Consider the following 56,423-nt stretch of genomic DNA (forward strand, 5'->3'; position numbering starts at 1 on the left):
CACCCGGCCACGCCACCCGCTGCGCCCGGACGCCCTACGTCGACGTCTTCGCCGACACCCGCCGCGAACTGGAGCAGGCCGGGACGCCGCGCCAGGAGGTGTGGCACCGCCTTGAGAAGCTGAACCTCGGGCGGCTGCGCCTCGCCAGCAAGGGCCTGCGGCGATCCACGCCCGTGGAGCCCGCGGTGCAGCGGGCCGAGGGCATGTACATGCTCGGGCAGGTGGCGTCGCTTAGGTGGTCCACGACCAGCGTCGCCGCGTTGCACGAGCAGGTCACGTCCGGTGCGACGGCGTTTCTCGCCGCCCGTGCCGAGGAGGTCGGGATCGCCGCCGCGCGTCCTGCCCCCGCCGCGGCACGGCCCGCGGACGTCGCGATCGTCGGGATCGGCTGCGTCTTCCCCGGCGCCCGCGACACCGACGCCTACTGGGCGAACATCGTCGGCGGGACCGACTCGATCACCGAGGTCACCCGCTGGGACCCGGAGATCTACTACGACCCGTCCGGGGAGGGGAAGACGCCGTCGAAATGGGGCGGGTTCCTGCCGGACGTCCCGTTCGACGCCCTCGCGTACGGCATCCCGCCCAACGCGCTAGGCAGCATCGACCCGATCCAGCTCCTGTCGCTGGAGGTCGCGGCCCGCGCGCTGAAGGACGCCGGATACGCCGACCGCCCGTTCGACCGCGCCCGCACCTCGGTGTTCTTCGGCGCGGACGGCGGCAACGACCTCGGCGCGGCCTACGGGATGCGCGCCGCGCTCCCGTCCTACTTCGGCGAGGTCCCGGCCGGGCTGGACGAGCAGCTCCCGCACCCCACGGAGGACTCGTTCCCCGGCGTCCTCACCAATGTCATCGCCGGGCGGATCGCCAATCGCCTCGACCTCGGCGGCGCCAACTACACCGTCGACGCGGCGTGCGCCGCGTCCCTCGCCGCGCTCGACGCCGCCTGCAAGGACCTCCTCTCCGGCTCCAGCGACATGGTGCTGTGCGGCGGCGCCGACCTGCACAACGGCATCCAGGACTACCTGCTGTTCGCGTCGGTCGGCGCGCTGTCGCCGTCCGGGCGGTGCGCCGCGTTCGACGCGTCCGCGGACGGCATCGCGCTCGGCGAGGGCGTCGCGTGCGTCGTGCTGAAGCGCCTCGCGGACGCCGAGCGCGACGGCGACCGGATCTACGCCGTCGTCAAGTCGGTCGCCGGGTCCAGCGACGGGCGCTCCCTCGGCCTCACCGCCCCCCGCGCCGAAGGGCAGCGCCGCGCGCTCGACCGCGCCTACGAGCAGGCGGGCGTCGCGCCCGCGTCGGTCGGGCTCGTCGAGGCGCACGGCACCGGCACCGAGGTCGGCGACCGGACGGAACTCGCGACATTGCGTTCCGCGTTCGCCGACGCCGCGCCGGGCGGCGTCACGCTCGGGTCGGTCAAGTCGCAGATCGGGCACACCAAGTGCGCGGCCGGGCTCGCCGGTCTCATCAAGACGGCGTACGCCCTGCACACGGGCGTGCTGCCGGGGACGCTGCACCTCGCCCGTCCCAACGCCGAGTGGACGCCGGACGGCCCGTTCGCGTTCAGCGGCGCCGCGCGTCCGTGGGCGGCCCGTCCCGGCGACCGGTACGCGGGGGTGAGCGGCTTCGGGTTCGGCGGTGCGAACTTCCACGCCGTCCTGTCCGGGTACGACGGCGCGCCGGAACCGGTGTCGGGGCTGGCCGAGTGGCCCGCCGAGCTGTTCCTGATCCGCGCGGCCGACCGCGCCGCCGCCCGTGCCGAGATCGACCGCCTCTCCGCCCTGGCGGAGGGCCGGGCCGAGCCCCGGCTCCGCGACCTCGCCCGGACGGCAGCCGCGCTCGAAGGGCCCGTCCAGGTCGCCTTCGTCGCCACCGGGCTGGACGACCTGCGGGGAAAGCTCGCCCTCGCGGCGGAATTCCGTCCGGCGCCCGGTGTTTTTCTGCCGTCGGGTGAGCCGGGGCAGGTCGCGTTCCTTTTTCCCGGGCAGGGCAGCCAGCGTCCGAACATGCTCGCCGACCTGTTCGTCGCGTTCCCGCGCCTGCAGCGCCTCCTCCGCCTGGCCGGCGGACGGTACGCCCCGGCGATGTTCCCGCCGGCCGCGTTCGGCCGCGCCGAGACCCGCCGCCACCAGGCCGAGATCACCGACACCCGCGTCGCGCAGCCCGCCCTCGGCATCGCCGGGCTGGCCGTCCACCGGCTGCTCACCGCGCTCGGCGTCCACCCCGACCTCGCCGCCGGGCACAGCTACGGCGAGCTGGTCGCGCTGTGCGCCGCCGGGGTCGTCGACGACGCCGACATGATCGAGCTGAGCGCCGCCCGCGCGGAGGCGATCCTGTCCGCCGCCGGGGACGACCCGGGCGCGATGGCCGCCGTCGCCGGCTCGCTCCGCGACGTCCGGGAGAGGCTGGCGGGCCTGTCCGGCATCGTCGTCGCCAACCACAACGCGCCTGGCCAGGTCGTCATCTCCGGGACGTCCGAGGGGCTGGAACGCGCCATGCCCGTCCTGTCCGGCGCGGGCTTCGCCGCCCAGCGCCTGCCGGTGGCGTGCGCGTTCCACAGCCCGCTCGTCGCCGCCGCGTCCGCCGACCTGCGCGCCGACCTCCTCCGCCGCGACCTCCGCTCGCCCGCCTTCCCCGTCTGGGCCAACGCCACCGCCGCCCCCTACGACGCCGACCCCGCCGAGCTGGCCGCCACCCTCGCCGGGCAGGTCGCCGCGCCGGTCCGCTTCGTGGAGCAGATCGAGGCGATGTACGACGCGGGCGCCCGCACCTTCGTGGAGGCGGGGCCTGGACGCGTCCTCACCGGCCTCGTCGGCGCCATCCTCGGCGACCGCCCGCACACCGCCGTGAGCTGCGACGCGCCCGGCGAGAACGGCCTGGCGCACCTCCTCCGCACCCTGGCCGAGCTGGCCGCCGCCGGTGTCCCCGTCGACCCGCTGCCCCTCTTCGCCGGACGCGACGCCCGCCCGCTCTCCGCCGCCGCTCCGGGCGTGCCGGGCTGGGTCGTCAACGGGCATCTCGTCCGGACCGCCGACGGCGGCTACCCGGCGGGCGCGCTCCGCCCGGCCGAACGCGTCCCGGGGTTCAGCCCGCGCGGGCCGGAGGACGCCGTCCTGGAGTACCTGCGCGCCGGGCGCGAGATGATCGCGGCGCAGCGGGAGGTGGTCCTCCGCCATCTCGGCGCGACGCCGCCGCCCCTGCCCGAGGCCCCCGCGCCCGAGGCCCCCGCGACCGCGCCCGCCGTGCCCGAGGCTCCCGTGCCCGCGCCTCGGTCCGTCCTGCCGGGGGAGACCGTCCCGGACGAGGCGCCCCGCGACGTCCACGCCACCGTCCTCGCGGTGATCAGCGCCCGCACCGGCTACCCCGAGACGATGCTGGACGCGGCCCTGAACCTGGAGGCCGACCTCTCCATCGACTCCATCAAACGCGCGGTCATCCTCGGCGACCTCGCAGACCACCTCGGCCTCACCGCTCCCGAGCGGCTCGGGGACGTCACCACCATCGGCGACCTCGTCACTTCCGTCCGCGCCCACGTCGACGGCGCCGCGCCGCAGGCCGTCGTCCCGCCCCAGGCCGGTCCCGCGCAAGAGGTTCCCGTGGGCGCGCAGGAGGTGTCCGCCGCCGTGCAGGTGCAGTCCGCGAGCGCGCCAGCCCGGCCGCCGGTGGAGGAATTCATCTCGGCGTCCGCCGACCGGCAGGTGTGGCCGCGCGTCGGGAACGGGACGTGGGGCCAGAGCGGCGACGTGCCGCGGGACGCCCAGATCGTGCGGCACGTCCTGCGGGTCGTGGACCTGGACGCGCTGCCGGTCCCGCCCGAGTCCGGGACGGTGTTCGCCGGACGCCGCTTCCAGATCGTGGACGACGGATGCGGCATCGCCCTGGAACTCGCCGACATGCTCGAACGCCTCGGAGCGCAGGTGCGGACCCCGCGCGAGGTCGACGACGCCTGCGACGGCCTGATCCACTTGGCGGCGCTGCGGCCGGGCGCGACGGGCGTGCTGCCCGGCGCGTACGAAGGCATCCGGTACGCGCTGGCGGGCGGGCTGCGCTGGCTCGTCCTCGCGGGCGGGGCCGGTGGGACGTTCGGACGCCGCTTCGACGGGCGCGGCGGCATCGGAGACCCGGCGCCCGGCGCGGGGCTGCGGGGCCTGGCGCGGACGGTCGCCCAGGAATACCCCGAAGTGCTCGTACGCGCGCTGGACGTCGACACCAAGGACACCCCGAGAACCATCGCGCAGCGCGTCCTGGCGGAACTGCTCAACGCCGACGAGCCGGTCGTCGTCGGCCACGAGGGCGGTCTGCGGCGCGGCCTGACCGTCGTCCCGGCCGAGCTGGACGGCACCCCCGAAGCCCCCCTCGGCCAGGACGCACCGGTCGGCCCGGACGGCGTCGTGCTGCTCACCGGCGGCGCGCGGGGGATCACCGCCCGGGTGGCCCTGGAACTGGCCCGGACGAGCGGCTGCCACATAGAGATCATGGGACGCACCCCGGAGCCGGACGCCGAGCCCGCGTCCCCGGACGCCCCCGACGAGGCCGGGCTCCGCCGCGCGCTCGTGGCCCGGGGAGGGCTGCGACCTGCGGAGATCGAGGCGGCGATCCGGACGATCCTGGCGGAGCGGGAGATCCGCCAGAACCTGGAGGCGTTGCGGGAGCACGCGGCGTCCGTCCGGTACCACGCGGGGGACGTCCGCGACCCGGACGCCGTGCAGGACGTCGTTGACAGCGTCTACGCATGGCATGGACGCCTCGACGGCGTCGTCCACGGCGCCGGGATCGTCGAGGACCGCCTCGTCCGCGACAAGTCGCCCGAGTCGTTCGAGCGGGTCTACCGCACGAAGGTGGACGGCGCGTCCGCCCTCGCCCATGCCGTCCAGCCCGACATCGGGTTCTTCGTTGTCTTCGGCAGCATCGCGGGCGTCTACGGCAACCGCGGGCAGGCCGACTACGCGGCGGCGAACGACGCGTGCGACACGCTGGCCAACGTCTGGCGGACGCGGCTCCACGGCCGGGTGCTCGTCGCCGACTGGGGGCCGTGGGCGGGCGGCGGAATGGTCACGCCGGAGCTGGCCGAGGAGTACGCGCGGCGCGGCACCGGCCTGATCGACCCGGACGCGGGCGCGGCGGCCCTGCTGCGGGAGATCGCGCACGGCGACGAGACGCAGGTCGTGTTCACCGGGACCGTCCGGTGAGCCCCGCCCGGGAGCCGATCGCGATCGTCGGCGCCGGGGCGGTGTTCCCCGGCGCGGGATCGGCGGCCGAGCTGTGGCGCAACGTCCTGGCCGGGGTCGACGCGATCACCGACGTCCCGTCCGGGCGCTGGGACCCCGCGCTCTACTACGACGCCGGCGCGTACGAGCGGGCGCCGGAGAGCGACCGGTTCTACTGCAGGCGGGGCGGGTTCGTCGACGAGCTGGCCACGTTCGACCCGGTGCGGTTCGGGATCATGCCCGCCGCGGTGCCGGGCATGGAGCCCGACCAGCTGCTCGCGCTGCGCGCGGCGGGCGACGCGATCGCGGACGCGGGCGGCGACGACCGCCTCCCCGACCGGTCGAAGATCGGCGTGGTCATCGGGCGCGGCGGCTACATCACGCCCGGCGTCGCGCGCTTCGACCAGCGGGTGCGGACGTCCCACCAGGTCGCCGGGGTCCTCGCCGAGCTGGTCCCGGAGCTCGGGAAGCAGCGGCTGGACGAGATCCGCCGGGCGTTCTGCGACCGGCTCGGCCCGGACGGCCCCGACGCCTCGGTCGGGCTCGTCCCGAGCTTCGCCGCGTCCCGCATCGCCAACCGGTTCGACCTGAGCGGCCCCGCCTACACGCTGGACGCGGCGTGCGCGTCCTCGCTGCTGGCGGTCGAGCACGCCGTCCGCGCGCTGCGCAGCGGAGAGGCCGACGCGATGCTCGCCGGGGCCGTGCACCACGCCCACCACGCCACCGTCTGGAGTGTTTTCAGCCAGTTGCGGGCGCTGAGCCCGAGCGAGACGATCCGGCCGTTCGACCGGTCCGCGGACGGCACGCTCCTGGCGGAGGGGACCGGGATCGTCCTGCTCAAGCGGCTGCAGGACGCCGAGCGGGACGGCGACCGGGTCCACGCGGTCATCCTCGGCGCCGGGTCGTCCAGCGACGGCCGCGCGTCGAGCATCATGAGCCCGCTCGTGGACGGGCAGGTCCTCGCGGTCGAGCGCGCCTGGCGGGACGCGGGCCTCGACCCGGCGGAGCCCGGGGCGGTCGGGCTGGTCGAGGCGCACGGCACCGCGACCCCGGCGGGCGACGAGGCGGAGCTGGCGACGCTGCGCCGGGTCTTCGGGACGGGCGGCCCGCCGATCGGGCTCGGCACCGTCAAGTCGATGATCGGGCACGCGATGCCCGCCGCCGGGATCGCCGGGCTGATCAAGGCGGCGTGCGCGCTGCGCGACGGCGTCCTGCCGCCGACGCTCCACGTGGACGACCCGCACCCGGCGCTTGAGAACAGCAGGCTCCGGCTCGTGCGGGAGGCCGCCGAGTGGGAGCGGCACGACGGCCCGCGCCGGGCGGTGGTCAACGCGTTCGGGTTCGGGGGCGCGAACGCGCACGTGATCCTGGAGGAGCCGCCGCCGAGCGGCGTCCGGCGGGCACGGCGGCGGAGGCTCGACACGCCACAGTCGGACGAACGCGTCCTCAAGCTGGCCGCTCACACGCCCGAAGAACTGGCCGCCGCCCTAGCCGAGCCCGACGAGAAACTTCTGGCGCGGGTGTCGGAGCAGGAGCCGGAGGACGTCCCCGACCTTCCGTGCCGCCTCGCCCTGGTCGCCCCCACGCCGCGCAGGCTCGACCTGGCGCGAGCGGTCGTCCAGCGAGGGACGCCCTGGCGAGGCCGTAGCGACGTGTGGTTCGCACCTCGTCCGCTGCTCGCCGAAGGCGGACGGCTGGCCTTCCTGTTTCCCGGATTCGAGCCCGCGTTCGACCCCCGCGTGGACGACGTCGCCGAGCACTTCGGGCTGCCGAGACCCGCGCTCACCGGCCGCTCCGACCTGCTCGGACACGCCGCCGACGTCATCGGCGTGGGCCGCCTGCTGGCCGCCGCGCTCGCCGGGCTCGGCATCGAACCGGACGTCGCGGCGGGCCACAGCCTCGGCGAATGGACGGCGATGATCGCCACCGGCAGGTACGACGCGGACGCGGTCGAGGAGTTCATCCGGACGCTCGACGGCGAAGGGCTGGACGTCCCCGACGCCGTGTACGGGGCGCTCGGCTGCGGCGCCGCCCAGGCCCGCGACGCCGTCGCCGGACGTTCCGGTGTTTTCGTCAGCCACGACAACTGCCCGCACCAGTCGGTGATCTGCGGCCCGGCGGACGAGGTCCGCGACATCCTGGCGAGGCTGGCGTCCGAAGGCGTCCTCGGGCAGGAGCTGCCGTTCAGGTCCGGCTTCCACACGCCGCTGGCGCAGGCTTACGAGAAACAGGTGCAACACCTGTTCGACGCGCTGCCGATCCACGATTCCCGCGTGCCGCTGTGGTCGGCCACGACGGCCGCGCCGTACCCGCGGACGCCCGCCGACGTGCGCGAACTCGTCGTCCGGCACCTGCTCGAACCCGTCCGGTTCAGCGACCTGATCGAGGAGCTCTACGCGACGGCCCACGTGCGGGTGTTCGTGCAGGTCGGGCCCGGAAGCCTCACGGGGTTCGTCGGCGACGCGCTGGGGGAGCGCGAGCACCTCGCCATGGCCGTCAACACCCCGAAGCGGGACGGGATGGCCCAGCTCCGCCGTGTCGCCGCCGCGCTGTGGGCCGAAGGGTACGGCGCGTCCCCGCCGCCCCCGACCGCGACGGGCCTGCGGCTCGACCTCGGCACGCCGCTGGTCAGGCTGGACGGCGCCGTCCCACCCATCCGGCTCGCGTCCGGGGTCCCGCCGCTTCCGGCCGACGACCCCGTCCTGGCCGAGCTGGAGGCGCTGCTCGACGATGCGGCGACCGGGGCGCGGACCGTCGTGGAGGCCCTCGGCGCCAGACCGGCGCCCGGCGCCCCGATCGAGGACGCCCCCGCCCAAGACGACCAGGCCGACGCCCCGCCGCCCGAGCGACCGCGAGCCCCGCAACCCGCGAGCCCGCACTTCAGCGAAAGCGAAGCAGAGGGCGACGACGGGCAGGGCGAGGACGGGCAGGCCGGAGAAGAGCCGTCCGGTGAAGAGTCGTCCGGCGGCGGGCGGCCTGGCGCGGACGCTCCGTCGGTGGCCGCGGAGCTGGTCGTTTCGCGTGTCTTCTCGCTCGACGCGATGCCGTACCTGGCCGACCACTGCGTGTTCCCGCAGGCCCCGGGCTGGCCCGACATGTCGGACCGGTTCCCGATCGTCCCGCTGGCCACGCTGCTGGAGGTCCTGGCCGACACGGCACGGGAACTCCTGCCCGGCCTGGTGGTCATCGGATTCGAGAACGTCCGCGCCGTCCGCTGGATCGTGGCCGCCCCGCCCACCACCGCCGAGATCCGCGCCTACCTCGTCGAGGAGCGCGACCGCCCGCGCAAGGTGAAGGTCGTCATCCAGGGCCACGCGGACGGGACCGTCCTGCTGGCCGACGGCTACCCGCCCCCACCCGCGCCGGACGCCACGCCGCTGACCATCGAAGGCCCGCCCATAGTCACAGCGGACCGGCTGTACGAGGAACGCTGGATGTTCCACGGCCCGCTCTTCCGCGGCATCACCGAGATCACGGCCCTCGCAGAGGACGGTGTGCGCGCCGTACTGAAGTCCTCGCATACGCCCGGCGCGCTCCTGGACAGCGCAGGTCAGCTATGCGGCCACTGGATCCAGGTGTACGGCGACACCAACCAGATGGTGTTCCCGGTAGGGATCGAACGGGTCTCCCTGTACGGTCCGTTGCCGCCCGAAGGCGAACACCTGGTGACGACCATCTGGAACCAGTCCCTGACCGACACGACCATGCGCTGCTCGGCCGAACTGGTCCGTGAGAACGGAACGGTATGGGCGCGCATCGACGCCTGGACGACGCACCGCTTCTACACCGACGAGGCTCTCTGGCGGATGAAATTCACCGCCGAAGTATCGGGAACGGGTGAACCGCAGCCGGGCGGCTGGTGCCTGGCCCGCAAACGCTGGGACGGCACAGCCTCACGCGACCTCCTCATGCGCCAGTACCTGTGCGCCAGCGAACGCGCTGAGTACGAAGCCCTCCCGCCGTTCGCGCAGGGGCCTTGGCTACTAGGACGTATCGCAGCGAAGGACGCCGTCCGGGACCACCTCTGGCGGAACGGCCACGGCCCCCTTTTCCCAGCGGAACTCACCGTCCACGACGGGCCGACCGTGACGGGCCCATTCGACGAGCCATTCACCATCTCCATCACCTCCGACACCGAATTGGGCGTGGCGCTGGTCAGACCAGGCCGGGAACCAGCCGGCATCGGTCTCGCCCAGAACGAGAGGGACGGACGCGTCCGCGCGGCCAAGGAGGCGGTGCTGCGCTCGATGACCCCCGCATCGGAACACCCGGCAGAACATTCGGCAGAACATTCGGCAGAACGTTCGGACCATCCGGAACGTCCGGTGGAACTGGTCGTGACCGTCGCCGACGCCGAGCGGCTCCTCATCGCCGCGGACGGCACGGTCACCACCGTGGAAACACGCGAAATCGAAGGACACGTCGTGGCCTGGACGGTCGCGGCCGGCGGAGCGGACATGGAGGAATCCCGCACATGAGCGACGACGTAAGGTCCGAGGTCGTCCGGATGCTGATCGACGTGGTGGGGGAGGACTTCCTGCTCGATGTGGAGATCGGCCCCGGGACCACGTTCGGCGACGACCTCGGCCTGGAGAGCATCGAGTTCGTCGCGCTGGTCGACCGGCTCCGCGCCCGCTACGGCGACCGCGTCGACTTCCCCGCGTTCATCGCCGGCCTGGACCTCGACCAGCTCATGAACCTGACCGTCGGCGACGTCGTGGACCACATCGCCGCCCAGGAGCGGGCGCATGCCTGAGGTGACCGCGCGCGGTCTCCGGTTCCACGTCCAGGAATGCGGGACGGGCCCGCCCGTCGTGGTGTTCGTCCACGGCCTCGCCATCGACAACCTGTCCAGCTTCTACTACACGCTGGCCTCGCCGGTGGCCGAGGCCGGGGCCCGGTGCGTCCTGTACGACCTGCGCGGGCACGGCCTCACCGAGCGCCCGCCGACCGGATACAGCGTGCCCGACGCGGTCGCGGACCTCTTCGCCGTCCTCGACGCCCTGGGCCACGACCGCGTCCATCTCGTCGCCTACAGCTTCGGCGGCGCCGTCGCGCTTAACGCCGCCCTCGCGCACCCCGGCCGGGTGGCGGGGCTCGTCCTCATCGACGCGCACGGCCCGGGCGACGGGTCCGACTGGAACCGGGGCCTCCTCAACAGGCTGGCGCAGTCGGCGCTCAAGCTGGAATACGAGCGGATCGCCGACCAGCTCCTCGCCTTCGGCGAGCGCCGCATGAGCCGCGCGGCCGCGGCCGCCGACGCGCTCCTCAACGGCACGACCGTCCTGGACGACCTCGCCGCCATGCCCCCCGTCCGTCCCGCGGCGCTCGCCACCGTGCCGTGCCCCGTCCTGGCGGTCTACGGCCAGCACTCGGACGTGGCGGACGCCGGGCGGCTGCTCCTCCACCACGTCCCGAACTGCACGCTGCACACCCTGACCGGCTACTCCCACTTCATGCTCCCAACCGGAACGGCCGAGATCCTGGAGGTCCTGTTGCCCTGGCTCGCCCACCACGCCGGCACGCGGGTGCCCGCCGGAGCCGTCCGATGAAGGCCCGCCGCCGCACCGTCCCGTCCCTGCTCGACGACCCCAGGATCAGGCGCGCGAAAACACCGGAACGGCGGTTCCTGTTCGCCGTCCCGCCGCTGGCCGGGCACGTCAACCCGCCCGCCGCGGTCGCGGCCGAGCTCGCCCGCCGCGGCCACAAGGTCGCCTGGACGGGCCACCGCCCGTCCATCGAGCCGCTGCTGCGCCCCGGCTCCCGCGTCATCGGCTCCGTGGGGGACGACTTCGGGAGGCGCCTGCCCGACATCTGGAACGACTGGCAGGGGCTGCGGCGCCTGGCGGCCCTCCGCTTCATGTGGGAGGAGTTCGTCGTCCCGCTCGGCCACGCGATGCTGCCCGGCGTCGAGAAGGCGATCGACCGTTTCCGCCCGGACGTGGTGGTCGCCGACCAGCTCGTCCTCGCCGCCCCGGTCGCGGCCCGCCGCCGCGAGATCCCGTGGGCGACGTCGGCGTCGACGTCCGCGGAGTTCACCCGCCCGCTCGCCGACATGCCGAAGGTGGAGGAGTGGATCCGCGAGCGGATCGCGGAGTTCCAGCTCGACCACGGCATCGAGGACCTGCTCGACCTGCGCTTCTCCGACCACCTCGTGCTCATCTTCTCGACCGGCGCGCTGATCGGCGACATCTCGTTCTTCCCCGGCCATTTCGCCTTCGTCGGCCCTGCCCTCGGCCGTTCCGCGCCCGGCCCGTTCCCGTGGGACTGGCTGGACGGACGCCCCGCCGCGCTCGTCTCCCTCGGCACGCTGAACGGCCCGTCCGGCGAACGGTTCTTCCGGGTCGCCGCCGACGCCGTCCGCGACCTGGACGCCCAGGCGATCTTCGTGGCGCCGCCGGGCGTCGTGGCGGACCCGCCGCCGAACGTGCTCGTCCGCGCGCAGGTCCCGCAGCTCAAGCTGCTCGAACGGCTCTCCGCCGTCGTCTGCCACGGCGGCCACAACACCGTCTGCGAGTCCCTCTCCCAGGGGCTCCCGCTGGTGGTGGCCCCCATCCGGGACGACCAGTCGGTCATCGCCCGGCAGGTGGAGGCCGCCGGGGCGGGTGTTTCCGTCCGTTTCAGCCGCGTCCGCCCGGACGAGTTCAGGACGGCCCTCGCCACCGTCCTCGCGGACGGCCCGCACCGCGCCGCCGCCGAACGGGTCCGCGAGTCCTTCGCCGCAGCCGGAGGCGCCGCCGAGGCAGCCGACCGGCTGGAGAAGCTCGCGTGATCAAGGAGGAGTTCCAGTGGATGACCCGCCTGTTTGAACGCGTATTCGGCAAACCACCGGCAACGACCCGCTACGTCCTGGGGACCCTGCCACTCCTCGACGGCCTGGACGTCCCGCTCCCCTGGGGCAGCGCAGTAGCCGCGGGCCGCTCGGACGACGGCACCACGTCCCTCTTCTCGATGAACCACCACGACCACGGCGTCGTGACACCGTCCACCGCACCCGACTGGGCCCGGGACAGCCTGAAGGCCATGACCGCGCCCCCAGGAATTCACCTAGTGGTGAACCGCGAACTACCAGCGGATATGGGCCTGCTCACCGGAGCCGAGACGACCGACGCCACGACCCGAGCACTACAAGACCTCCAAGACGGCACCACCGCCCCGACGACGGCCGCACCGGCACGAGGGACATGCGACCTGACCGGAACGGACCTGCGCCTCCTGCTGATCGACGTAGGAACCCGCAGCCAGGCCACCGTCCAACCCACCGCCCCCGAGACCGCCAAACGAGCCGCCGCCGCCCTAGCGGACCGCCCGTCCGACCTCGGCCCGCTCCTAACGGACGCTCACACCCCCGGCAACCCGACCCACGACGAGACCTTGAAGGCGGCCCTGGACGCCGGTGCCCTAGGCGGCCGGACGATAGGCACCTGCGTCGCGACGCTGGCCCCCGCGCCCGCCGTCCCCGCCATCCGCAAGCAGGTCACAGCCCGCCTGGCACCCAACCTCCCCCGCCCGCCCCGCTACCTGACGGCGGGTTGAGACGTCGACCCCGGCCGGTGCGTTCGGAGCTGGAAGGACCGCAAGACCATCGCCATCTCCATCGCGCTCAGGGTCACGCCGAGCGTGACGTGAGCGGCGACCGAGCCCTCCACGCCCAGGGCGGCCTGGACGAAGGTGAACACCAGGACGGCGATCGCCCCCGGCAGCGGCCACTTCAGGGAGCGGTTGCGACGCCACACCAGGACGGCGAGCACGACCTGGACGATCACCAGGAACTCCACCACGAACGCGCTCACCTGATGCGGATCGATCGAATTCACATCGCCGTTCAGGAACATCCCGGCCGTCAAGCCCTGCGACAGGGTCCCGAGCAGGCTGAGAACCGCCACGGCCCGCAAAAGCGCGACCACCGTCCCGCCCTCCGCGGCCCCGGAAGAGGTGTCGTGCATCGAAGTCCCCATTTCTCTCGGCTACTCGGCTGCCGCCTCGCCTGAAGACGAAATGGCTCGGTGGTTTGTGACACCCACAGCCCAGGTGCGAGCTACGCGGAGGGACGGCCCCCTCCAACCGCCCCTCCGCGTGGTCTTCACGAGTTGAGAACGGCGAAGACGACCTTGCCGACGTCCCCGGCCAGCGGGCGCGCGCCCCAGCACCGGGTGAACTGCTCCACGACGAACAGGCCCCGGCCCGACTCGCCGTTGACGTCCGCGCTCACGATGCGCGGCATGACGCAGACCGAGGTCCTGAACCTCCACCCACACCACGCCCCGCTCGGTGCGGCCGATGCGGAAGATCACCTCGTCCTCGGCCTTGGTCGCGTACCGGAGCGCGTTGGTGACCAGCTCACTCGCGATCAGGCACGGGACGAAGTCGTCCACGCCCCACCCGCCCGTCACCAGCCGCACGAACGTCCGCACCTCCGCCACCGCCCGCAGATCCCGCTTGACCACCATCTCGCTCTGCACCGCCTCGCCCATGATGTCTCCTCACTCTGTGTGGCGTTCACCACACATTCAGCCACTTCCTGGGTTACGATGCGCTTACCAGCCATAACTGGAGGTGATCGGGAAGTCTCTGGCGAAGGCTGGTAATTACCCCCGGAGAGGTAGGCAGCAATGCCCCCGCGACGACAACACCCCCGAGAAGCACCCGCCCTCGTCGCCTTCGGCCGCCAAATGCGCAGGCTGCGCGAGGCGAAGGGCGTCAAGCAGGAGACCATCGCGCACCTGACGAAAATGAGCGGCGCACAGGTAAGCCGAATCGAGAATGGAAAGCGGCGCGCCTCCCGAACCTTCGTCCAACTCATCGACGATCACTTGGAGGCTGGTGGCTCGCTCCTCAGCCTGTGGGAGGACCTGAACAAGGACGGCCGCCCGGTGCCGATCTGGTTCGACTGGCCGGAGGTCGAGGCGGACGCGGCGATGCTGGTCACGTGGCAGCATTCCGTGATCCCCGGCCTGGTGCAGACTCCGGCGTACGCACTGGCGATCCTGCACAACAACCAAGCGGCTGCCGACGCGCGGATCGCCCGCCAAGCCATCCTCACCAAGGCACCCGAGGACGACGAGGGGTCCGTACCGACCTACGTGATCCTGCTCAATGAACACGCGCTCGTGAACCCCGTCGGCACGGCCGAGACCATGAGGGAACAGCTGGAGCACCTCATCGAGATGAGCATGTTGCCCAACGTCACGGTTCAAGTAGTGTTGGGAAGTGGCGAGCACGACGGCAACACGGGTGCGTTCGTGATTGCGACGATGGATGATCGAAGCGAGGTCGCTTATATCGAGACGGCCGTACGCCCAATCACGACAGACGACCCCGCAGATCTGTCCGTCCTGGCGAAAACCCTCGTTGCCCTCCGCTCGCAGGCACTCACGGTACAGATGACGCGCGAGTTGATCAGAAAGGTGGTCCAGGAGAAATGGACCTGAGGAACGCCAAGTGGCGTAAGAGCAGCCACAGCGCATCCAACGGCGGCGACTGCGTGGAACTGGCCTTGCTTCCCAGCACAGTGGCCGTGCGGGACAGCAAGGACCCGAACGGGCCCGTCCTGCTGGTGACCCGGACCGCCCTCCGCACGGCCATCCAGTCCGCCGCCGAGACGCACTGATCGTCCAGCTCAGAACCACCCCGGCAGTACCCATTCGTTGAGTCGCGGCGGTCGTCCTACCCTCGGCACGGCACGGACGACCCGCCGCACACCACCTGCCGCCTATCCACCTACCTCAAAGGCAACCCCCGCCAAGCGAACGCGCCCAATGACAGCGTCAGCCGCGCGTCCGACAATGGCTCTATGCCTCTGAACAACCTCAACTGGCGCAAGAGCAGCCGCAGTGGTGAGAACGGCGGCAACTGCGTCGAATTGGCCGAGCTTCCGAGCAACCTGGTATGGCGCAAGTCGAGCCACAGCGGCTCTAACGGTGCTGAATGTGTCGAGCTGGCAGAGCTTCCGAGCAGCCTGGTGTGGCGCAAGAGCAGCCGCAGCACTTCCAACGGTGCTGAGTGCGTCGAATTGGCGGACGTGGCCGGTGTGGTGGCGGTGCGGGACAGCAAGGACCCGGACGGCCCCGTCCTCCTGCTGACCCGCGCGACCCTGCGGACGGCCGTCCAGTCCGCCGCCGAGACGCACTGACCGTCCAGCCAAAACCGCCCGGGCGGTACCCCATTCGTTGAGTCGCGGCGGTCGTCCTGCCCCCCGCCACGGCACGGACGATCCGCCGCACACCACCCGGACGGTGCCGTGCCTGGTGCGCCGGAATCGGCCCCGCCTCTACGGGACGATGGTGTCGGTGTACGCGGTGTCGACCTCGCGCGTGAACTCGTCCTCGGCGTCATCACCGTCGGTGATGGAAACTCGGGACGCGCGGCTCCGGGACCAGAAGGCGCGCAGATCGGGGCTCGTCATGAGGAAGCGCAGCGCGTTGCGGAGTTCGGGGAGCTCGATCGTGCGGGTCTCGTAGGCGACCTTCTGAAGGTTGAGGATCAGGTTGCAGTAGTGGTCGACTCGGGCCACACTGAGCGAAGCTCGCTGTCTTCGATGGCCATCTTGATGAGATCGGTGTGCAGCTCGCGCAGCGCGACTTCGCTGCTGCGCATCTGCTCCTCATGGGCGAGCATCAGCTGTTCACGTTGGTTCCGCAGTTCGCGGCCTTGCAGCAGGAGCGCGGCGGTGATGCCCAGGAACGCGGCGCCTGCGAAGAGGATGCCGACCGGGCTGATCGCCTGCCCGATGTCCGACCAGCGCGCCAGCTCGTCGTCGTCCAGCCGGAGCAGCAGGAGAAGCGGAACCAGGACGCAGAGGGCCACCACGAAGAGCCCCGTGGCGATCGCGAGGCCAATGGGAACCGCCCGTCTCAGTCTTCCCGTCATGGCAGCCGCTACGTCAGGCCGGGGGCGTGCCGGAACTTGTGTTCAGGGGGTTCAGCCGCTTGCCGCGGGTGCGCAGATCGGTGACGATCTCGGCCAGCGCACGCAGCGATTTCGCGTGCCGAGTGAGCCAGCCGCCGACCTGGTGGCCGACCGGTCCGGGCCCGTAGTCATGGATGAGGGCCGTATGGGAGTCGAACAGCAGGAAGTCGAAGTACTCCTCCACGGGTGACGGCGGCGCGAAGAACTCCATGCGCTCGCCGAGCCGGCCGCGCACCTCATAGTTGATCATCTCGTAGCGCAGATAGTCGGTGAGCGGGTGGGCGAGCAGCCGGACTCGGGTGAAGTCCAGGTTCCGCGCTCTCACCTCGTCGCGAAGCGGCTGGTCTCCCATCGCCTCCTTCTCCAGAAGGCTGCGGGCCAGCGAGACGTCACCGCGCCGGTACGCCTCCTGTGATCGGACGCCCTCGGCCTCCTGGTACGACTGCCAGCACTCCAGCTTGAGGAAGCGCTGCTCGGTGCGTCCCCAAGATTCGCCGAAGGCCTCCAGGAAGCCCGCCAGGGTGAGCCGCTCGCTGCCGTCCAGAGCCCACTCGGGCGGTCGATGCATCATTCGTCCGGGATATCTTTCTTCGCGGCGATGAGAGTGGCACGTGTGATTTGAACGATTCGTTCGTTCGGAGCGCACCGGGCATCTCCCAGTGGAGTCTGCCCAAGTTCTTCGGTGATGTCGACACCGATGACGGCGAATGTGCCATCACTGAGGGTGAGGATATCCGGGGAACCGGTCGTCGAGGTCGTGTCGCCACGTTCGGCGGGTGCCTTGCCGAGCCGACCGATCGCCTTCATAAGAGCCTCCCGAGCAGACGTCGCCAATGGCGATACCCCTGCCGGATAACCGAGAAACGCAGGAAATTCCTTGACGACTTGCTAGGCGATCGAGGCTCGCGATACAGACATGATCGTTGAATATCGGGTGAACTCGACGGGTGAAAAGTATCTTTCCTAAAGTCAGGCTCTGCGCTCCGCGCGGCTGTTCTTGCGGCCGTGATGCGGTCGGCGTCGGGGCTGCCGAGCTTGCCGGTGAAGGGGGCGGACTTCTCCAGCCAGTAGGCCGTGCGCAGGAACTGGGTCAGGACGAGTTCGCGCAGCTTCGATTCGGCCTTGATCTTGGCCCAGTAGTCGGGGTGCTTGTCCTTGGCGACGCGCAGGTAGAGCAGCAGGTAGCGGAGGTTGGTGGCCGCGATGTCCCGCGCGTTGCCGGCCCCGACGCCCTTGATGAACTCCTGCAACACGGTGACGGCGGGCAGGGCCGTCCTGGTGCCCGGCCTTCATCCGCTGGTAGAGGAACGGGAAGCCGTCCGGCCCGATTTCGTCGGCGAACGCTCCGAAGGTGTCGGCGGCCGGGCAGTCCGTGAGGGGCTGGACGCTGCGCGCCGGTCGCTCGTCGTCGGAGGAGAAGCGCTTGACCATCACCCTGCCGCGTGCCCCGTCCGGACGGTCAGAGAACCAGATCACCCTGCCGCCGGCCCCGGCGCTGTGGGTCTTCGCCAACCGCTCGCCCAAGCCCATCAGCGCGGGGAGGTCGGGCCCCGAGGCGCTGTAGTGGTAGACCTTCACCAGGCCGCCGCCGCGCATGCTCAGCGCAGGGACGATCGTCTCCGCGGCCGTCGACCGGCGGTCCTTGCCGAACGGGTTGACGTGGAAGAACGTGTGCCCGGCGTTGCAACCGGTGAAGGTCTTCCGCTTCCGCAGACGGGCGGCGGACTGGGTCGGGAGCGTTTCGTCCCCCGCCGTAGACGCTGAGGGTGATCCGGTCGGGCGGGCGGTTCGCCAGCAGATCGAGAATCCTCGGCAGGAACAGCCGCGGTTTCGCGGATCCGCACGACAGACTTGATGTCGATGTACGTGATTACGTACACTTCAGGGAAAGGGAGGTGCGATGCACCCGATGTCCGCGAGCGAGTTCCGCTCGAATCTGGCTGCGGCCCTGGACCGCGTCACCGAAGATCTCGATGAGATCATCGTGACCCGGCCCAACCGCGACCCAGCCGTTGTGATCAGTCTGCGCGAGTACGAGTCGCTGAAGGAGACGGCGTTCCTGCTCGGCATTCCCGCCAACGCGCGCCATCTCGCCGCCTCGATTCAGAGCCTGCGCGGCGGCCAGGCCCAACCGCACGAACTCAACGAAGACGGCGGCCGGGAAGCCGAGTGAAGATCCTCTTCACGCCGGAGGCTTGGGACGACTACCTCTGGTGGCAGCAGAACGACCGTGCGACCCTCAAACGGTTGAACCGGCTGATCGAGGACATCTGTCGCAACGGTTACGAAGGCACAGGCAAGCCCGAACCCCTCCGTCAGAACCTGGCGGGTTTCTGGTCACGCCGCCTCACCACCGAACACCGCATCGTCTACGTCATCGAAGCCGACACCGTCCAGATCGTCGCCTGCCGCACCCACTACGAATGACCGGACGAGGCTCGCGCAACCCATCTCGTGGCGCAGGTAGTCGGTGAGCGGGTAGGCGAGCAGCCGGACTCGAGTGAAGTCCAGGTTCCGCGCTCTGACCTCGTCGCGAAGCGGCTGGGCTCCCATCGCCTCCTTCTCCGGAAGGCTGCGGGCCAGCGAGACGTCACCGCGCCGGTACGCCTCCTGTGACCGGATGCCCTCAGCCTCCTGGTACGACTGCCGGCACTCCAGCTTGAGGAAGCGCTACTCGGTGCGTCGTCCTCCTGCTCACTCGGAGGGCGCCTTGCGCGGCCGTTCGGGCGGCCGTCTCTGTGAGGTGACTGAGGCGGCCGCCGTTGCCTTGGTCAGGTGGTGCAGTGTTTGTCGGTGTCGACGCGGACTTTGGCGCCGGTGAACTCCTCCAGGATGGCGATGTTCGCCGCGGAGTAGTTCGTCGCGGTGATCTTGTCGGCGTCGGGGCTGCCGAGCTTGCCGGTGAAGGGGGCGGACTTCTCCAGCCAGTAGGCCGTGCGCAGGAACTGGGTCAGGACGAGTTCGCGCAGCTTCGGCTCGGCCTTGATCTTGGCCCAGTAGTCGGGGTGCTTGTCCTTGGCGACGCGCAGGTAGAGCAGCAGGTAGCGGAGGTTGGTGGCCGCGATGTCCCGCGAGTTGCTGGCCCCGACGCCCTTGATGAACTCCTGCAACACGGTGACGGCGGGCAGGCCCGTCAGCCCGGCGTTCTGCTCGGCCAGCACGCCCTGCAGCTTGTACGAGCCCTGCTGGGAGTCGCGCAGGTAGATGCCGTCCATGCTGTCGCTGTACTTGTCCGTGATGAGCGGGAGGATCTCCCGGCGGGCGAAGCCGCCGTGCAGCGGGACGGCGGACGCCTGCTGCGAGGCGTTGATCCAGGCCGCGATGTGCACGTCCCACCGGGTCCGGGACGGGTCGAGGTCCCACATGTGGGTCTCTTCGTGGATCGCCACCATCATCGACTCGGCGAAGCCGTCGAAGCTCCGGGTGTTCACGAACTGTTCCCAGTACTGGTCGCCGGCCTGCGCGATGGCGAGTTTCTCCCCGCTGGGCCAGCGGCGCTTGTACATCTCCTGGAGGGTCGGCATCCAGTTCGAGGCACTGAAGCGCGCTTTGAGGTCGCTGATGTCGGCGGTCGGGGTCGAGGGTTCTCCGTAGCAGAAAGGTGCGGCGGCCGGGCTGTCCGGCGCTGGGGAGGCGGCGGCCAGATGGCCGGGGGCCAGGGACAGGGTGACCGTGGCGGCCAACAGGGTCAGACGGCGGGTGCGTTTCACGGGGGACCTCGCTTCGGCGGGAGCCGTCGGCCGCGACCCGCTCCGATAGGGCGCGACCTATGTCTGATGTGGGATCGTATTTTGTATCGGCTCCCGCCGCCTCCCGCCGACCGTTGTGAACATCTGTCGAATAGGGTCGGAAACCGCAGCTCAGGCCCCGTATCCCCGGACGCGGCGCCGTAGAAAATTCAATTTCCCGAAAAGATCGTCTTCGCATCGCGTCGGCGTGGGGTGAAAATTCGCGGCGGAGAAAGCGTCCCGTAGAAGCGGCCGTATCCCGGAGCGGTTCCGCGGGGCGTTCGGCCAGGTCGGACGAGGGCGCGCCTCAGACGAAGGGCGGCGGGGGGCGCCGATCCTTTCAGCGCCCCCGCCGCGTCCAGTCGCTCGCTAGCTCTCCTGGCCGTTGAACAGTTCCTTGCATTCCTTCTCGGTGGTCACCTTGTAGTCGGCCTCGTTGATCATGGCGTCGAAGTTGCGGTGGAACGCCTCGTAGGTGCGCGGCTCGTCCATGATCCGGAGGACGTTCTCGTCGTTGTCGCGCAGCGACGGAGTGTTGAGGTTGGCGCTGCCGGTGAACACGACCTGGTGCGGTTCACCGGTGTAGGTGGCGTTGATGAGAATGTTCTTCGCGTGGATGTACGGCTTGCCTTCCTTGAAGCCGTAGAGGGTGATCGTCCCGTGGCCGGGCTTGGTGAGGTTCTCGCAGGCCTGGTCGTAGATGTGGTGGGCGACGATGCGGATGGTGCAGCCGTCGTCGGCGAGCCTGCGCAGTTCCTCGGTGGGGGAGCCGCGGCTGATGGACCACATCCCGACCTGGACCATTCCGGGGCAGGCGGTTTCCTTCAGGGTGCTGGTGACGGTGTCGCCCTCACCGCGCGGGTAGAAATAGCTCTTGGTGTTGCCGGTGATCTGCGGCGGGTTGTTCTCGTAGTACTTGGCGTCCTGGACGGCGAGTCCGAGGTCGTTGAAGTAGGCGCCGTACTGTTCGTACAGGCCCTCGTTGCCGACGTGGGTGTAGGTGCTGTTGAACAGGTTCCGTCCCGAACCTACGTTGAGGTTCGCCGACGTCGTCGACACGACCCATTTGCTGCCGCTGGTCTCCGAGAAAAGGAAGAACTTGTTGTGCATGGCCCCGGTGCCGATGCAGGCGGTACTGGAGCCTCGCGCCGGGCAGCGGACCACGAAGGAATTGTTGCCCTGGCCCTCGACCGCGTTCTTGAGCCGCTTGACCTCGGGCTCGTCCTCGTAGGCGTTGTAGTCGGTGATGAGGACGACCGTCACGTCACGTTCTTTGTTGGCCTTGATGAGGGCGTCGGTGACGCGGGGCTCGTCGAAGTGGTAGGTGGCCCCGGCGATCCGCTCGCCGTCCGGGGTGCCGTTGATGAGGTCGACGAGATGGTCCACCAGGTTGTCGTCGGGCTGGCCGAGCCGGTTGAAGTACGCCCCGGAGGCCAGGGCGGACGCGGCCTTCGGCGCCGTCTCCTCGTCGGCCCCGGCGGTCGCCGCGGGCAGGGCGGCGACGGCCAGGACGATCAGGGCTGCGACACCGAGTGTCGAGAGTTTGAAACGTCTGAGCGCATGCATGGGCAGGGTCCCCTTCTGCCGACGTGGGAGCGATGCGCGGGGTGTTCGACGGGACGCTACAACACGGTTCCGGATCGCCGGCCGGATGTGTCTTGAACCGGCAAGTCCGGTTGACGGCCGTTGACAAGATCAGGTACTCGCGCGGGAAAGCGGAACAGAACCAGATTCGGTATGGTGGCGGAATGGTGGACATTTTCGATGATCTCGCCGCGGAGTATCGCCAGCTGGACGCCATTCTGGAGGCGCTGAACCCGGCGCAGTGGGCCATGCCGTCCGGCGCCGAGGGCTGGAGCGTCTCCGACGTCGTCCTGCACCTCGCGCAGACCGAGGAGGTGATCGTCGACCCGTCCATCGGGGAGGGGACGGCCTTCCTGTCGGCGGACGGGGGGAACACCGTTGACGGCGTCGCCGACGCGATGGTCGCCGCCGAGCGAGGGGCGCCGCCCGCCGGGCTGCTGGCGCGCTGGCGCAAGGCCGCGTTCGCGACCCCCGAGATCCTGCGCGGCCACCCTCCGGGCACGCGTCTGTCCTGGGTGCGGACGTCGCTGTCGCCGCGCACGCTGGCGACCACCAGGCTCGCCGAGCACTGGGCCCACGCGCAGGACGTCACCGTCCCGCTGGGCATCCCGTACCCCGACACCGCCCGGATCCGTCACGTCGCGTGGCTGGCGCACCGGACGCTGCCGTACGCCCTCGCCCTCGACGGCCTCCCGGACGTCCCCGTCTTCTGCGACCTCACCGCTCCGGACGGCACGCGCTGGACGTTCGGCGACCCTGCCGCCCCCACGAAAATCACCGGCCGGGCCGCGGAGTTCTGCCGCGTCGGCGCCCGCAGGCTCAGGCCGGAGGAGACCGGTCTCGCCGCCGAAGGCCCGCACGCCGCGGACGCGCTCCGCCTCGTCCGCAACTACGCCGCCTGACCCCCGAAACAGGCCGTTTCTCAGTATTGTGCACGGCATGTCAGGGAAGAAGATCAGCCCTATTTTCGTCCTTTTCTTCAGCGTCGGCCTCCTGCTCGTGGGGCTCGCGCTCATCTTCAGCCTGGCCGCGGGCGCGAAGGCGGACGAAGCCGATGCCGACAAGGGCGAGATCCAGCTGCAGCTGGCGACGATGCTCAACTTCACCCTCGCCGGTCTGTCGCTGATTCTCGTCGGGCTCGGCTGGCAGTTCGCGGCCGGTGCGAAAACTGACCCGCCGCCTATCCCGGGGCAAGCTCCGGGATACGCGTACGGGCAGCAGGCCCAGCAGCAGTACCAGCCCCAGCAGCAGCAAGCCCCGCAGCAGCAGGCCGGGCCCCCGCCCGGCCAGCAGCAGTGGGGCCAGCAGCCCCCCGGACCGCCCTCCGGACAGTCGTGACCAGCATCCGCCGCCCCTCGCTCCGAGGGGCGGCGGTCTCGTTCAGGACGTTCAGGACGTTCAGGACGTGAGCGTCGCGCGGAGGCGGCGGGCGCCCTTCACGGTGGCGTCGAACGACGCCTCGGCGATGGCCTTGGTCATGAAGTGGCACAGCCACGTGACCATGAACGTCCCGACGATCAGCACCGGCGCCCAGGCCCAGGTCAGCTGGACGACGATCCGCTCGATCGTGGCGTGCGGGTCGACGACCGGCTCCCAGCTGTTGAGCCGGGCCCAGCGGCCGAGGAAGACGCCGACGGCGCAGACGGCGTGCGCGGCGATCGTGACGCGGCCCTGCCAGGCGCCGAAGCCGAGGCGTGCCAGGTGCCGGAGCGCGGCGCCCAGGGCCAGGTAGTAGGCCAGGAACCCGGAGCCGATGAGCAGCGCGTAGACGGGCAGGATCACGGTCACGACGGGCCCGCCGCGGTCGGCCATCATGATGTCGCCGCGGAGATGGACCAGGTCCGTCACGACGTACGGCGCGTTCGGCAAGAAGAGCACGAAAAGGACTAGTCCCGCCCACCAGAACGGCGAGCGGGAGAGCTGCCGGCCGCGGAAGAGCACCCAGGCCAGTGCCACCGGGATCCAGGCCAGAAGGGTGTTCCAGCCCATCCACCAGGCGTCACGCCGCAGAACGTCTACCAGATTCGGTGCCACCTGCTCCAAAACCCCCATGATTGACATCATGCACGAGTCTCGGCCTCCGGTGTTGTGAAGAAGTTGTGAAGAAGGCCGTCCACGTTGGCGAAGTCGGAGGTCGCCTCACGCAGGCGCTGAGGCCAATCAGTGTCGGTACGGAGTGCGCCAACTGCGGTTTCGATAGCCGACGGGGTCCCACCCCAGAGTGCGATGTTGCGGGTGTTCAGGTCACGCTGGTCGCGTTCCCACCAGGTGGCGACGTGACTGAGCTGGTCGGCGAGAGTGTCACCCGGAATGGTTCTCCTGTAGAGAGACGCCCATTCTCCGCTACGCGGATGCCTGCCCGCGCCAGGCACCGCATGGTGCGCTTGCTGGAGTTCCTCTAGGACGAGGCACCACCGATATGGGACGGCGAAGTATTCCGTCTCGTCGTTCGCGCAGTGGCGTTCGTGAAAGATGACCGTGAGGTGGTCGGCGAGCTGTGCGGGCGCGCGACGGGTCGCGACGGCGGCGTCGACCGCGTGGGATATGGCGCAGTCGCGGAGGCGCGGAGGCAGGTCGTCCAGCACCGGGACGTTCAGTCGCGGCGGGCCCCAGCCGGACAGATGGGCGGCCGCCGCCAGCTCCGCCCACAGGACCAGCTCGGGACGGTCGGCCACCACGCGCTGGGCTGTGCGCATGTCGCGGAGGGTGCAGGGGGTGTCGCGGCAGTCCGTCCCGCAGGTGCTGCTCCGCGGGCTCACAAGCGCGCGCGGGGACGCCACCAGTGCAGGGGCCTTTTCCAGGTGCGAACCGTCCGGCATGCGGATCAGGTGCGGGTAGTCCATGCCGTCGGTGAACACGGCGCCCTCGCCGGGCGTGAGCGTCACCAGGAACTGCGACTGCGCGTCCGTGATGTTCATGGTGGCGCCGACCGCGTCCCGGTCGTCCTTCGCGGGCAGCCGGTGGACGATCTTGACGGCGGTGTTCTTGATCACGTCCGGGACGAGCTTGGACGGGATCTGTTCCGCCACGATCAGCCCCTCCCCGTACGCGCGGATCTCCGCGAGCAGGCTCGCGAACGTCTCGACGGCATGGGCCGCCGGCCCCGCCTGCTCGCTCCGCCGCAGCAGCCGGTGCGCCTCCTCGAACACGCTCAGGTGGCGAAGCCCCGGCGCGGCGCCCGCCCGCTGCCGCATCCGCAGATGCTCGACCAGCCTGACCAGCACCGTTCCCATGAGGAACGCCTTGTCGCGGTCGTCGCCGACGTCCTCGATCTCCAGGACGACGTTGCGCGCGAGCAGCTCGTCGAAGTCGATCGGATGGCCGCCCTCGAAGAACCGCCCCGTCGTGCCGAGCCGGAGGCTGGACAGCCGGACCCGGATGAACCCGCGCACATTGTCGGTGATCTCCTGCCCGTAGCCGATCTCGCCGACGACCTGCTCGGCGGCGTCCTGGAGATCGGCGAGCGCCGGGTAGCGCGGCGACGTCCCCAGGATGGACGGCTCGCCGAGCGCGAGGTCCCAGCCGAGCCGCTCGTAGCAGCGGGTCAGCGCCGCGGCCAGGACCTGCGGGAATGGCTCGTCGGCGTCGAACGCAGCGAGGAACAGCGCCCGGACGAGATCGGCGTGGGTCTGCAGCGGGAACGGCCGCCCGTCCGGGCCCCGCGCCGGTTCGAGCGGGTTGATCCCGGCGGCGATCGCCTCCGTGTCGCCCGGCCGGATCGTGATCACTTCCGCGTCCGGGAGCCGCGCGGCCATCAGCCGGTACTCCGCCTTCGCGGGCTCGACCACCAGCCACGGCAGCCCGACCCGCGACGCCTCAGCCAGCAGCGACCGGACGGTCTGCGACTTGCCCGCGCCGGTCGCGCCGCACACGAACGTATGCCGGTTGAGGCTGGACAGCGGCACCGAAAGCGGCCCGACGTCGCGGCGGTTGCGGTCGAGGACCCGTCCGAGCCCCACGCCCGCGCCGCTCGACTCGGGCGTCACGTCGAACTCGGGCCGCATCACGAACCGGACCCCCGCGACCTCCCGGACGGGCGGCCGCGCCACCGCCGCCACCAGCTGCGTGCTCGCCTCGAACGGGCCCTGCGCGCCCGGGACCAGCGCATACGGCAACCGGCCGAGATCGGCCGACGCGCACACCAGCGCCGCGACCCGCGCGGCCGCCCGCGGCGTCTCCGCCCCCGCCATCAGATGCACCCGCCACAGCCCCGACGTCGCCGCCTGCCGCAGCTCGCGATGCCGCCGCTCCAGCCGGACGGCCGCGACCGACTCCTCTGGCGACAGCTCCGCCATCGACTGGGCGCGCTGCTGCCGGACGGCCAGCTCGTCGGCGAGCCGCTCGGCCTCGTCCAGGGTCACGGGTTCGGCGACCAGCATCCAGGCGAACGGCTGCGTCCATACGGAGAGGAGACCGTCCTCCAGGGACGGCCTTGCGGGTTCGTCTGGCGTGTCGTCGTCGGCGAGCAGGCCGTCCGCGATGGCGCCGATGCTCACCCAGTGGGGCATCGAGTCTTCGGCGATACCGTCCGGGAGCATCACGCCGCGTCCGCCGGCCGGGAGGCTGAGCGTCGCCGACCGTCCGTCATGGTCGGCGAGGAGTCCGTCGCCGCCGACGAACACCTCAGTTGGACCGAACGGCTGCGCGCGCCGCCAGCCGACCAGCACCGGCTCCTCGCCCGCGTGATACGCCGACACGAGCGCGGCGAGCCGCTGGTCCCGCCACTCGTCGCGGCCGTCCGCCGCCTCGCCCGGACGGGGCACCTCCAGCAGGCGGCAGACCGGCAGGCCGCGCACGGCGTCCCACATGTCAGCCGTCCCAGCGCATCAGGTTCTGGAACAGCTCCGCCTGCTCTATCGCGTCGTCCAGCGCGTTATGGGTGTGCGGAAGGCGCGACAGCAGCGCGGCGGGCATCTGCCGCTTCGTCGATTCAGCGACCATCGCCTTGGCCTTCGCCGCGTAAAGGGTCTTGATGTCGAGATGGCGCGAATGGCCGAACGGCGACCGCGACGTGAACCGCATCCAATACCAGTACAGCCACATCCAGTCGTAGGCCAGCGGATACGCCACCAGAACCGGCAGAGCGCTGCCCGCGACCTCCTTCACCCATGCCGCCGCGTCGCCCATCGCCTTCGCCGGGTCGAGACCCTCGCGGGCGAGCTGCTCGCGATCCAGCCCGCTCACCGCCAGCGCCTCCGGGACGAAATCGTCGCCGATCGGCTTCAGCTCGGCGTAGAAAGTGCGTTCGGCCGGGTCGGACGGCGTGAACTCCGCGCCGTCGAACGTCCCGCAGGCCGCCATCCCGAAACTGAGCATCGAGTAAGGCCCGGGAATCGGCCCGTCCGCTTCGACGTCCACCGAAAAATACGTCTCGACCCGCGTCATTTCTCGCCGCGCCTCTCGTCCTCGGGCCCGATCACCATCCAGTCATCCTCGCGCAGACCCGCGCCCGCATGATGGCGATCGGCAATGGACAGCGACACCCCGCGGCCGGTCGCGCCCTCCCAGCGCCGCACCCAGCCGCGCAGCGCCGGAGCGCCTTGCTGCAGGTCACATGTGCTGCCGGTGATCTGGAATTCGTAGCCGTCCGGCTCCTCGGCGGCGTCCAGCGCGTACATGCCGTCGAAGAAAGCGGTGATCGGCTTCGGCCGCTCCTGGGAGAACCCCGCGTCCCGGTACTTCGCGACGGCGTCGTCCGCCCGTCGCAGGCGTTCATCGTCCGACGCTCCACGGTGACGCTGGATGACCTTGGCCCGCAATTGGCTCTCGGTCTGCGGAAACCATTTCCTCGGATCATGCGAGCAGAACCGCGCACTCGGCCCCTGAAGCCGGACTTCGACATCACCGAACCCGTCGTACACCAGCGCGGCGCGCAGTTCGACGACGCACTCGTCCCACTGCTCGGGACGCATTCCGAGCGGAGCGCGACGCGTCCGCATGTCCCACACCTGTTCCGGAGAAACCCCAGCGAACGCGAATTCACGCTCGCAGAACGCATACCCAGAATGGTCTGTCACCGTCGGGAACAACGGCCGATCCATCGCCTCCACAGGCTTCTGCGAGGACGGCTCGGGCGCGGCCGGACGGTCGACGTCGCCTGCGGTCCCGTCCAGATCCAGGGTCATGGGCTGTCAGGCTATTGAGCAAGACGGCCCTTGGGAAGGTCGAAGCAGGACGGACGGCCTGACAAGTCCCCTGTCAATCTGCTTGGGTGGTTTGCGCATCCGAGACAGGACGGGAGTTCAGCGTCGTGAGGGGTGGACCCGTCGATCACGGAGGGCTTCGGACGCGCGTCGAGCGGCTCTTCAGCCCCGAGCCACGCCTCGGCTGGGTGTTCCGGGACCGCTGGTGGTTCCTGCGCCCCTTCCCCGAGGTCCCGCCCCGGCAGCGGCCGCTGCCTGAGTACCTGGCCCGCCGTGTCGCAGAGACCGAGCGGCTCGCGCAGCGCCACCGGAGCCGAACCCTCCCCCTGAGCCTCGGCGTCGCCGGGATCCTCGTGCTGGCCGCCGGCATTGGGGCCGTCGCCTTCACGATCCCGAACACCGTCCCCCTTGGGACGCTCGTCCTCGCCGCGATGGCCGCGTCGCCGGGCCTGGTGCTGACGTCATGGACCGCCCGGCAGCGGCAGGACGCCCGCGCGGCCCACGAGCTGGCCCAGCGTCAGCACGCGACCGGCTACCAGGACCAGGCCCGCCAGTGGCAGGCACGCAAGCAGGCGCACGAGTCAGCCGAACGCGCGCGGCTGGACGGCCTCCCCGAATGGGGCGCGGCCAGGCGTCCCGCCCACCGCCTGGACGTGTTCGGCGGGACGCTCTGGGCGTGGGAAGCGCTGCTCACCACGTACGGGACGTCCACACTCGCCGTCCAGCCGCTGCTGGTGCTCGACCTGTCCCGGGAGGTCGTCAGCCGGGAACTGGTCGAGCTGTCGCAGGAGGCCCGGACGGGGGTGGACGTGCAGCTCCTGCCGAGCCGCCAGTCGTCGTCCAGCCTCCTGACCGACATGTCGCCGCAGGACCTCGTGGACGCGATCGTCGAGTCCATGCACGGCGGCACGCCCGACGCCGCCCGCGCCGAACGCAGCATGGACGACCGGATCCTGACCAAGGTCTGCGCCGCCCTCGGCGACGACGTCACCCTCGGCCGGATCGCGGCCGCGCTCCGCGCGCTGATGGGCGAACCCGACGACGGGGACGCCCTGACGCGCGACGAGCGGCGGCGCATCGCGAGCGAGCTGTTCACCGTGGAGTACCGCCGCCAGGCGCACGCGAACCTGTCGCGGATCGAGTCCTACGTCCACCCGCTGGAGAACCTCGGCACCGAGCCGGCGAAGACGGGCGCGGGATACCTGACCTGCATCGCGCTGGACAGCCAGGCCCGCAACGTCCGGTCCGAGCTGCTCACCGACCTGATCGTGCAATGGGTCACCCACCGCATCACCGCGTCGCAGGACTCGACGCCCGCCCTCATCGTCGCCGGCGCGGACGAACTGGCCCGCCGCCACCTGGAACGCCTCTCGGACGCGTGCGAAAGGCGCGGCGTCCCGCTGACCCTGCTGTTCCGGCGGCTGCGCGAGACGTCCGCGGAGATGATCGGCGGCGGGGCCGTCGCGTTCATGCGGCTCGGCAACCACGAGGACGCGACCCGCGCCGCCGACTTCATCGGACGCGACCACCGCTTCGTCCTGTCGCAGATCACCAAGAACATCGGCGGGAACGAGTCGCACACGTCCACCGGCACCGAGGGCGAGGCCGACTCCGAGACGCTGAGCACGAGCCGCACGACGGGCACGTCCCGGACCTGGGGGACGAGCCGCTCGTCAGGCACCAGCCACTCGGGCGGCGAACTGTTTCCCGACCGCTCCGCGTCCTACCAGCGCGGCAGCAACCGGGGCGGCTCCACCAGCAGCAGCGACACCGAGGGGACCGCCACGTCGACGTCCCGGAACTGGTCGGCCGCCTACGCCTACGCGCAGGGCACCAACTGGAGCGACGCCGACACGACGCAACGCGTGTACGAGTACGCCGTCGAGCCCGTCACCCTCCAGCACCTACCCGACCACGCGTTGCTGCTGGTCGAGTCGACGCCCGGCGCGGGACGTACCCTCACGGCCGTCGAGTGCGACCCGTCCATCATCACGCTCGACCGCGTCACCACCGGCCCCCTCCCGGAGGTGCCACCCGTCCAGCAGCAGCCCGCCCTCCCCGCCCCGGACACGACCGACCAGCCCGCCCCATGGACCGTCCCGGCAGCATCGCAGTGGGCCGCCCAGCCCGCACCGCCCCCGCCACGCACACCACTCTCGACCGACCCGGGCCCGCCGCCCGGCTACCAAACAGGCCCCCGCACACCCGAAACACCACCCCACGGTCGCGGCGGCCCGCCGCCCCTCTTCGGCGGCAAGAGCTGACCGCTCAGCCGAGCCGCCGCCGCAGCCCCTGAGCCCGCCGGACGAGCGGCATCGGCATCGGCTCCTCGCGATCGGCGTCCTCGATCCGATGCTCGACCGCCGCCAGCAGATCGGCGCCCAGCCCCATCCGAACTCCGGCCGCGTCCGCCCGAGCCTCCCACCACCCGGCGACCACCCGCCCAGCCGAAGCCACCACAAACGCGACCCCCGCAGGCAACACCACGACAACCGTGACCGCCATCGCACCAACGGCGACCAGCAACGCCAGCACGAACCCAATAGGCCGATGCCACGCGACCGCCCGCTTCCACATGGAAACGACCAGTGACCACGGCGCGCGCAGCACCCACGTCAACACCCGGCTCGGCACCAAAACCTGCGCACGCACGAACGCCGCCCCGGCCTGCCAGCCGACCGCATGCCCCAGCTCATGCGCAAGCACCGCCTCCAGCCGGACAGGAGGCAACAACCGCGCCGCATGGGACGTGACGGCTACGGACCGCCCGAATGGCGTGCACGCGTTCAACGCGTCCGACTCCGTAACGACCAGCCGATACGCATCGCCCCCGGCACGCCGCTGGACGTCCTGCCAAGGCTGCTCCAACCGACCTCGTTCCTCCACGGTCGGCTCCCGATACCCGTACGCCGTCCGCGCACCCAGAGTGGCGAGCAACGAAACCGTCCAAAACCCAACCGCCACGCCCCCGCCCCAAACAGGCCAAACCACGTGCAGCCCGACCGCGAGGAAGAAAACAAGAACAGCCTCAAAAACCAAGACCACCCCGATCACCACCCCCACCCGCCGCCGACCACGCTCCGGCACGTCCACCGCCCGCCCCGGAGGCAAATACCGCCCCTCCTGAGGCATCGAGCCGGGAACAGCCTGATTCACCGCCCCCGGTTGCGAAGGCACACCCTCAGCAGACAACCCCCGACCCGCCGGACCGCCAACATCACCCGCCACACCACGCCCCACCGCCCCCAGACCCGCATCACTCTGAGGCGGCGAGACCACCCCCGCCGCGCCCTCCGAGGACGCACCCTGAGACGACGCGCCCCGAGGCCACGGCGCGGCTTGTGGGCCCGCGCCCTGTGGCGACCCAGCCTGAGGCAGCGCCCCGGCCTGAGCTGGTGGCACGGCTTGAGGTGGCACCGGCTGAGGCCGCGCGGCTAGAGGCGTCGGAGGCTGAGATAGCGCGGCCCGAGGCAACGGTGCGGGCTGTGGGGCCGCCGCCTGTGGCGAGCCGGCCTGAGGTGGTGGCGCGGCCTGAGGCGGCGCGCCCCGAGGCGACGATGTGGGCTGTGGCGGCGCGGCTTGAGGTGGCACCGGCTGAGGCCGCGCGGCTAGAGGCGCCGGAGGCTGAGGTGGCGCGGCCCGAGGCGACGGTGCGGGCTGTGGGACCGCGGCCTGAGGCGACCCGGCCTGAGGCGGCGACTCGGCCTGAGCTGGCGGGGCGGCCTGAGGTGGGGGCATGGGGTGAGGGGGTGTTGTCGGCCGATGCGGTGTGACCTGAGGTGGTAGGACCGGGGGAGGTGCGGGCTGTGCGTTGGCGGACTGGGGTGATGCGGGCTGGGCAGGCGCAGCGGGTTGAGGGGGCGCGGGCTCAGGTGGCGTGGATGTCGGGGTGCTGTTTTCGGGTGGGGTGGACGGGTGTTGTGCGGGGCGTGGCGGAGGTGGGGCGGACGTGGGGGGTGGGTCGGTGTTGGGGGGTGTGGTGCGAGGCGGGGCGGCTTGTGGTGGGCGTTTCGGCGTGCTTGGGCTGGGTGGGGTGGGGGCGGTGTGGGCGAAGGGGCGTTCTGGGGGTGGGGGAGGGGGTGAGGTGGTGGTGCGGCGGCGGTGGCGGGAGTGGGGTTCGTAGCGGCGGGACTGGTCTGTCCAGGTTTGTCCGTCCCAGTAGCGTTCGCGGCCCATCAACTCCGGATCTGGGTACCACCCAGGCGGTGTGCTCACCGGGCTCCGCCTCCCGTCAACGTCGGGTCAAGGCTTGCGCACGCCGCGACTCAGCGTCAACGGGACGGTCACAGCTTGGGGGTGAAGGGGCGGCGATGGGCGGGGTCGTCCGGTTCGGCGAGGCCGCGCAGGGCCGTCTCGACGAGCTCGATGCCCTGGAGGAGGGCGACGAGGCGGGCGCCCTCGCGGCGGTAGGTGTCCAGGACGGACTCGATGCCGTGCGGCGGGACGACGTCGCCGAGGTCGACCCGGGCGGTGCGGAAGCCCTCCCGGGCCGCCTCGACGGACGCGCTGACGTGGTGGCGGGCCATGCGGGCGAGGGCGATGGGGTAGCGGCGCAGGACGCCGTAGCGGCGGTACTCGGGCGGGACGAGCTCGAGCAACCAGGCCAGGGCGGTGTCCTCGAATCGGTCGGAGCCCGGTGGATGCACCTGCGAGGGCCAGCCGGGCGGAACGTAGGTGCTCACCATGGCAGGATAACCCGGACTCGAACAAATGTTCGAGTAGACTTTCAGTCGGGCGGCGGGGTGCGGCGGATGCGGATCTTGCCGGAGGCCAGGTCGTCGCGGGAGCTGCCCGCCCCCGTCTGCTCGTGGTCGTCCTTGCGGAGCAGCTTCTGCCGCTCCTGCTCCTCGACCTTGATCTTCTTCGAGCCCTCGAACACGGAGGCGAGGTCCTCGAACATGCCGCCGCCGAAGCCCGCCCCCGTCTTGCCGTCACCGCGGATGGCGCCCATCATGGTCGACTTGCCGGTGCCGTCACGGGGCCACTCGACGGTCTCCTGCTCGGCCGGTTCGGGGCGGTTGCCCATGGCGCGGCCTTTGACGCGCTTGCGGCGGCGAAAGGGTGGCTTCACACACTCTCCAACGCGGTGAGTCTCCAGAATGATCCCGGCAGGCAGTCAGGTCGCGAACGACCACCGGGTGGGAGATCCGGTGAAGTCTCCCTGGCGGAGCCCGAACACCTGCTGTGGCCGCACCGCGACGGTCGCGTTCACCTCTGGGTCCAGGAAGTCCACACGATATCGGGTGGCGTACTTGGAATTGACCAGGTCGATGAAGCGTTGCAGGTCCCTCTTGTCGGTGAGCACCTCCGCGAGTCCTTCGATGACGACCGGGTTCTCCGCCTCCTCCGTGGTGACCGTCACCCGGGGGTTGGCGCGCAGGTTCACCATCTTCCGGGACGCGGCGCTGCTGCTGAACAGCAGTGCCTCACCCGACCAGGCGCCCCACACCGGCATGGCGTGCGGGCGTCCGTCCGGCCGGACGGTGCACAGCCAGAAGTTCCGCGCCGCCATGAGCTGTTCCACGGCCCAGGACCACGGAAGCAGGCCGCTTCCCTGTTCGGGTCCCTGGATGCCGTAGCCGGGCATGTACGGACGTTCTGCGGTGGGCTCTGCGGGCTCCGGTTCCGCGGCGGCGCCGGAAGCCGACATGGCGTACTCCTCTCTGTCGGGGTGCCCCCGGCCCATCGTTTCAGACCCCGGCACCCCCGAGTGACGCTCGTTGGCGGAGGCTGGGCGCGGTAGCCTGCGGGACGTGCGTCTTTCCCATGTCATCGCGGCTCTCGAGGATCTCTATCCGCCGGCGTGGGCCGAGCCATGGGACGCCGTCGGGCTCGTCTGCGGCGACCCCGACCAGGAGGTCGGACGGGTCCTGTTCGCCGTCGATCCGGTGGCCGCGGTGCTCGACGAGGCGCTGGAATGGAACGCCGACCTGGTCGTCACGCACCATCCGCTGCTGCTGCGCGGCGTGCACTCGGTGGCCGCGACCACGCCGAAGGGACGCCTCGTCCACCGGATGATCAGGAACGGGGTGGCGCTGCACACCGCGCACACCAACGCCGACCGGGCCGATCCCGGCGTGTCGGACGCGCTGGCGCGGGCGGTCGGCCTCGCCGGGGACCTGCGTCCGATGGTGGCCGCCGATGACGATCCCCGCCGCGGCCTCGGCCGGATCGGGGAGCTGGACGCGCCCGTCACGCTGCGGGAGTTCACCGGACGGGTGGCCGCCGGGCTGCCGTCGACGGCCTGGGGCGTCCGCGCGGCGGGCGACCCGGACCGTCCCGTCCGGACGGTCGCCGTGTGCGGGGGCGCGGGCGACTCGCTGCTCGACACCGCGAGGGCCGCCGGTGTCGACGTGTACCTCACCGCCGACCTGCGCCACCACCCGGCGTCGGAGTTCGCCGAGCACGGCGGACCCGCCCTGGTGGACGCCGCGCACTGGGCGACGGAGTGGCCCTGGCTCGCCGACGCCGGACGGCGCCTGGCCGCGGCCTCCCCCGAAGCGGGCAAGTTGGAGACCCGGGTGTCCACGCTCGTCACCGACGCGTGGCGCCTCCACGACGAAGGAGCACTGTGAAAGCCGCACCGCAAGCCCAGCTTCGCCTGCTCGACCTGCAGGACCTCGACGCCGCGCTGGACCGGCTGGCGCACCGCCGCCGGACGCTGCCCGAGCTCGCGGAGATCGAGCGCCTCGAGGGGCGGCTGACCGGGCTGCGCGACGCGATCGTGGCGGCCGAGACGGAGGTCGGCGACCTGGAGCGGGAGCAGAAGAAGGCCGAGCAGGACGTCGACCAGGTCCGCACCCGCGCCGACCGGGACCAGAAGCGCCTCGACTCCGGGCAGGTGGCGTCCGCCAAGGACCTCGGCAGCCTGCAGGCGGAGATCGAGTCGCTGCAGCGGCGCCAGTCCGACCTGGAGGAGGTCGTGCTGGAGATCATGGAGCGGACCGAGGAGGCGGAGGGGAAGGTCACCGCGCTCCGCGCCGACCGATCCGCCGCGCAGGACGAGCTGTCCGGGCTGACCGAGCGCCGCGACGCGTCCCTGCGGGAGATCGACGAGGAGGCCGGGACGACCAGCGCCGCGCGCACCGCCGTCGCCAAGGACGTCCCGGACGACCTGCTCGCCCTCTACGAGAAGCTGCGCGGCCAGTTCGGCGGCGTCGGCGCGGCGAAGCTGTTCCGCGGCGCCTGCCAGGGCTGCCACCTGGCGCTGAACACCGTCGACCTGAACCGCATCCGCAGCGCCGCCGAGGACGAGGTGGTCCGCTGCGAGGAATGCCGCCGCATCCTCATCCGCACACCCGAGTCGGGCCTGTGAGTTCGCGGAAGCTGGTCGTCGAGGCGGACGGCGGGTCGCGCGGGAACCCCGGCCCGGCCGGGTACGGGGCGCTCGTCCGCGACGCGCTCACCGGGGAGGTCCTCGCCGAGGTCGCCGAGTCGATCGGGCACGCGACCAACAACGTCGCCGAGTACCGGGGGCTGATCGCGGGGCTGACGGCCGCCGCGCAGCTCGACCCGTCCGCGCGCGTCGAGGTCCGGATGGACTCCAAGCTCGTCGTGGAGCAGATGTCGGGCCGCTGGAAGATCAAGCACCCGGACATGGTGCCGCTGGCGCTCCGGGCGCGCGACGTCGCGGACGGCCTCGGCTCGGTCTCCTACGGCTGGATCCCGCGGAACCGCAACGCGCACGCCGACCGGCTCGCGAACGAGGCCATGGACGCCGCCGCCCGCGGCGAGCAGTGGGTCCGCAAGATCGAGGAGACGCCGGGGGAGCCGGAGCCGCCGCCGTCCTGGACGCCGCCGTCCGCCACGCCGACGACCACGATCCTCCTGCGGCACGGCGAGACGCCGCTGTCGGCCGAGAAGCGCTTCGCCGGGACGGGCGAGATCCCCCTCACCGCGCACGGCGTCGCCCAGGCCCGCGCCGCCGCCCTCGCGCTCAAGGACCGCGGGCTCGACGCGATCGTCACGTCCCCGCTGTCCCGCTGCCGCGACACCGCCGCCGAGATCGCCGCCGTCACCGGCCTGGACGTCCGCGTCGAGGACGGCTTCCGCGAGACCGACTTCGGCGAATGGGAGGGGCTCACGTTCGACGAGGCGGGCAAGGCGTGGCCCGCCGAGCTGAAGGCGTGGCTCGCCGACCCGGAGGTCGCACCGCCCGGCGGGGAGAGTTTCGCGCAGGTGTCCCGCCGCGTCCGGACGGCCCTGGACAAGCTGAAGGTCCGCTACCGCGAGCAGACCGTCCTCGTGGTCTCGCACGTCACGCCCATCAAACTCCTGGTAAAGGACGCTTTGGGCGCGCCCATGACGTCCCTCTACCGCATGCACCTGGACGTGGCGGCGCTGTCGTCCATCGACTGGTACGCCGACGGTCCCGCGTCGCTGCGCGCGTTCAACGACGTCCACCACCTGGAATCCTGATCCCCGGCCGCTTACGCTGCGCGAGAGGGCACCGTGACCTGGGGAGGAACCGTGACCACGAAGATCCTGCTGGACGAGTCGAGGCTCCCGAGGCGCTGGTACAACGTCGTCCCCGACCTGCCCGCGCCGCCGCCACCGCCCCTCCACCCGGGAACTCGCGAGCCGCTCGGCCCAGGCGACCTAGCCCCCTTGTTCCCAACCGACCTCATCGAGCAGGAGGTCACCGGCGACCGGTTCGTCGACATCCCCGAGGACGTCCGCGAGGTGTACCGGCTCTGGCGCCCGACGCCGCTGATCCGGGCGCACCGCCTCGAACGCACCCTCGGCACGCCCGCGCGCATCTACGTCAAGTACGAGGGCGTGTCCCCGGTCGGGTCGCACAAGCCGAACACGGCCGTCCCGCAGGCGTACTACAACGCGCGCCAGAGCGTCCGCCGCCTCACCACCGAGACCGGCGCCGGCCAGTGGGGCAGCGCGCTCGCCTTCGCCTGCGCCCAGTTCGCGCTCGACTGCGAGGTCTGGATGGTGCGCGCCTCCTACGACCAGAAGCCGTACCGCCGCTCGATGATGCAGCTGTACGGGGCGAAGGTGCACGCCAGCCCGTCGCCGCTCACCGCGTCCGGCGCGAAGATCCTCGCGGACGACCCCAACTCGCCCGGCTCCCTCGGCATCGCGATCAGCGAGGCCGTCGAGTCAGCCGCGCCCGAGGACACCCGGTACGCGCTCGGCAGCGTCCTCAATCACGTCCTGATGCACCAGACGGTGATCGGCGAGGAGGCCCTCGAACAGCTCGCCTCCGTCGGCGACGTCCCGGACCTGATCGTGGGCTGCACTGGCGGCGGCTCCAACTTCGCGGGCCTGTTCTTCCCGTTCCTCCGCGAGAAGCTGGCCGGACGCATGGACCCGGTCGTCCGCGCCGTGGAACCCGAGGCGTGCCCGTCCTTCACCCGCGGCCGCTACGCCTACGACTTCGGCGACACCGCGGGCCTGACGCCCCTGCTCAAGATGCACACGCTCGGGCACGACTTCGTCCCCGACCCCATCCACGCGGGCGGCCTCCGCTACCACGGCATGGCCCCGCTCCTCTCCCACATCTACGACCTGGGCCTCTTCGAGGCCGAGGCGAAACCGCAGCGCGAATGCTTCGAGGCGGGCCTCCTGTTCGCCCGCACGGAGGGCATCGTCCCGGCCCCCGAACCGACCCACGCGCTCGCCGCCGCCGTCGAGGAGGCCCGCCGCTGCGTCGAGACCGGCGAACCCAAGGTCATCCTCACCGCCCTGTGCGGCCACGGCCACCTGGACATGGCCGCCTACGACCGCTTCCTCGCCGGCGAGATGGAGGACCACCCCCTCCCGCAGTCCCGCCTGGACGAGGCCCTGACCACCCTCCCGTGATGAAGCGGGGGCGCGAGTGACTTGCGCACCCACTACCCTTGAAGGACGGCGGACGAGCCGGCCGGGCGGCCGCGTCGGGGAGCGATCCCCGTCGAGGAAAGTCCGGGCTCCACAGGGCAGGGTGGTCGGTAACGCCGACCCGGGGCGACCCGCGGGACAGTGCCACAGAAAGCAAACCGCCGCCGGTCCGCCGGTGGTAAGGGTGAAACGGTGAGGTAAGAGCTCACCAGCGCCCACGGTGACGTGGGCGGCTCGGTAAACCCCACCCGGAGCAAGGTCAAGAAGGGGCCGCGAGGCTCCGCGCAGGCGTCCGAGGGCTGCCCGCCCGAGCCTGCGGGTAGACCGCTGGAGGCCGCCGGCAACGGCGGCCCGAGATGGATGGCCGCCACCCGCCGCCCCAAGGGACGGCAGGCACAGAACCCGGCTTACAGGCCGACTCGTCCGCCCTCTGTGTGCTCAGTGGGGGGCTCGGCCTCTCCGGTGGTGAGGAGGGTGCGGAGGTCTGAGGCGGCTTGGTGGGCTGCTTGTTCGGCTGTTGGGGAGACGCCGCCTAGGCCGAAGTAGCTGTGGTTGAGGGTGGGCCATTCGCGGTGGATCACTGGGACGCCGGCGGCGCGCAGGGCTGTGGCGTAGGCGTTGCCCTCGTCGCGGAGCGGGTCGTAGCCCGCCGTGTGGACGGACGCCGGTGCGACGCCCGCCAAATCGGAGGCGCGCAGTGGCGACACCTGCCAGCTTTCCCGGTCGCCGGGGACGTACTGCTCGGCGAACCAGCGCATGGCGGCGAGGGTGAGGCCGTAGCCGTCCGCCCGGTCCGTTCGCGATGGGTAGCGGGCGTTCACGTCCGGGTCGGCGTAGCCGCCCGTGACGTCGGTCACCGGGGAGATCAGGAGCTGCGCGGCCAGCGGGATCCCCTGGTCGCGGCACGCGAGGGCGACCGAGGCGGCGAGCTGGGCGCCCGCGCTGTCGCCGGCGACGGCCGTCCGGCCGGGAGTGGCGGCGGCGACGTGGAGCGTCGCGGCCAGGCAGTCGTCGAACGCCGCTGGGAACGGGTGCTCGGGCGCCAGACGGTAGCCGACGCCGACGACCGTCGAGCCGGTCTCGACGGCGAGCCGCCGCGAGTACTGGACGTGCGTGTGCTCGTCGCCGGCGACCCATCCGCCGCCGTGGAAGAACAGGATCGTGGCGTCGGTGAGCCGGGTCGCGGGCTCGACCACGCGGGCGGACACCGGGCCCCCGGCCGTGTCCAGGACGACGTCGCGCTCAGCCGCGGCGACCGGCGGATCGGGGAGGCGGCCGAGCGCCAGCTCGTTGCCCGCCCGGAGATGGATCCGGAAGCCCTCGACGGACGTGTCCGCGGCCGTCGCGGCCTGCACGCGCTGCCTGAGCCATTCGTCGATGTCCGGGTCGAAGACGGATCCGTCCGCCACGCGCGGCCTCCTTCATGGGGTTGTGAGACACACTAATCGCCCGCTGGGAGCGGGACGTGCAGGCAACTTCGCAGTGCCATACGACTCGACAGGTTCGGGTCACACGACACAGATGACATGAAACGACGCGCTTACTGTCCAGGTAAGAGCTGATCGCCTTGATCGGTGACGACGCGGAGCCGGGTGCTGGGCTCCGTGGAGAGGAGAGCTGATGTTCGTCATCGCGTTCGTGGCCCTCGTGCTCGCCGGGGGACTCGCCGGTGTCGTGTACCTGTGGGACTTCTCGCGCGCCAGCCGTCGTGACGCGCTGTTCCTCCCGGCGTCCGACCGCCGCTCGCGGCGCGCGCGCCGGGTGTCGGGGATGTACGTCCGCGACTACACGCGCCGCGACAGCGAGCTCATCAGCCGCTGACCGAAGACCGCGGCGGAGGTCCAGCGGAGCGGGGCGCCTGCCGGTGCGCTGGGTCGCGGTGGAGACGCGTGGGTCGTCCTTGCGGGGGGACGACCCACGCTGTGTTTTCAGGTGAGCGACCGGGGCTGCGGGGGCCCGTCCGGGACGGGGTTGTCCGGGACAGGCGTGAAGGCGCCGGTGCCGCGGTCGAGGATCTCGACGTTGGCGGACTGCAGGTCCAGATAGAGGCCCACCAGCTCGATCTCGCCGGACTCGACCCGGTCCCGGAGCCAGGGGTAGGTGAGCAGGTTGTCGAGCTGCTGCATCACGTTGATCTTGCAGAGGCGGGTGAGGGGCGACTCGTCCGTCCCGGGCGGCTCCTCGGCGAGGAAGCGGGCGAGGCTGTGGTTGCCGTGCTTGAGCCAGCGGGACAGGCCGGTCAGATGGTCGACCTCGGTGCCGCCGGCGAGGAGCGCGGCCATCGCGCCGCAGTTGGAGTGGCCGCAGACGGTGATCGTCCGGATGTCGAGGACGTTGACGGCGTACTCGACGGTCGCGGCGACGGAGTCGTCCGGCGTGCGGGAGCCGTGCCTCGGGACGAGGGCGCCGACGTTGCGGTTGATGAACAGGTCGCCCGGCCCGCTGGCGGTGATGATGTTCGGCACGATGCGGGAGTCCACGCAGGTGATGAACAGGTGCTGGGGCTTCTGCTCCATCGCCAGCTCGGCCATGATCGGCCGGACGAGGCGGGCGGTGCGGCCGTGGTACTCGCGGACGCCGTCCAGCAGCACCGCGGCCGGGGACACCTCGGGCGCGTCCAGCTCGGCCTCGGAGCTGCGCCGCCTGTTGCCCCAGGGCGCCCACCAGCGGGTCGGCGGCGGCGTCTTGCGCGGTTGGGACGTTTCGCCTGTCACAGCTCTTTCATACCAAGCCTCGTGAACCTCATCGATGTCGACCCTGCCGCCCTGCCGTTCGTGCGCCAGCCGCCACTGGTGGATGGCGTCGAACGCGGCATGGTCCATGAAGTCGACGTTGAGGTCCAGGTCGACGTGGGAGCCGGACGGGACGTCCTGCAGAAGGCGCGTCACCTTCGGGACGCCGAGGAACGTCAGCGTCCCCTCGACGACCACATGGGTGCGGGGCGGGACGGGCCCGTCCTCCGGCGCCGGGACGAGGTGCTCCGAGCGGACCGACAGCCGGGTCAGCCGCCGCAGCGCCAGCACCGCCGTGATCCCGATGCCGAGCAGCACGCCCTCGCCGAGCCCGAGCACGACCACGCCGACGAGGGTGGCGAAGTAGGCGGGCGCCTCGCGGTGGTGACGAAGGTCACGGACGCGGGCGGTGTCCATCAGCCGGACGCCGAGCACGACCAGCAGCGCCGCGAGCGCGGGCAGCGGCACCTGCTCGATCAGCGGGCCGCACGCCAGCGCCAGCACCAGCACCCACACCCCGTGCAGGACGGTGGACCAGCGGGTGCGGGCGCCGGCGTCCACGTTCGCCGTGCTGCGGACGATCACGCCCGCGATCGGCAGCCCGCCGAGGAACCCCGACACCGCGTTGCCCGCGCCCTGGCCGAGCAGGTCCCGGTCGAGGTCGGCGCGGGGGACGCCGGCGGGACGCGAACGGTCGATGGCCACGCTGCACAGCAGCGACTCGACGGCCGCGACCAGCCCGACCGACACGACGGCGCCGACGACGGCGGGCAGCGAGCCGTCCGGCAGGACGGGGGCCTGCCAGTCGCCGAGGAGGGTCTCCGGCAGCTCCACCCGCTGCGCGTTCCAGCCGAGCGACCACGCGGTCACGGTGGCGAGCGCGATGGCGGGCAGCGGGCCCGGCACGAGCCGCAGCCACCCGTCGCGCGGCAGCCGGGACCAGACGAGCAGGACGAGCACCGTCAGCGCCCCGAGCAGCGCGGGATGCGTGTGCGGGTCGACGATCTGGCCCGGCAGCTCGCGCAGGTTGTCGATCGCCGAGTGCTGCGGGCTGCCGCCGAGCACCACGTGCACCTGCGCCAGGACGAGGACGACGCCGACGCCCGCGAGCATCCCGTGCACGACGGCGGGGGACACGGCGAGCGCGGTGCGGGCGACGCGGCTGGCGCCGAGCGCGAGCTGCAGCAGCCCGCCGAGCAGGGTGATCGTGCAGGTCGCGCGCCAGCCGTAGGTCTGCACGAGCCCGGCGACGATCACGGTCAGCCCGGCTGCCGGGCCGCTGACCTGCAGCGGCGACCCGCCGATCAGGCCGGCCACGATCCCGCCGACGACGGCGGCGATCAGCCCCGCGGCGACCGGGGCGCCGGAGGCGACCGCGATGCCCAGTGACAGGGGGATCGCGACGAGGAACACGACGAACGACGAGAGGAGATCGCGCCGCAATACGGAGACACTGAGTGGCTTTGAAGTCACTCTACGTATATAACCAGGATTGACGGTGCTCCACCCGCGAACACGACGAGGGCCGCCGGACGGATCCGGCGGCCCTCGTCCTGCGTGTCGTTCTCCGCTCAGCGGCGGTAGTTCTCCCAGTCGTCGGCGGGCTGGCGGGAACCGTACGGGCCGGTGTCGTTCTGCTGCCCGCCCGGCTGGTATCCGCCCTGCTGCGAGCCGCCGTAGTACCCGCCCGACCCGTACGCCTGCGTCGTGTTCGGGTCGTACGCCTGGGTGGCGTTGGGGTCGTACGCCTGCGTCGCGTTGGGGTCGTACGCCTGGGTGGCGTTCGGGTCGTGCGGCGGGGTGAGCGGGTCGCCGCTGCCGTTGTAGCTGCTGCCGCTGAAGTCGCCGTAGACGCCCGCGCCGCCCGCGCCGCCCGGGGCCGCGCCGGAACCGGCGTCCGCGCCGCCGAGCGCGCCGAACGGCTCGCGCCCGCCGCCGCTCAGCGGGTCGTCGTAGCGGGGCGAGTCGCCGTAGGCCGGGGCCGTCGGGTACCCGTCGTTGGGCCCGCCCTGCCCGTATCCGGACGCGCCGCCGAGGCCCGAGTCGTACCCCGACGTGGCGCCGGACGGGACGCCCGCGCCGATCCCCGGGTCGTACCCGCCGGACTGGCCCGGCTTGGGCCACGGGCCCGTGTTGCCGTTGCCGCCCGCCCCCGCGCCGCCCGCGGAGCCGAACGAGCCGCTGCCCAGCGGGTCGCCGAGCGGGTCGTTCAGGGAGCCGCCGTAGGAGCCGCCCATGTCGGACGAGGCCGTGCTGCCCGCCGACCGCTGCCGGTCGTTCTGGATGCGCTGGAGCAGTTCGTCCACGGTCGGGAGCTTGTGGCCGTCGGTGTCGGTCCCGGAACCGCCGGGGCCGCCGTGCGCCTGCGCCGCGGGCGCGGCCGGAGCGGCGGGCGCCGGGGGAGCGGGCGGGGCGGACGGCTCGTCGGGACGGCCGAGGGGCAGCCCGAGCGGGTCGGACACGCGCGGGTCGCCGCCGAGCGTCCCGCCGCCCGGCGCGGACGAGCCGAGGCCCATGTCGTAGCCGTCCTGGCGTCCTCCGGGCGGCGGACCGGCCGCCGCGGCGGGACGGTTGCCCAGCGGGTCGGAGCCGTAGTCGCCGTAGCCCTGGTCGTGACCGCCGCCGTACTGGTCCTGGCCCTGGCTCTGGCCGCCTCCGCCGTACGGGTCGTGGCTCTGCCCGCCGTAGGACGGGTCGCCGGGGCCGTGGTCGGCCGCACCGTAGGCGGGCTGCGGCTCCTGACCGCCGTAGGGCGGCTGCATGCCGGGACCGCCCTGCATGCCGGGGCCGCCCGGGCCGCCGATCCCGCCGGGTCCGGAGGGACCGGCGAGGCCAGCGGGGATCGGGTCGTGCGAGGTCGAGCCGGGCTCCTGCCCGGTGAACTGGGAGCCGCCCTGGAAGCCGCCGGGAGCGGGCATCTGCTGGGGGCCGGTTCCGCCGACCTGGCCGCCGCCCATGCCGTTGCCGCTCATGCCGTTGGCCCCCATGCCGTTGGCCATGCCGCCGAGCATCGGGCCGTCGGCGCTCATGGACACGGGCTGGGTCAGGCTCGGCTGGGGCATTCCCGGCTGGTCGAACGGCGGCTGCTCCATCGGTGCCTGCTCTGGGGGCGCCTGCACGTTCAGCGGGTCGGCGGCGGGATCCACGTCCGCGCGGGCGCCGTCGTTGTCGTGCTGCCAAGGGAACTTGGGCTTGTCGAAGGTGATCGTCGCCCAGTAGTCGTCGTCCTCCATCTCGTCCGACGCCTGGGCGCTCGGGGCTGGAGGCGGCGGGGCCTGGCCGCCGGTGGGGGCGGCGAGCGGACCGCCGGCGACGCGCCGGTCGATGGCCGGTTCGGGCATGCCCTGACGGTCGTAGCCGTTGTCGTACCCGGCCTCGTAACCGTCGTTGTACCCGTAGCCGTCCGGGGGGCCGCCCATCTCGTCGTGCGGCTGCTGGACTCCTCTGCGGCCGCGCGGCTGCTGCGGCTCGTCGTCCATCCAGTCGTCGTCGTCGCGTCCCGCCCTGCTTGCCCGCAGACCCAGGGCCACGAGGACGACCACGAGGACCACGACCACAATGAGGCCGAAGACCACGATGTAAGAAGTCATGCCACCACCCAATGCCTTGGCCCGGCGAGAGTCTCCGGCGCGGACCTCGGGTCCGCTCCGGCCGTCACCGGTTGCCGGACGTCCACGGGAGTCCGCCGGCGCGGCTTAGCCCGATTCTGTCCGACCGCTATGACCGTTGTCACACCCTTCGCGCACATTTACCCTCACACGGCGCGTGCCGATCGGCCAGTGCGGCCCATCGGTCCACCCCTGTCAGCTCCAGCCCCCCGGTGGGGTCCGCCCTGACCCGGTGCTCTGAGGCTCCACGGTCAACGCGCCTGTTAGCCGCCGAAGTTCCCGGTGATCCGTCCCCGTCCCACCGTGTGCTCGGCGATGGCCGGCAGTGAGTCCTTCAGTGCCGCGCCGTTCTGGAACGGTGCCGGATCGTCCAGCGCGTAGATGGTGAACCGGTACCGATGCTGCTCTCCCTTGGGCGGGCACGGCGGCGCGTAGCCCGCCTTCTTGTCCGTGGTCAACCCTTCGACGGTCCTGTCCAGACTTGCTCCCTCGACGAGTTCGTTCACCGTCCCGTCGATGCCCGCGATCACCCAGTGGACGTAGGCGCCGCCGGACGCGTCCGGGTCGTCCATCACGATCGCGAACGACCTGGTCCCGGCCGGAGTGCCCGACCACCGTAGCGGTGGGGTCCTGCCCTGTCCGCCAGGGTACGTCGTGCAGCCGTACCGCGGGGGCAAGTCGCGCCCATCGCGGAAGACGGGGCTGGTCACCGTGAACCATTCGGACAACTCGGCGCTCTTGTTCTGGGGCTGGCCGATCAGCCCGCAGCCGCCCACGGTCCCGGCGAGGGCGAGCGCGCCCGCCGCGGCCGTGATCGGACGCCGGTCTCTGCTCATCATCGATTCGCTCCCGGGCGAGATCGTACGCCGCGCGCCGCCGGATCGCCGTCATCTCGGCCTCGCGTCTCGGCAGCCCGCATCACGCCGCCGGCGCCCCCTTCCTCGTCCGCCCCAACGATAGGGCTTCGCGGGGAGTGGAACGCGCCTTTCGTCCCGCCGCGCGACGGCTCTCCGGGAGAGGGGCCTGTGACGTTGGTCATGCGTGGTTTGTCCTGGTCCGTCCGGAAAATCGAGAAGGAGTGGCGAGTTTCACAGCTTCACCACCGGCCTTCTTTGCTGTGACGGGAAATTCTCATGTTCTTCACATGGTTCTCGATGGTGCCGAGCACGATCATCAGGTAGCTTGTGAATGTCTTCACAAGCCGACCGTGACATTGGAGGCCGCAATGGCCAGGACCGCCGAGGGAACCCCTGGCGCTCCCCACATCCTCATCGTGGGTGGCGGCTATGTGGGCATGTACACCGCCCTGCGTCTGCAGAAGAAGCTCAAGCGCGAGCTCAGGCGGGGCGAGGTCAAGGTCACCGTCGTGGACCCCAACTCGTACATGACGTACCAGCCGTTCCTTCCCGAGGCCGCCGCCGGGAACATCTCCCCGCGGCACGTCGTCGTCCCGCTCCGCCGGGTGCTGCCGAAGTGCACCGTCCGCAAGGCGCGGGTCACCGAGCTGAACCACGACGAGGGATGGGCGATCGTCCAGCCGCTGGCCGGGCGGCCGGAGCGGATCTCCTACGACTACCTCGTCATGGCCGCGGGCGCGGTGCCGCGGCTGCTGCCGATCCCCGGGCTCGCCGAGAACGGCATCAGCCTGAAGACCGTCGGCGAGGCCATCCACCTGCGCAACCACGTCCTGGAGCAGCTGGAGATCGCGGAGTCGACCGACGACGAGGAGATGCGCCGCAAGGCGCTGACCTTCGTGTTCGTCGGCGGCGGGTTCGCCGGCGTCGAGGCGGTCGCCGAACTCGAGGACATGACCCGCGACGCCACCAAGTACATGCGCAAGGTCACCCCGCAGGACCTGCGGTTCGTCCTCGTCGAGGCGACCGACCGCATCCTGCCCGAGGTCGGCCCCGACATGGGCCGGTGGACCGCCGAGCAGCTCCGCGGCCGCGGCATCGCCGTGAAGATGAACACCCTCCTCAAGTCGGCGGTCGGCGGCCGGATCGAGCTGTCGGACGGCAGCGCCTTCCAGGCCGGGACGCTGGTGTGGAACGCGGGCGTCAAGGCGTCCCCGGTCGTCCGGCAGGGCGACCTGCCCGTGGACGAGAAGGGCCGCGTCAAGGGCACCGAGTACCTGACCATCGAGGGCCTCGTCCGCGCGTTCACCGCCGGCGACAACGCCGCGATCCCGGACCTGACGCAGGACGGCGAGTTCTGCCCGCCGAACGCGCAGCACGCCGTCCGGCAGGCCAAGGTCCTCGGCGACAACATCGTCCGGTCGCTGCGCGGCAAGACGCTCAAGCCGTACGTCCACGGCAACCTCGGCACCGTCGCCGGCCTCGGCCTGCACAAGGGCGTGGCCAACCCGCTCGGCTTCAAGCTGAAGGGCTGGCCCGCGTGGTTCTTCCACCGGACCTACCACGGCGCGATGGTCCCGACGTTCAACCGCAAGATCCGCGTCGTGGCGGACTGGACGCTCGCGCTGTTCCTCAAGCGCGAGACCGTCTCGCTCGCCATCGTCGAGCAGCCCCGCGCCGACTTCGAACTCGCCGCCTTGGACGACGCCCGCGCCAAGGCCAAGATCGCCGAAGCCGCCGCCACCGACACGAGCCCCACCGAAACCGCAGCCTGACCACTCGTCCAACACAAGACGCCCCCACGGCCGATCACCCGGCCGCGGGGGCGTCTCGCTGTCAGAGGCGTCTCGCCGTCAGGCGCGCTTCTTGAAGGCGCGGAGGGACAGCGGGGCGAAGACCAGGGAGATTCCGACGCCCCAGGCCAGGGCCACCCACGCGTGTTCGAAGACGGGGCCGCCGACGAGCAGGCCGCGCATCGCCTCCACCAGGTGCGTCACCGGGCTGTTGTCCATCACCCAGGCCACCGGCCCGGGGATGCCGTTCGTCGACTTGATGAACGCGGTGCTCAGGAAGCTCAGCGGGAAGATCACCACGAAGCCGAAGATCTGCACCTTCTCCGGCTCGTTGACCTTCATCGCGATGTAGACCGACGTCCAGGAGAACAGGACCGCGAAGGTCAGCAGGAGCACGAACGCGGTCAGCAGCGCGAGGACGTTGGTCTCGATCCGGAAGCCGATCGCGAAGCCGACCACGAGCAGGATCATCATCGACCACGCCTGCTTGGCGGTGTCGGCGATGATCCGCCCGGCGAGCGGGGCGCTGCGCGAGATCGGCAGGCTCCGGAACCGGTCGAAGACGCCCTTGGTGATGTCGGTGTTCAGTCCGAATCCGGTGCTCATCCCGGCGAACAGGGCGTTCTGCGCGATGATGCCGGGGATCACGATCGGCAGGTACGCGTCGACGCTGCCTTCCATCGCGGGGCCGAACACGTACGCGAACAGCAGCACGAACATGATGGGCTGGATGGACAGGTCCAGCAGCTCCATCGGGTTGTGCTTGATCTGGACGAGGTTGCGCCAGGCCAGGGTCATCGTGTTGCGGACGGCGGTGCCCGGCGCGACCCGCTTGGACAGTTCCTGCGGCGCGAACGTCGCGGTGGTCATGCCGACGCCCCTTCCTTGTCGGCGGCCTGCTTCTTGGCAGACAGGGCCAGCTCGTCGGCCTCGGCTTCGATGTCGTCGGTGTGGTGGCCGGTGAGGGCGAAGAACACCTCGTCCAGGCTGGACTTGCGCAGCGACAGCTCGCCGACGGCGACGCCCGCGTCGTCGAGGCGGCGGACGACGGCGGGCATCAGCTGCGGGTCGGTGATCGGCGTGCTGATCTGGCCGTCGCGGACGTCCGGGACGGCCTCGGCCAGGTCGCCGACGATCCGCGCCACGGCGTCCTGGTCGGCCGCGTGGACCGGGCGGACCTCCAGCACCTGACCGCCGACCTGCGACTTCAGCACGTCGGACGTGCCATGCGCGATGATCTGGCCGCGGTCGATGACGACGATGTCGTCGGCGAGCTGGTCGGCCTCCTCCAGGTACTGCGTGGTCAGCAGGACGGTGACGCCGTCGTCGGTCAGGCCGCGGACGATGTCCCACAGGCCGTTGCGGCTGCGCGGGTCGAGGCCCGTGGTCGGCTCGTCGAGGAACAGGATCTGCGGCCGTCCGACCAGGCTCGCGGCGAGGTCGAGACGGCGGCGCATCCCGCCCGAGTACGTCTTGGCGGCGCGCTCGGCCGCCTCGGTGAGCTGGAACCGCTCCAGCAGCTCGGCGGCCCGCGCCTTGGAGTCGCGGCGCGGTATGCCGAGCAGGCGGGCGATCAGCACGAGGTTCTCGGTGCCGGTGAGCATCTCGTCCACCCCGGCGTACTGGCCGGTCAGGCCGATGAGCTGGCGGACCTTGTGCGCGTCCTTGACCACGTCGAACCCGTTGACGCTCGCGCTGCCCCCGGTCGGGTCGATCAGCGTGGCGAGGATCCGGGTCATGGTGGTCTTGCCCGCGCCGTTCGGGCCCAGTACGCCGAGGACCGTTCCGGCCTCGGCGGTGAGGGAGACGCCCGCCAGCGCCTGGGTCTCACCGAACCGCTTCTCCAGGCCGTCGGCCTGGATGGCGTACGTCATGTGATCTCCTAGGTGATTTCGTTCGCCGGACGTCTCCGCCCCTCAGACGAGGGGCAGCCCAAAATATGCGGTGTCCGGGGTGGTATGCATCCAGTTTTTCCCGCCGCCCCGGCCAAGCTCCGCCGGTGGCGCCTGACGCGCCCACAACATCGCATGGACCACTGACAAAACGCTGACGGCCGCCGGATTGTGCCCGCGACCCGGGAGGTCCGTCCCCGCGACCCGGGGGAACTGGTGCCGGGGACAGGGTGTTCGCGCAGGGAGAAACGGCTGGAGGGCGCCTCCGGCGTTCTAAACTCGCGGTGTGACGTCGGTGCGGCGCAGTCACCAGAAGGACGGCGGGGGGCCGCACCCGCCGCGCTTGCGGCCGCCCGAACACCGGGTGTCGCGCCGCGCGATCGCGCACTGGGCCATCGAGTATCTGCTGCTGTGGGGCCTGGCGTTCGGGCTCGCGCTCGGCGTGGCCGCCTGGGTGGGCGACGCCGGGTGGGACGGGATGCCCGGATGGCTGTCGGGACGGGTCGGCTGGCTGCCCTACATCGTCGGCACGGCGGGGCTGCTCATGGTGACCGTCGCGCCGGTCTGGCGCTACCGCGTCCACCGGTGGGAGGTCAGCGCCGACGTCGTCTACACCCGGACGGGCTGGTTCAGCCGCGAATGGATGCTGGTCCCCGTGGGGCGGATCCAGACCGTCGACACCGAGCAGGGCTGGATCGAGCGGCTGCTGGGACTCGCCACGATCGAGGTGAACACGGCCTCGCACACCGGGTCGTCCGAGGTCGCCGGGCTTCCGGTGGACGTGGCGACCCGCCTGGCCGAGGACCTCGCGCACCGCGCGCACGACCTCCGCGACGACGCGACGTGAACGTCCGGGACGGCGACCAGGCGCCCGAACCCGCGGCACCCGAACCCGTGGCGCCCGATCCCGCGGCGCACGACCGGACCGCCGGCTCGCAGTCCGACGGCTCGCCGTCCAACGGCCATCGCGACGGCGGCGCCACGGCCGCCACGCCCGCCGCGCCCGCCGCGCCCGCCGCGCCCGGGTCGAACGGGACGCGGCCGCAGGAGGTCGGTCACGCTCAGCGGCTGCATCCGCTCACGTTCGTGGTGGGGGCCGTCCGGGAACTCATCGCCCTGGTCCTGGCCGGTACGACGGGGCTTCTCGTCGGCGGGTTGTCCACGGCGTTCTACTTCACCCTCGCCGGGCTGGCGTTCGGGCTGATCTTCCATATCGCGAGCTGGGTGACGTTCACCTACGTCCTGTACGGCGACCGCATCGAGCTCCGGCGGGCGCTCATCGGACGGTCGGTCAAGACCATCCCGCGCGACCGGATCCGGGGCGTGGACATCAGCGCGTCCCTCCCGCATCGGCTGCTCGGCCTGGCGGTCCTCCACATCGACGCGGGCGCGGACGGCGGCGAGGGGACGCTGAACGCCGTCTCCCGGCAGGAGGCCGAACGGCTCCGCGGGATCCTCCTGGCCAGGGACGCGCCCGCGCCGCCGCGCCGCGTCCTCGCCCGCATGCGGCGCCGCTGGTACGTGTACGCGCCGCTCAGCGGCGCCTACCTGCTCACGCCGTTCGCGCTGGCCGGGAGCCTCCTCGGCACCGTCTACAACCTCGGCGACGACCTGGGCCTCATCACGCGGGAGCGGGTGGAGGACCTCGGCCATGACGTGGTGGGCCTCCCCACGGCCCTCGTCGTCGCGCCGGCCATCCTCGTCCTGATCGCGATGCCGGTCATGTCGGTGATCGTCTTCACGCTGTTCAACTGGGACTTCACCGTCCACGAGCGGGACGGCTCCGTCGTCGTGGAGCGCGGGCTCCTCACCCGCCGCAGCGTCTCGCTCGAACGGCGGCGCCTGCGCGGGGTCGAACTCGCCGACAACCCGTTCGAGCGGATGGCCGGAGTGACGCGCCTCGGCGCGCTGATCACCGGCCTCGGCGACGCCGCGCATCGCGGCCGCCTGCTGCCCGCCGCGCCGCGCACGGTCGCCGAGTCGCTCGCGGCGCGCGTCGTCGGGAACGTCCCCGGCCCTCTGATCGCCCACCCGCCCGCCGCTCGGGGGCGTCGACTGGTCCGCGCGGTGGCGGGGCCGGTCGGCATCGCGGGCCTCGCCGTTCTCGCTGGTCAGCCCTGGGTCGCTTACGTGTGCGCGGTGTTCGCCGTCCTCGCGGTTCCGCTCGGCCTGGACCGGTACCGGCAGCTCGGCCACGTCACCGACGGGGGGCGCCTCAGCGTGCGCTCGGGCTCCCTGCGGCGCCGCCAGGTGGTCGTCGAGCACGACGCCATCATCGGGTGGCGCATCCGCCGGACCCTCTTCCAGCGCAGGCTCGGCCTGGCGACGCTGTTCGCCGCCGTCGGCGCGGGAGACGGCGGCTACTCGGCAACGGACATGGCGGAGGAGGACGCCGTGGCCCTGGCCGCCGGCATCACCCCGGCGTGGCTGACGCCGTTCCTGGAGTCCCCGCCCGACGCCCGCCCCTGACCTGCGCGCGGAAGGCTATTCGGGACGGCGGGCGCCGAACATGATCTCGTCCCAGGACGGCACGGAGGCGCGCTTGCCCTTGGCCTTGCGGCGCCGTGCCGGACGCGGCGCGGCGGGCGTCGGCTCACCGTTCGCCGCGGCGGCCGCCGGTGCGGGCGATTCGGTCGCCGGCTTCTCCTGCGTCGCCGCGGGCATGGCGGGACGGCCGGCCGGCTTCTTCTTCGCCGGCGTCCGCGGAGCCTGCCGTTGCGCGGGACGCTGCTGGGCGGCCGCGGGCTTGTCCCGAGCGGGCTTCTCGTCCTCGGCGGGCTCGGACGGCGCGGGCTGCGCAGTCTGTGCAGGTTGCACAGGCTGCGCGGGCTGGGGCTTGCGCCGTGGAGCCGCCGCGCTGGGCGCCTCCTCCGCCGGTGCCTCTTCGGCGGTCTCCTGGTGGCGGTCGGCTTCGTCCGGCTCGTCGTCGCGCTCGTCCGCGACCGTCTCCGCCTCGGCGGCCTCGCGGTCGTCCTCCTCCTCGGGACGGACGGTCTCGCTCTCGACCGCGGGCGCCGCGTCCTGCCCGGCGGCGGCCTCATCCTCGGCGGCGGTCTCATACGTGTCGGTGTCGCGCGCCTCGTCCGCCTCGATGGGTGGAGCAGGCTCGGGCGTCCGTGCCGCTTCACTTGGCCTGGCGGACTCGGTCGTGTCGCGTCCCAGAGCGGCCTCGCCCGGCTCGGGCGTCTCGTCGCGGGCGACGGTTTCCGCGGGCTCGGCCGGGGCGGCCTGTTCGCGGGCGCCGGTCGGGCGGAGCGACGACGGTGTGCGCGTGGCCGGTTCGACGCGGTCGTCCGACTCGCGCGGCTGGACGGCCTCGCGCAGCGAAGCGGCCTCGCTCGGCTGCTGGAACCGGGTGCGGGGCTCGGCCACGGGGCCGCGTTCGGCCACGTAGCCGCGGGGCTCGGCGGCGCGGAGCGGCTCGGGCACAGGCGCAGGCGGCGCGGGTGCGGGCGCGGCGTGCTGCTGCTCGTGCGCGGCGTGCTGCTCGGGCTCGGCGGGCAGCCCGCGGGGCGCCGGGCCGCGGTCGCTGGACACGACCTTCATCGCGGGACGGCGCGGGACGAGCGGGGTGACGGTGTCGGAGAGCGGCTCCTCGTCCCAGTCGACGGCGGTGAGGCGCGCGGCGATCTCGTCCAGGGGGGAGACCAGGCGGCGGCGCGGGTCGAACGTCCACTCCGCGGCGTGCGGGCGGGCGTTGTCGAAGAAGGAGAGGCGGACGCGCCAGGTGTTGTCCTCGCACTTCCAGGAGTCCCATTCGACCTCTTCGAGGTCGACGCCGCCGCGGCCGAGGCGTTCCTCGACGGTCTCGCCCAGCGGCGGTCCCGGCGCCGACTCGCCGGGACGGCGCACGGCGACGCGCTGCGCCTGCTGTGCCATGTACTCGCGTTCTTGCAGGACCGGTCCCTCGAACCAGCGGACGCGCTCGACCGGGATGCCCGCCGACTCGGCGATCTCCTCCGCGGTCTCGCCGGAGCGGATACGGGCCTGGATCTCCTTGGGGCGCAAGGGACTCTCCACTTCGATCTCGAACTGGCCGAGGCGGGAGAAGTGCCCACGGACCGCGGCGCGGAGCCGGTCGTCGACGGGCAGGGTGAACCGGGTGCCTCGGCCCGCGGTGGCCAGGACGAGGTACGTACCGTCCTCGCTGACCGCGACGAGGCGCAGCTCCTGCATGCGTGTCCTTCCTGCCCTGTCCTTATGGCACGGAGGACCCCGGACCGGCCCGGCCTTGCTCTCACCGGCCGGCCGTCCGATGCCCACCGAGGGCGCATGCGTGCCCTTCCCCCGGGTTCCCGAGTCTCTCTTTCGGACACACCTGCTGCCAGCACCGTACCCGGCATGTCCGAACATCGCCGCTCTCGAAGCCCCCTCCACGAGGTCGAAGAGGGCACCTGACCTAGCTTGCCGGTGACGCGGCAGGCGGGGCGCCGCCCAGCCTGATTCTTGTCCATCTTTTTCCTCACTCTGCCTGACGGGGGCGCGCGGCTCCAACCGGCCCGGCGTTGTGATTGTCACGTTCGCGGGCGGAACTACCCGAATGTCCCGGTTAGTTTCTGTTCCGGGGATTCGACGGCGATGGACGAGGGGGATCAGAGGCATGCCGCGCAAGCTGCCGGACGTGAGCACGACGCAGCTGATCGCGAGCGCGGCGGCGACGGCGGCCGCGGCACTGGGGGCGTCCTACCTGGGGGTGTACGGGACGATCATCGGCGCGGCGCTGATGAGCGTGATCTCGACGGCCGGGGCGGCGGTCGGCAAGCACTACCTCGACCAGGGCCGGGGCCGGCTCAAGGAGCTGACCCATCTCCAGGCGGAGGCGCGGCGGCGGGACGAGGCGGAGGGCGCGGTGGACGAGGCGACCAGCGCCGACCCGACCCGCACCGCGGTGTGGTCGGGCGACCCGAACGCCACCCGCCGGTTCGATCCGGCGCCCGGCGGCGATCCCAACGCCACGCAGTTCGACCCCCTGACCGGCGGTGATCCCAACGCCACCCGGTTCGACCCCCTGCCCGGCCGCGATCCGAACGCCACCCGATCCGATCCCCTGTCCGGCGGTGATCCGGGCGCGACGCGGCGCGACTCGCCGTCCGGCGCCGATCCGAACTCGACGCGCCTCGACCCGGTGGACGCGGTCGCCGCCTCGCTCGCCGAGGCCGCGGGGGAGGACGCGGTGCGCCAGGCCGCCCGGCGGTCGGCGTGGGAGAACACGGTCGAGTGGGCCAGGGCGCACTGGGTGAAGCTCGCGGTGTCGTCGGCCGCGGTGTTCGCCATCGTGATCGGCGGGATCACGATCTACGAGGCGACCACCGGGCAGGCGATCGGCAAGGGCGGAAATGGCCTGACCGTCACGCAGGTGCTGGGCGGCGGTGGCGGGCAGCCGGACGACGATCCGTCGCCGACCCCGTCCGGCGACCCGAGCAGCCCGGGCGCCACGCCGGGCGAGACGCCGACCGGGGACACGCCCTCCACGCAGCCGACCACACCGGACGGGCAGCCGACGACGCAGCCGACCCAGCGGCCCACCGACCAGCCCACGACCCCGCCCACGTCGTCGGTTCCGACGCCTCCGGACACACCGGCGCCCACCGAGGGCCCGCCGGACGGCGGCGGCCAGGAGCCGGGCGGCGCCGACCCGCAGGCGCCCGCCGGCTGAGCCGCCTCAGTCGCCGAAGACCTGTTTCGTATAGGGATTGGCGAAGCGGCGGTCGGGGTCGAGTTCGTCGCGCAGGGCGCGGAAGTCGCCGAACCTCGGATACACCTTCTCCAGGTACGCGGCGTCGCGCGTGTGGAGCTTGCCCCAGTGCGGACGTCCGTCGAGCGCGGTCATGATGTCCTCGACGCCGCTGAAGTAGTCCTCGTGCGCGTCGCGGTGGTAGACGTGCACGGCGATGAACGCGCTGCGCCGTCCGTGGGCCATCGACAGCCAGGCGTCCTCGCGGGGAAGCATCCGGACCTCGATCGGGAAGCTGATGCGCCAGTCTCTCCGCGCGAACAGGGCACGCAGCTCACGCAGTGCCGGGACGAGTTCCTCGCGCGGGATCGCGTACTCCTGCTCCTTGAAGCGGACGGTCCGCGGACTAGTGAAGACCTTGTACGAGGTGTCGCTGTAGGCGCGCGCGCCGAGAGCCTTGGCGGAAATGCCGTTCACGAAGCGAGTCGTGCTGGGAACCCGATGCGTCAGCCGGTTGACGGCTCCGAACACCGTGTTGGACAGGAATTGGTCGTCCAGCCAGTACTTGAACCCGGACAGCGGCTCCGCGGGGCCCTCGACGCGGTTGTTGCGCTTGGTCAGGCCGCCCTCGGTGTGCGGGAACCAGTAGAACTCGAAGTGTTCGTTGGCGGTGTCGAACTCGTCCAGGCGTGCGAGGACCTCGTCCCACTTCATCGGTTCCTCCTGGGCCCGCAGGAGGAACGCCGGGACGGTACGCCAGGTGATGGCGGTGACCACGCCGAGTGCGCCCACGCCCGCGCACGCCGCGTCGAACAGGTCGGGACGCTCCTTCCGGGAGCAGGTCACGACGGTGCCGTCGGCGAGGACGAGTTCGAGCGCGGCGACCTGGGAGGCCAGCCCGGCGGCGTCGCGTCCGGTGCCGTGCGTGGCGGTCTGCAGGGCGCCGGCGACGGTCTGCTCCTGGATGTCGCCCATGTTGGCCAGCGCGAGGCCGTGGTCGTCCAGGACGCGGTTGAGCCGGTGCAGCGGTAGCCCCGCCTCGACCGTGACAAGCCCGGACGCCGTGTCGACCGAGCGCACGGCCGTGAGCCCCTCCGGACGCAGCAGGACGCCCTCCGCGACGGCGGCGCCGGTGAAGGAGTGGCCCGTGCCCGTCATGCGGACCGTGAGGCCGTCGTCGGCGGCCGACCGCACCGCCGCCCCGACCTCGCCGGCGGTGCGCGGCGTCACGACGCGATGCGGCGTGGCCTGCTGGTTTCCCGCCCAGTTCCGCCACGTCTGGTTGCTCACGGGGGACATGCCGTGACTCTACTCGGCTCCCGTTCGTGAGGAAAGTTCATGTTCTGCGCTCGGAAGCGCCTGGGGCGAATCCGGCGATACCGTACTATCCGGTCGGATACCGGCTCGCCCATGATCCCGTTACATGTGGGAATGAAGTGACAAGGCGGGGAACCGTCCTAAGCGACAGTCGTTGGGAAAAGTTGTGGCTCCTCCATCAGCACCGCGCACCGAGCCCGAGCCCCAGCCCGACATGCGACCGCGCAGGCCGAAGCCGGAGAAGAAGCAGCGGGGGCCGCAGAGCGCAGGCGCGCCTTCCAGGACGCGCCGCGGTGGCCGGGGCCTGCGGCTCGCCGTCGCCGGGATCGCGGTCCTCGCCGTCGCGAGCGCGTCCGGCGGCGTGATCGCGGCGCTGACGGAGGACGCGGAGCCCGCCGCCGACTCGCCGCGAGCGCAGCCGCCGCCGAGCGTCCCGCCCGGCGACCCGGTCAACGTGGCCACCGGCGGCGAGGTCGCCCCGCTGCGGCGCGTGGTCCCGCCGGACGTGCTGGCGGTCGGCCGCGGCTCGATCCCCGCCGCCAAGATCAAGAAGATCGCCTCGCTGGGCCGGGTCAGGGACGTCGTCGCGGTCGCGGGCGGCGCCGTCCAGCTCCAGGGGCGCCAGGTCAACACGTTCGCCGTCGACCCGTCCGCGTTCCGCTCGTGGACGCCGCCCGGCACGGCGAAGGACAACGCCCTGTGGGAGGCGCTGGCCGCCGACCGGTTCGTGGTGTCCACGGCCGCCGCGGAGCAGCTCCGGCTCAACCGGGGCATGCGGTACCCGGTGGTCGGACGGACGATGCCCGAGCTGACGATGGGCGGCTCCGGGCCCCTCGGCCTGCCCGGCATCGACATGCTCGTCAGCGGGAGCTCCGGTGGTCAGATCGGGCTCGTCCCGAACGTGGCCGTCCTGGTCAACGCGCCCGGCGTGAGCCCGGCCAAGGTCGTCAAGGCCGTGACCAAGGTCCTCGGGCCCGGCACGAACGTCGTCAACCTGCACGACTACCAGGCGCCCGGCGACGGCGGCCGTCCGAGCGGTTACCTGGACCTGTACAAGGAGGCGGCCACCGCGTGCCGGGGCCTGTCCTGGACGGTCCTCGCCGCGATCGGCCAGGTCGAGAGCGACCACGGCCGCAACGCGGGCCCGTCCAGCGC

General features: G+C 71.7%; 48 protein-coding genes, 1 other RNA gene and 3 pseudogenes (2 of these 52 cut by a window edge). 26 read left to right on the forward strand and 26 right to left on the reverse strand.

The genetic code is table 11. The annotated features are described in order from the left end of the window. The 6 genes in view from ACH35V_RS24425 to ACH35V_RS24450 are tightly spaced (each overlapping or abutting the next) and all read left to right on the forward strand, a layout consistent with a single transcriptional unit that may run on beyond the window. Positions 1-5,186: the 3' portion of an SDR family NAD(P)-dependent oxidoreductase gene (locus tag ACH35V_RS24425; RefSeq protein ID WP_395975288.1), read on the forward strand. It extends 1,624 nt beyond the left edge of the window; the window shows 5,186 of its 6,810 coding nt (coding positions 1,625-6,810); its start codon lies beyond the left edge, outside the window; it ends in the stop codon at positions 5,184-5,186. After that, a complete protein-coding gene (locus ACH35V_RS24430; RefSeq protein WP_395975289.1) occupies positions 5,183-9,682 on the forward strand; it encodes a beta-ketoacyl synthase N-terminal-like domain-containing protein in 4,500 nt (1,499 codons plus the stop codon). The genes ACH35V_RS24425 and ACH35V_RS24430 overlap by 4 nt, the downstream gene beginning before the upstream one ends. Beyond that, on the forward strand, positions 9,679-9,960 hold the full coding sequence (locus tag ACH35V_RS24435; RefSeq protein ID WP_395975290.1) for an acyl carrier protein: 282 nt from the start codon (positions 9,679-9,681) through the stop codon (positions 9,958-9,960). Before ACH35V_RS24430 ends, ACH35V_RS24435 begins: the two co-directional genes overlap by 4 nt. Beyond that, entirely contained in the window at positions 9,953-10,756 is an 804-nt protein-coding gene (locus ACH35V_RS24440) for an alpha/beta fold hydrolase (protein WP_395975291.1), read from the forward strand. The genes ACH35V_RS24435 and ACH35V_RS24440 overlap by 8 nt, the downstream gene beginning before the upstream one ends. Then, positions 10,753-11,976 carry a glycosyltransferase gene (locus ACH35V_RS24445; protein WP_395975292.1) on the forward strand — a complete coding sequence of 408 codons (1,224 nt, stop codon included), beginning with the start codon at positions 10,753-10,755 and terminating at the stop codon, positions 11,974-11,976. Before ACH35V_RS24440 ends, ACH35V_RS24445 begins: the two co-directional genes overlap by 4 nt. Beyond that, positions 11,973-12,740, forward strand: coding sequence for a hypothetical protein (locus ACH35V_RS24450; RefSeq protein ID WP_395975293.1), 768 nt, complete (start codon positions 11,973-11,975; stop codon positions 12,738-12,740). Before ACH35V_RS24445 ends, ACH35V_RS24450 begins: the two co-directional genes overlap by 4 nt. Here the strand turns inward: ACH35V_RS24450 and ACH35V_RS24455 are convergent. After that, positions 12,722-13,150 carry a hypothetical protein gene (locus ACH35V_RS24455; RefSeq protein ID WP_395975294.1) on the reverse strand — a complete coding sequence of 143 codons (429 nt, stop codon included), beginning with the start codon at positions 13,148-13,150 and terminating at the stop codon, positions 12,722-12,724. The two genes, ACH35V_RS24450 and ACH35V_RS24455, sit on opposite strands and share 19 nt — an antisense overlap. A gap of 137 nt (positions 13,151-13,287) precedes the next feature. Next, a complete protein-coding gene (locus ACH35V_RS24460; RefSeq protein ID WP_395975295.1) occupies positions 13,288-13,428 on the reverse strand; it encodes a hypothetical protein in 141 nt (46 codons plus the stop codon). Positions 13,429-13,816: 388 nt separating this feature from the next. On the opposite strand from ACH35V_RS24460, the gene ACH35V_RS24465 reads away from it, so the two are divergent. The 3 genes from ACH35V_RS24465 (at position 13,817) to ACH35V_RS24475 (ending at position 15,336) form a co-directional block, all read left to right on the forward strand. Next, the gene (locus ACH35V_RS24465) at positions 13,817-14,635 is read left to right on the forward strand and encodes a helix-turn-helix domain-containing protein (protein WP_395975296.1); all 819 of its coding nucleotides are present in this window, start codon (positions 13,817-13,819) and stop codon (positions 14,633-14,635) included. Next, positions 14,626-14,814, forward strand: a complete 189-nt coding sequence (locus tag ACH35V_RS24470) for a DUF397 domain-containing protein (RefSeq protein WP_395975297.1) — start codon at positions 14,626-14,628, stop codon at positions 14,812-14,814. Before ACH35V_RS24465 ends, ACH35V_RS24470 begins: the two co-directional genes overlap by 10 nt. 183 nt (positions 14,815-14,997) lie before the next feature. Further along, positions 14,998-15,336 carry a DUF397 domain-containing protein gene (locus tag ACH35V_RS24475; protein WP_395975298.1) on the forward strand — a complete coding sequence of 113 codons (339 nt, stop codon included), beginning with the start codon at positions 14,998-15,000 and terminating at the stop codon, positions 15,334-15,336. Positions 15,337-15,474: 138 nt separating this feature from the next. Here the strand turns inward: ACH35V_RS24475 and ACH35V_RS24480 are convergent. From ACH35V_RS24480 to ACH35V_RS24495, 4 genes and pseudogenes are all read right to left on the reverse strand, one after another. Next, positions 15,475-16,073, reverse strand: a pseudogene (locus ACH35V_RS24480) (DUF6082 family protein). Positions 16,074-16,086: 13 nt separating this feature from the next. Beyond that, the gene (locus tag ACH35V_RS24485) at positions 16,087-16,683 is read right to left on the reverse strand and encodes a DUF6879 family protein (protein WP_395975299.1); all 597 of its coding nucleotides are present in this window, start codon (positions 16,681-16,683) and stop codon (positions 16,087-16,089) included. Further along, the gene (locus ACH35V_RS24490; RefSeq protein ID WP_395975300.1) at positions 16,680-16,919 is read right to left on the reverse strand and encodes a hypothetical protein; all 240 of its coding nucleotides are present in this window, start codon (positions 16,917-16,919) and stop codon (positions 16,680-16,682) included. Before ACH35V_RS24490 ends, ACH35V_RS24485 begins: the two co-directional genes overlap by 4 nt. Beyond that, positions 16,916-17,362: a hypothetical protein gene (locus ACH35V_RS24495; RefSeq protein WP_395975301.1), complete on the reverse strand. Its 447-nt coding sequence runs from the start codon at positions 17,360-17,362 to the stop codon at positions 16,916-16,918. Before ACH35V_RS24495 ends, ACH35V_RS24490 begins: the two co-directional genes overlap by 4 nt. A gap of 173 nt (positions 17,363-17,535) precedes the next feature. Here ACH35V_RS24495 and ACH35V_RS24500 point away from each other — a divergent pair, with 173 nt between their 5' ends. The 3 genes from ACH35V_RS24500 to ACH35V_RS24510 all read left to right on the forward strand — a co-directional run bounded on the left by ACH35V_RS24500 (position 17,536) and on the right by ACH35V_RS24510 (position 18,539). Then, complete coding sequence (locus ACH35V_RS24500; protein ID WP_395975302.1) at positions 17,536-17,676, forward strand: hypothetical protein; 141 nt, start codon at positions 17,536-17,538, stop codon at positions 17,674-17,676. A 336-nt stretch (positions 17,677-18,012) separates the two neighbouring features. Beyond that, positions 18,013-18,285 (forward strand): type II toxin-antitoxin system Phd/YefM family antitoxin, encoded by a 273-nt coding sequence (locus ACH35V_RS24505; protein ID WP_395975303.1) that lies wholly within the window; start codon positions 18,013-18,015, stop codon positions 18,283-18,285. Then, on the forward strand, positions 18,282-18,539 hold the full coding sequence (locus tag ACH35V_RS24510; RefSeq protein ID WP_395975304.1) for a Txe/YoeB family addiction module toxin: 258 nt from the start codon (positions 18,282-18,284) through the stop codon (positions 18,537-18,539). Before ACH35V_RS24505 ends, ACH35V_RS24510 begins: the two co-directional genes overlap by 4 nt. Here ACH35V_RS24510 and ACH35V_RS24515 read toward each other — a convergent pair. The 3 genes from ACH35V_RS24515 to ACH35V_RS24525 form a co-directional block, all read right to left on the reverse strand. Further along, the gene (locus tag ACH35V_RS24515; RefSeq protein ID WP_395975726.1) at positions 18,450-18,770 is read right to left on the reverse strand and encodes a DUF6879 family protein; all 321 of its coding nucleotides are present in this window, start codon (positions 18,768-18,770) and stop codon (positions 18,450-18,452) included. The genes ACH35V_RS24510 and ACH35V_RS24515 overlap by 90 nt on opposite strands. Positions 18,771-18,883: 113 nt before the next feature. Next, the gene (locus tag ACH35V_RS24520) at positions 18,884-19,822 is read right to left on the reverse strand and encodes a hypothetical protein (protein WP_395975305.1); all 939 of its coding nucleotides are present in this window, start codon (positions 19,820-19,822) and stop codon (positions 18,884-18,886) included. A 387-nt stretch (positions 19,823-20,209) separates the two neighbouring features. Further along, positions 20,210-21,406 carry a phosphatidylserine/phosphatidylglycerophosphate/cardiolipin synthase family protein gene (locus ACH35V_RS24525; protein WP_395975306.1) on the reverse strand — a complete coding sequence of 399 codons (1,197 nt, stop codon included), beginning with the start codon at positions 21,404-21,406 and terminating at the stop codon, positions 20,210-20,212. 182 nt (positions 21,407-21,588) lie between these two features. Here ACH35V_RS24525 and ACH35V_RS24530 point away from each other — a divergent pair, with 182 nt between their 5' ends. Then, entirely contained in the window at positions 21,589-22,326 is a 738-nt protein-coding gene (locus ACH35V_RS24530; RefSeq protein WP_395975307.1) for a maleylpyruvate isomerase family mycothiol-dependent enzyme, read from the forward strand. A gap of 37 nt (positions 22,327-22,363) precedes the next feature. Further along, positions 22,364-22,762, forward strand: a complete 399-nt coding sequence (locus ACH35V_RS24535) for a hypothetical protein (protein WP_395975308.1) — start codon at positions 22,364-22,366, stop codon at positions 22,760-22,762. A gap of 60 nt (positions 22,763-22,822) precedes the next feature. Here ACH35V_RS24535 and ACH35V_RS24540 read toward each other — a convergent pair whose 3' ends face one another. Genes ACH35V_RS24540 through ACH35V_RS24555 form a run of 4 tightly spaced genes read right to left on the reverse strand, consistent with a single transcriptional unit; the run spans position 22,823 to position 27,549 of the window. Then, positions 22,823-23,476, reverse strand: a complete 654-nt coding sequence (locus ACH35V_RS24540; RefSeq protein ID WP_395975309.1) for a DUF1361 domain-containing protein — start codon at positions 23,474-23,476, stop codon at positions 22,823-22,825. 8 nt (positions 23,477-23,484) lie between these two features. Next, positions 23,485-26,232: an ATP-binding protein gene (locus ACH35V_RS24545; protein ID WP_395975310.1), complete on the reverse strand. Its 2,748-nt coding sequence runs from the start codon at positions 26,230-26,232 to the stop codon at positions 23,485-23,487. A gap of 1 nt (position 26,233) precedes the next feature. After that, entirely contained in the window at positions 26,234-26,809 is a 576-nt protein-coding gene (locus ACH35V_RS24550; protein WP_395975311.1) for a 3'-5' exoribonuclease domain-containing protein, read from the reverse strand. After that, positions 26,806-27,549 (reverse strand): hypothetical protein, encoded by a 744-nt coding sequence (locus ACH35V_RS24555; protein ID WP_395975312.1) that lies wholly within the window; start codon positions 27,547-27,549, stop codon positions 26,806-26,808. The genes ACH35V_RS24550 and ACH35V_RS24555 overlap by 4 nt, the downstream gene beginning before the upstream one ends. A 125-nt stretch (positions 27,550-27,674) precedes the next feature. Here ACH35V_RS24555 and ACH35V_RS24560 point away from each other — a divergent pair, with 125 nt between their 5' ends. After that, the gene (locus ACH35V_RS24560; RefSeq protein WP_395975313.1) at positions 27,675-29,831 is read left to right on the forward strand and encodes a hypothetical protein; all 2,157 of its coding nucleotides are present in this window, start codon (positions 27,675-27,677) and stop codon (positions 29,829-29,831) included. A gap of 4 nt (positions 29,832-29,835) precedes the next feature. Here ACH35V_RS24560 and ACH35V_RS24565 read toward each other — a convergent pair whose 3' ends face one another. The 5 genes and pseudogenes from ACH35V_RS24565 to ACH35V_RS24585 form a co-directional block, all read right to left on the reverse strand. After that, positions 29,836-30,621, reverse strand: a complete 786-nt coding sequence (locus tag ACH35V_RS24565; protein ID WP_395975728.1) for a M48 family metalloprotease — start codon at positions 30,619-30,621, stop codon at positions 29,836-29,838. Between the two features lie 1,068 nt (positions 30,622-31,689). After that, positions 31,690-31,782, reverse strand: a pseudogene (locus ACH35V_RS24570) (DUF2510 domain-containing protein); the annotation flags it as partial. Positions 31,783-31,850: 68 nt separating this feature from the next. After that, complete coding sequence (locus ACH35V_RS24575) at positions 31,851-32,252, reverse strand: hypothetical protein (protein ID WP_395975314.1); 402 nt, start codon at positions 32,250-32,252, stop codon at positions 31,851-31,853. Positions 32,253-32,293: 41 nt separating this feature from the next. Then, on the reverse strand, positions 32,294-32,638 hold the full coding sequence (locus ACH35V_RS24580; RefSeq protein WP_395975315.1) for a DUF6191 domain-containing protein: 345 nt from the start codon (positions 32,636-32,638) through the stop codon (positions 32,294-32,296). Between the two features lie 45 nt (positions 32,639-32,683). Continuing rightward, positions 32,684-33,217 carry a pyridoxamine 5'-phosphate oxidase family protein gene (locus tag ACH35V_RS24585; RefSeq protein WP_395975316.1) on the reverse strand — a complete coding sequence of 178 codons (534 nt, stop codon included), beginning with the start codon at positions 33,215-33,217 and terminating at the stop codon, positions 32,684-32,686. A gap of 103 nt (positions 33,218-33,320) precedes the next feature. Between ACH35V_RS24585 and ACH35V_RS24590 the strand changes: the two genes are divergently transcribed. The 5 genes from ACH35V_RS24590 to rnpB all read left to right on the forward strand — a co-directional run bounded on the left by ACH35V_RS24590 (position 33,321) and on the right by rnpB (position 37,824). Beyond that, positions 33,321-34,142 (forward strand): Nif3-like dinuclear metal center hexameric protein, encoded by an 822-nt coding sequence (locus tag ACH35V_RS24590; RefSeq protein ID WP_395975317.1) that lies wholly within the window; start codon positions 33,321-33,323, stop codon positions 34,140-34,142. Next, a complete protein-coding gene (locus tag ACH35V_RS24595; protein ID WP_395975318.1) occupies positions 34,139-34,882 on the forward strand; it encodes a zinc ribbon domain-containing protein in 744 nt (247 codons plus the stop codon). Before ACH35V_RS24590 ends, ACH35V_RS24595 begins: the two co-directional genes overlap by 4 nt. Further along, positions 34,879-35,985 (forward strand): bifunctional RNase H/acid phosphatase, encoded by a 1,107-nt coding sequence (locus ACH35V_RS24600; RefSeq protein ID WP_395975319.1) that lies wholly within the window; start codon positions 34,879-34,881, stop codon positions 35,983-35,985. The genes ACH35V_RS24595 and ACH35V_RS24600 overlap by 4 nt, the downstream gene beginning before the upstream one ends. 51 nt (positions 35,986-36,036) lie before the next feature. Further along, positions 36,037-37,380 carry a TrpB-like pyridoxal phosphate-dependent enzyme gene (locus tag ACH35V_RS24605; RefSeq protein ID WP_395975320.1) on the forward strand — a complete coding sequence of 448 codons (1,344 nt, stop codon included), beginning with the start codon at positions 36,037-36,039 and terminating at the stop codon, positions 37,378-37,380. A 53-nt stretch (positions 37,381-37,433) separates the two neighbouring features. Next, an RNA gene (rnpB, locus tag ACH35V_RS24610) (RNase P RNA component class A) lies at positions 37,434-37,824 on the forward strand. 173 nt (positions 37,825-37,997) lie between these two features. On the opposite strand, the pseudogene ACH35V_RS24615 reads toward rnpB, so the two are convergent. Next, positions 37,998-38,807: pseudogene (locus ACH35V_RS24615) on the reverse strand (alpha/beta hydrolase); the annotation flags it as partial. A gap of 211 nt (positions 38,808-39,018) precedes the next feature. Between ACH35V_RS24615 and ACH35V_RS24620 the strand changes: the two are divergent. Beyond that, positions 39,019-39,219, forward strand: a complete 201-nt coding sequence (locus tag ACH35V_RS24620; protein ID WP_395975321.1) for a hypothetical protein — start codon at positions 39,019-39,021, stop codon at positions 39,217-39,219. Between the two features lie 107 nt (positions 39,220-39,326). Here the strand turns inward: ACH35V_RS24620 and ACH35V_RS24625 are convergent, their stop codons facing one another. From ACH35V_RS24625 to ACH35V_RS24635, 3 genes are all read right to left on the reverse strand, one after another. Further along, positions 39,327-41,573: a SulP family inorganic anion transporter gene (locus ACH35V_RS24625; protein ID WP_395975322.1), complete on the reverse strand. Its 2,247-nt coding sequence runs from the start codon at positions 41,571-41,573 to the stop codon at positions 39,327-39,329. Between the two features lie 128 nt (positions 41,574-41,701). Continuing rightward, a complete protein-coding gene (locus tag ACH35V_RS24630; protein WP_395975323.1) occupies positions 41,702-43,720 on the reverse strand; it encodes a hypothetical protein in 2,019 nt (672 codons plus the stop codon). A gap of 281 nt (positions 43,721-44,001) precedes the next feature. Further along, positions 44,002-44,577, reverse strand: a complete 576-nt coding sequence (locus tag ACH35V_RS24635) for a YbhB/YbcL family Raf kinase inhibitor-like protein (RefSeq protein WP_395975324.1) — start codon at positions 44,575-44,577, stop codon at positions 44,002-44,004. Between the two features lie 386 nt (positions 44,578-44,963). Between ACH35V_RS24635 and ACH35V_RS24640 the strand changes: the two genes are divergently transcribed. Continuing rightward, positions 44,964-46,367, forward strand: a complete 1,404-nt coding sequence (locus tag ACH35V_RS24640) for an NAD(P)/FAD-dependent oxidoreductase (protein ID WP_395975325.1) — start codon at positions 44,964-44,966, stop codon at positions 46,365-46,367. A 78-nt stretch (positions 46,368-46,445) separates the two neighbouring features. Here ACH35V_RS24640 and ACH35V_RS24645 read toward each other — a convergent pair whose 3' ends face one another. Together ACH35V_RS24645 and ACH35V_RS24650 are read right to left on the reverse strand one after the other, a co-directional pair. Beyond that, complete coding sequence (locus ACH35V_RS24645) at positions 46,446-47,255, reverse strand: ABC transporter permease (protein ID WP_395975326.1); 810 nt, start codon at positions 47,253-47,255, stop codon at positions 46,446-46,448. Beyond that, positions 47,252-48,259: an ATP-binding cassette domain-containing protein gene (locus ACH35V_RS24650; RefSeq protein WP_395975327.1), complete on the reverse strand. Its 1,008-nt coding sequence runs from the start codon at positions 48,257-48,259 to the stop codon at positions 47,252-47,254. Before ACH35V_RS24650 ends, ACH35V_RS24645 begins: the two co-directional genes overlap by 4 nt. 304 nt (positions 48,260-48,563) lie before the next feature. On the opposite strand from ACH35V_RS24650, the gene ACH35V_RS24655 reads away from it, so the two are divergent. Beyond that, on the forward strand, positions 48,564-49,124 hold the full coding sequence (locus ACH35V_RS24655) for a PH domain-containing protein (protein ID WP_395975328.1): 561 nt from the start codon (positions 48,564-48,566) through the stop codon (positions 49,122-49,124). After that, complete coding sequence (locus ACH35V_RS24660) at positions 49,121-50,746, forward strand: PH domain-containing protein (RefSeq protein ID WP_395975329.1); 1,626 nt, start codon at positions 49,121-49,123, stop codon at positions 50,744-50,746. Before ACH35V_RS24655 ends, ACH35V_RS24660 begins: the two co-directional genes overlap by 4 nt. Before the next feature lie 15 nt (positions 50,747-50,761). Here ACH35V_RS24660 and sepH read toward each other — a convergent pair whose 3' ends face one another. After that, positions 50,762-52,453 carry a septation protein SepH gene (gene sepH / locus ACH35V_RS24665; protein WP_395975330.1) on the reverse strand — a complete coding sequence of 564 codons (1,692 nt, stop codon included), beginning with the start codon at positions 52,451-52,453 and terminating at the stop codon, positions 50,762-50,764. 424 nt (positions 52,454-52,877) lie between these two features. Here sepH and ACH35V_RS24670 point away from each other — a divergent pair, with 424 nt between their 5' ends. Beyond that, entirely contained in the window at positions 52,878-53,933 is a 1,056-nt protein-coding gene (locus tag ACH35V_RS24670; RefSeq protein ID WP_395975331.1) for a hypothetical protein, read from the forward strand. 6 nt (positions 53,934-53,939) lie between these two features. Here the strand turns inward: ACH35V_RS24670 and ACH35V_RS24675 are convergent, their stop codons facing one another. Beyond that, complete coding sequence (locus tag ACH35V_RS24675; protein ID WP_395975332.1) at positions 53,940-55,250, reverse strand: D-arabinono-1,4-lactone oxidase; 1,311 nt, start codon at positions 55,248-55,250, stop codon at positions 53,940-53,942. Positions 55,251-55,482: 232 nt separating this feature from the next. Here ACH35V_RS24675 and ACH35V_RS24680 point away from each other — a divergent pair, with 232 nt between their 5' ends. Further along, positions 55,483-56,423: the 5' portion of a lytic transglycosylase domain-containing protein gene (locus tag ACH35V_RS24680; RefSeq protein WP_395975333.1), read on the forward strand. It continues 253 nt past the right edge of the window; only the first 941 of its 1,194 coding nucleotides appear in the window; its start codon is at positions 55,483-55,485; its stop codon lies off the right edge, out of view.

It is taken from the genome of Actinomadura sp. 1N219 (assembly GCF_044326405.1).
Lineage (GTDB): Bacteria > Actinomycetota > Actinomycetes > Streptosporangiales > Streptosporangiaceae > Spirillospora.

Bases quoted from the DNA above. Each gene is read 5' to 3' on its own strand.
- ACH35V_RS24435 (WP_395975290.1), top strand. From the start codon at position 9,679: ATGAGCGACGACGTAAGGTCCGAGGTCGTCCGGATGCTGATCGACGTG.
- ACH35V_RS24440 (WP_395975291.1), top strand. From the start codon at position 9,953: ATGCCTGAGGTGACCGCGCGCGGTCTCCGGTTCCACGTCCAGGAATGC.
- ACH35V_RS24445 (WP_395975292.1), top strand. From the start codon at position 10,753: ATGAAGGCCCGCCGCCGCACCGTCCCGTCCCTGCTCGACGACCCCAGG.
- ACH35V_RS24455 (WP_395975294.1), bottom strand. From the start codon at position 13,150: ATGCACGACACCTCTTCCGGGGCCGCGGAGGGCGGGACGGTGGTCGCG.
- ACH35V_RS24460 (WP_395975295.1), bottom strand. From the start codon at position 13,428: ATGCCGCGCATCGTGAGCGCGGACGTCAACGGCGAGTCGGGCCGGGGC.
- ACH35V_RS24465 (WP_395975296.1), top strand. From the start codon at position 13,817: ATGCCCCCGCGACGACAACACCCCCGAGAAGCACCCGCCCTCGTCGCC.
- ACH35V_RS24470 (WP_395975297.1), top strand. From the start codon at position 14,626: ATGGACCTGAGGAACGCCAAGTGGCGTAAGAGCAGCCACAGCGCATCC.
- ACH35V_RS24475 (WP_395975298.1), top strand. From the start codon at position 14,998: ATGCCTCTGAACAACCTCAACTGGCGCAAGAGCAGCCGCAGTGGTGAG.
- ACH35V_RS24485 (WP_395975299.1), bottom strand. From the start codon at position 16,683: ATGATGCATCGACCGCCCGAGTGGGCTCTGGACGGCAGCGAGCGGCTC.
- ACH35V_RS24490 (WP_395975300.1), bottom strand. From the start codon at position 16,919: ATGAAGGCGATCGGTCGGCTCGGCAAGGCACCCGCCGAACGTGGCGAC.
- ACH35V_RS24505 (WP_395975303.1), top strand. From the start codon at position 18,013: ATGCACCCGATGTCCGCGAGCGAGTTCCGCTCGAATCTGGCTGCGGCC.
- ACH35V_RS24525 (WP_395975306.1), bottom strand. From the start codon at position 21,406: ATGCATGCGCTCAGACGTTTCAAACTCTCGACACTCGGTGTCGCAGCC.
- ACH35V_RS24530 (WP_395975307.1), top strand. From the start codon at position 21,589: ATGGTGGACATTTTCGATGATCTCGCCGCGGAGTATCGCCAGCTGGAC.
- ACH35V_RS24535 (WP_395975308.1), top strand. From the start codon at position 22,364: ATGTCAGGGAAGAAGATCAGCCCTATTTTCGTCCTTTTCTTCAGCGTC.
- ACH35V_RS24540 (WP_395975309.1), bottom strand. From the start codon at position 23,476: ATGGGGGTTTTGGAGCAGGTGGCACCGAATCTGGTAGACGTTCTGCGG.
- ACH35V_RS24545 (WP_395975310.1), bottom strand. From the start codon at position 26,232: ATGTGGGACGCCGTGCGCGGCCTGCCGGTCTGCCGCCTGCTGGAGGTG.
- ACH35V_RS24550 (WP_395975311.1), bottom strand. From the start codon at position 26,809: ATGACGCGGGTCGAGACGTATTTTTCGGTGGACGTCGAAGCGGACGGG.
- ACH35V_RS24555 (WP_395975312.1), bottom strand. From the start codon at position 27,549: ATGACCCTGGATCTGGACGGGACCGCAGGCGACGTCGACCGTCCGGCC.
- ACH35V_RS24575 (WP_395975314.1), bottom strand. From the start codon at position 32,252: ATGGTGAGCACCTACGTTCCGCCCGGCTGGCCCTCGCAGGTGCATCCA.
- ACH35V_RS24585 (WP_395975316.1), bottom strand. From the start codon at position 33,217: ATGTCGGCTTCCGGCGCCGCCGCGGAACCGGAGCCCGCAGAGCCCACC.
- ACH35V_RS24620 (WP_395975321.1), top strand. From the start codon at position 39,019: ATGTTCGTCATCGCGTTCGTGGCCCTCGTGCTCGCCGGGGGACTCGCC.
- ACH35V_RS24630 (WP_395975323.1), bottom strand. From the start codon at position 43,720: ATGACTTCTTACATCGTGGTCTTCGGCCTCATTGTGGTCGTGGTCCTC.
- ACH35V_RS24635 (WP_395975324.1), bottom strand. From the start codon at position 44,577: ATGATGAGCAGAGACCGGCGTCCGATCACGGCCGCGGCGGGCGCGCTC.
- ACH35V_RS24640 (WP_395975325.1), top strand. From the start codon at position 44,964: ATGGCCAGGACCGCCGAGGGAACCCCTGGCGCTCCCCACATCCTCATC.
- ACH35V_RS24645 (WP_395975326.1), bottom strand. From the start codon at position 47,255: ATGACCACCGCGACGTTCGCGCCGCAGGAACTGTCCAAGCGGGTCGCG.
- ACH35V_RS24650 (WP_395975327.1), bottom strand. From the start codon at position 48,259: ATGACGTACGCCATCCAGGCCGACGGCCTGGAGAAGCGGTTCGGTGAG.
- sepH (WP_395975330.1), bottom strand. From the start codon at position 52,453: ATGCAGGAGCTGCGCCTCGTCGCGGTCAGCGAGGACGGTACGTACCTC.
- ACH35V_RS24670 (WP_395975331.1), top strand. From the start codon at position 52,878: ATGCCGCGCAAGCTGCCGGACGTGAGCACGACGCAGCTGATCGCGAGC.
- ACH35V_RS24675 (WP_395975332.1), bottom strand. From the start codon at position 55,250: ATGTCCCCCGTGAGCAACCAGACGTGGCGGAACTGGGCGGGAAACCAG.